This is a genomic window from Trinickia sp. (genome assembly GCF_051953405.1).
Lineage (GTDB): Bacteria > Pseudomonadota > Gammaproteobacteria > Burkholderiales > Burkholderiaceae > Trinickia.
Window position 1 is genome coordinate 1 of record NZ_JBQCIV010000062.1, and the last position, 55,900, is coordinate 55,900.

54 protein-coding genes and 1 pseudogene (1 of these 55 cut by a window edge) are annotated in these 55,900 nt (G+C 64.6%); 22 read left to right on the plus strand and 33 right to left on the minus strand.

Annotated features, from left to right (window positions below; translation table 11 throughout):
* The first annotated feature begins 51 nt into the window (after positions 1-51).
* Positions 52-1,427, plus strand: a protein-coding gene (locus ACTHN9_RS09935) for an IS3 family transposase (protein WP_440476338.1) whose coding sequence is annotated in 2 segments (ribosomal slippage) — positions 52-523 and positions 523-1,427 — 1,377 coding nt in all. Because the reading frame shifts where the segments join, the coding sequence is not laid out codon by codon here.
* Positions 1,428-1,498: 71 nt separating this feature from the next.
* On the opposite strand, the gene ACTHN9_RS09940 is transcribed toward ACTHN9_RS09935, so the two are convergent.
* A complete protein-coding gene (locus ACTHN9_RS09940) occupies positions 1,499-4,888 on the minus strand; it encodes an autotransporter outer membrane beta-barrel domain-containing protein (protein WP_440536590.1) in 3,390 nt (1,129 codons plus the stop codon).
* 457 nt (positions 4,889-5,345) lie between these two features.
* Here ACTHN9_RS09940 and ACTHN9_RS09945 point away from each other — a divergent pair, with 457 nt between their 5' ends.
* Positions 5,346-5,792 carry an SRPBCC family protein gene (locus ACTHN9_RS09945; RefSeq protein WP_440536591.1) on the plus strand — a complete coding sequence of 149 codons (447 nt, stop codon included), beginning with the start codon at positions 5,346-5,348 and terminating at the stop codon, positions 5,790-5,792.
* Positions 5,793-5,873: 81 nt separating this feature from the next.
* Here the strand turns inward: ACTHN9_RS09945 and ACTHN9_RS09950 are convergent, their stop codons facing one another.
* The 10 genes and pseudogenes from ACTHN9_RS09950 to ACTHN9_RS09995 form a co-directional block, all read right to left on the minus strand.
* Positions 5,874-6,131, minus strand: coding sequence for a BrnA antitoxin family protein (locus tag ACTHN9_RS09950; RefSeq protein WP_440536592.1), 258 nt, complete (start codon positions 6,129-6,131; stop codon positions 5,874-5,876).
* A gap of 22 nt (positions 6,132-6,153) precedes the next feature.
* A pseudogene (locus ACTHN9_RS09955) lies at positions 6,154-6,387 on the minus strand (BrnT family toxin); the annotation flags it as partial.
* 255 nt (positions 6,388-6,642) lie between these two features.
* Positions 6,643-7,641 carry a sugar-binding transcriptional regulator gene (locus ACTHN9_RS09960; protein ID WP_440536593.1) on the minus strand — a complete coding sequence of 333 codons (999 nt, stop codon included), beginning with the start codon at positions 7,639-7,641 and terminating at the stop codon, positions 6,643-6,645.
* Positions 7,642-7,681: 40 nt separating this feature from the next.
* Positions 7,682-9,163: a xylulokinase gene (gene xylB / locus ACTHN9_RS09965; RefSeq protein WP_440536594.1), complete on the minus strand. Its 1,482-nt coding sequence runs from the start codon at positions 9,161-9,163 to the stop codon at positions 7,682-7,684.
* 106 nt (positions 9,164-9,269) lie between these two features.
* Positions 9,270-10,682: a D-arabinitol 4-dehydrogenase gene (gene dalD / locus ACTHN9_RS09970; RefSeq protein ID WP_440536595.1), complete on the minus strand. Its 1,413-nt coding sequence runs from the start codon at positions 10,680-10,682 to the stop codon at positions 9,270-9,272.
* A 224-nt stretch (positions 10,683-10,906) separates the two neighbouring features.
* A complete protein-coding gene (locus ACTHN9_RS09975) occupies positions 10,907-11,689 on the minus strand; it encodes a metal ABC transporter permease (protein WP_440536596.1) in 783 nt (260 codons plus the stop codon).
* Entirely contained in the window at positions 11,682-12,617 is a 936-nt protein-coding gene (locus ACTHN9_RS09980) for an ABC transporter ATP-binding protein (protein ID WP_440536597.1), read from the minus strand. The genes ACTHN9_RS09975 and ACTHN9_RS09980 overlap by 8 nt, the downstream gene beginning before the upstream one ends.
* Positions 12,614-13,534, minus strand: a complete 921-nt coding sequence (locus tag ACTHN9_RS09985) for a metal ABC transporter solute-binding protein, Zn/Mn family (protein ID WP_440536598.1) — start codon at positions 13,532-13,534, stop codon at positions 12,614-12,616. The genes ACTHN9_RS09980 and ACTHN9_RS09985 overlap by 4 nt, the downstream gene beginning before the upstream one ends.
* Positions 13,535-13,584: 50 nt before the next feature.
* On the minus strand, positions 13,585-14,055 hold the full coding sequence (locus tag ACTHN9_RS09990) for a Fur family transcriptional regulator (RefSeq protein ID WP_440536599.1): 471 nt from the start codon (positions 14,053-14,055) through the stop codon (positions 13,585-13,587).
* A 178-nt stretch (positions 14,056-14,233) separates the two neighbouring features.
* Entirely contained in the window at positions 14,234-14,836 is a 603-nt protein-coding gene (locus ACTHN9_RS09995) for a LysE family translocator (protein WP_440536600.1), read from the minus strand.
* Between the two features lie 106 nt (positions 14,837-14,942).
* Here ACTHN9_RS09995 and ACTHN9_RS10000 point away from each other — a divergent pair, with 106 nt between their 5' ends.
* On the plus strand, positions 14,943-15,857 hold the full coding sequence (locus ACTHN9_RS10000) for a transcriptional regulator GcvA (RefSeq protein ID WP_440536601.1): 915 nt from the start codon (positions 14,943-14,945) through the stop codon (positions 15,855-15,857).
* Here the strand turns inward: ACTHN9_RS10000 and ACTHN9_RS10005 are convergent.
* Positions 15,838-16,536 carry an NrtR DNA-binding winged helix domain-containing protein gene (locus ACTHN9_RS10005; RefSeq protein ID WP_440536602.1) on the minus strand — a complete coding sequence of 233 codons (699 nt, stop codon included), beginning with the start codon at positions 16,534-16,536 and terminating at the stop codon, positions 15,838-15,840. The genes ACTHN9_RS10000 and ACTHN9_RS10005 overlap by 20 nt on opposite strands.
* Positions 16,537-16,657: 121 nt before the next feature.
* Between ACTHN9_RS10005 and prs the strand changes: the two genes are divergently transcribed.
* Complete coding sequence (gene prs / locus ACTHN9_RS10010) at positions 16,658-17,515, plus strand: ribose-phosphate diphosphokinase (RefSeq protein ID WP_440536603.1); 858 nt, start codon at positions 16,658-16,660, stop codon at positions 17,513-17,515.
* 79 nt (positions 17,516-17,594) lie between these two features.
* Positions 17,595-19,355, plus strand: a complete 1,761-nt coding sequence (locus ACTHN9_RS10015) for a nicotinate phosphoribosyltransferase (RefSeq protein WP_440536604.1) — start codon at positions 17,595-17,597, stop codon at positions 19,353-19,355.
* A gap of 62 nt (positions 19,356-19,417) precedes the next feature.
* On the opposite strand, the gene kynA is transcribed toward ACTHN9_RS10015, so the two are convergent.
* Genes kynA through kynB form a run of 3 tightly spaced genes read right to left on the minus strand, consistent with a single transcriptional unit; the run spans position 19,418 to position 22,331 of the window.
* Positions 19,418-20,386 (minus strand): tryptophan 2,3-dioxygenase, encoded by a 969-nt coding sequence (kynA, locus tag ACTHN9_RS10020; RefSeq protein WP_440536605.1) that lies wholly within the window; start codon positions 20,384-20,386, stop codon positions 19,418-19,420.
* Positions 20,387-20,396: 10 nt separating this feature from the next.
* On the minus strand, positions 20,397-21,647 hold the full coding sequence (kynU, locus tag ACTHN9_RS10025) for a kynureninase (protein ID WP_440536606.1): 1,251 nt from the start codon (positions 21,645-21,647) through the stop codon (positions 20,397-20,399).
* Positions 21,648-21,683: 36 nt separating this feature from the next.
* On the minus strand, positions 21,684-22,331 hold the full coding sequence (gene kynB, locus ACTHN9_RS10030) for an arylformamidase (protein ID WP_440536607.1): 648 nt from the start codon (positions 22,329-22,331) through the stop codon (positions 21,684-21,686).
* A gap of 129 nt (positions 22,332-22,460) precedes the next feature.
* On the opposite strand from kynB, the gene ACTHN9_RS10035 reads away from it, so the two are divergent.
* Entirely contained in the window at positions 22,461-22,958 is a 498-nt protein-coding gene (locus ACTHN9_RS10035; protein WP_440536608.1) for an Lrp/AsnC family transcriptional regulator, read from the plus strand.
* A gap of 107 nt (positions 22,959-23,065) precedes the next feature.
* Here the strand turns inward: ACTHN9_RS10035 and ACTHN9_RS10040 are convergent, their stop codons facing one another.
* Together ACTHN9_RS10040 and ACTHN9_RS10045 are read right to left on the minus strand one after the other, a co-directional pair.
* Entirely contained in the window at positions 23,066-23,818 is a 753-nt protein-coding gene (locus tag ACTHN9_RS10040; protein ID WP_440536609.1) for a hypothetical protein, read from the minus strand.
* 185 nt (positions 23,819-24,003) lie between these two features.
* On the minus strand, positions 24,004-24,513 hold the full coding sequence (locus ACTHN9_RS10045) for a flavin reductase family protein (RefSeq protein WP_440536610.1): 510 nt from the start codon (positions 24,511-24,513) through the stop codon (positions 24,004-24,006).
* Positions 24,514-24,822: 309 nt separating this feature from the next.
* On the opposite strand from ACTHN9_RS10045, the gene msrA reads away from it, so the two are divergent.
* Positions 24,823-25,389: a peptide-methionine (S)-S-oxide reductase MsrA gene (gene msrA / locus ACTHN9_RS10050; protein WP_440536611.1), complete on the plus strand. Its 567-nt coding sequence runs from the start codon at positions 24,823-24,825 to the stop codon at positions 25,387-25,389.
* On the opposite strand, the gene ACTHN9_RS10055 is transcribed toward msrA, so the two are convergent.
* From ACTHN9_RS10055 to pdxH, 3 genes are all read right to left on the minus strand, one after another.
* Positions 25,386-26,564: a DUF72 domain-containing protein gene (locus ACTHN9_RS10055; RefSeq protein ID WP_440536612.1), complete on the minus strand. Its 1,179-nt coding sequence runs from the start codon at positions 26,562-26,564 to the stop codon at positions 25,386-25,388. The genes msrA and ACTHN9_RS10055 overlap by 4 nt on opposite strands.
* Before the next feature lie 44 nt (positions 26,565-26,608).
* Entirely contained in the window at positions 26,609-27,823 is a 1,215-nt protein-coding gene (locus tag ACTHN9_RS10060; RefSeq protein ID WP_440536613.1) for a class I SAM-dependent methyltransferase, read from the minus strand.
* A gap of 155 nt (positions 27,824-27,978) precedes the next feature.
* A complete protein-coding gene (gene pdxH / locus ACTHN9_RS10065; protein WP_440536614.1) occupies positions 27,979-28,617 on the minus strand; it encodes a pyridoxamine 5'-phosphate oxidase in 639 nt (212 codons plus the stop codon).
* A 210-nt stretch (positions 28,618-28,827) separates the two neighbouring features.
* On the opposite strand from pdxH, the gene ACTHN9_RS10070 reads away from it, so the two are divergent.
* A complete protein-coding gene (locus ACTHN9_RS10070; protein ID WP_440536654.1) occupies positions 28,828-29,682 on the plus strand; it encodes a tRNA threonylcarbamoyladenosine dehydratase in 855 nt (284 codons plus the stop codon).
* 215 nt (positions 29,683-29,897) lie between these two features.
* Here ACTHN9_RS10070 and trxA read toward each other — a convergent pair whose 3' ends face one another.
* The 4 genes from trxA to tsaE all read right to left on the minus strand — a co-directional run bounded on the left by trxA (position 29,898) and on the right by tsaE (position 33,997).
* Positions 29,898-30,746: a thioredoxin gene (gene trxA, locus ACTHN9_RS10075; RefSeq protein ID WP_440536615.1), complete on the minus strand. Its 849-nt coding sequence runs from the start codon at positions 30,744-30,746 to the stop codon at positions 29,898-29,900.
* 76 nt (positions 30,747-30,822) lie between these two features.
* Entirely contained in the window at positions 30,823-31,716 is an 894-nt protein-coding gene (locus ACTHN9_RS10080) for a pirin family protein (protein ID WP_440536616.1), read from the minus strand.
* A 143-nt stretch (positions 31,717-31,859) separates the two neighbouring features.
* Complete coding sequence (locus ACTHN9_RS10085; protein WP_440536617.1) at positions 31,860-33,476, minus strand: N-acetylmuramoyl-L-alanine amidase; 1,617 nt, start codon at positions 33,474-33,476, stop codon at positions 31,860-31,862.
* Entirely contained in the window at positions 33,458-33,997 is a 540-nt protein-coding gene (gene tsaE / locus ACTHN9_RS10090) for a tRNA (adenosine(37)-N6)-threonylcarbamoyltransferase complex ATPase subunit type 1 TsaE (protein ID WP_440536618.1), read from the minus strand. The genes ACTHN9_RS10085 and tsaE overlap by 19 nt, the downstream gene beginning before the upstream one ends.
* A 17-nt stretch (positions 33,998-34,014) precedes the next feature.
* Between tsaE and queG the strand changes: the two genes are divergently transcribed.
* From queG to plsY, 5 genes are all read left to right on the plus strand, one after another.
* Positions 34,015-35,292 (plus strand): tRNA epoxyqueuosine(34) reductase QueG, encoded by a 1,278-nt coding sequence (queG, locus tag ACTHN9_RS10095; protein ID WP_440536619.1) that lies wholly within the window; start codon positions 34,015-34,017, stop codon positions 35,290-35,292.
* Positions 35,293-35,345: 53 nt separating this feature from the next.
* Positions 35,346-35,831 carry a methylated-DNA--[protein]-cysteine S-methyltransferase gene (locus ACTHN9_RS10100; RefSeq protein WP_440536620.1) on the plus strand — a complete coding sequence of 162 codons (486 nt, stop codon included), beginning with the start codon at positions 35,346-35,348 and terminating at the stop codon, positions 35,829-35,831.
* Positions 35,828-36,811 (plus strand): site-specific tyrosine recombinase XerD, encoded by a 984-nt coding sequence (gene xerD / locus ACTHN9_RS10105; RefSeq protein ID WP_440536621.1) that lies wholly within the window; start codon positions 35,828-35,830, stop codon positions 36,809-36,811. The genes ACTHN9_RS10100 and xerD overlap by 4 nt, the downstream gene beginning before the upstream one ends.
* A gap of 73 nt (positions 36,812-36,884) precedes the next feature.
* The gene (gene ybaK / locus ACTHN9_RS10110) at positions 36,885-37,376 is read left to right on the plus strand and encodes a Cys-tRNA(Pro) deacylase (protein WP_440536622.1); all 492 of its coding nucleotides are present in this window, start codon (positions 36,885-36,887) and stop codon (positions 37,374-37,376) included.
* Between the two features lie 74 nt (positions 37,377-37,450).
* The gene (plsY, locus tag ACTHN9_RS10115) at positions 37,451-38,110 is read left to right on the plus strand and encodes a glycerol-3-phosphate 1-O-acyltransferase PlsY (protein WP_440536623.1); all 660 of its coding nucleotides are present in this window, start codon (positions 37,451-37,453) and stop codon (positions 38,108-38,110) included.
* A 34-nt stretch (positions 38,111-38,144) separates the two neighbouring features.
* Here the strand turns inward: plsY and ACTHN9_RS10120 are convergent, their stop codons facing one another.
* Complete coding sequence (locus tag ACTHN9_RS10120) at positions 38,145-38,630, minus strand: YajQ family cyclic di-GMP-binding protein (protein ID WP_440536624.1); 486 nt, start codon at positions 38,628-38,630, stop codon at positions 38,145-38,147.
* Between the two features lie 244 nt (positions 38,631-38,874).
* Here ACTHN9_RS10120 and murB point away from each other — a divergent pair, with 244 nt between their 5' ends.
* Positions 38,875-39,912: a UDP-N-acetylmuramate dehydrogenase gene (gene murB / locus ACTHN9_RS10125; protein WP_440536625.1), complete on the plus strand. Its 1,038-nt coding sequence runs from the start codon at positions 38,875-38,877 to the stop codon at positions 39,910-39,912.
* A 116-nt stretch (positions 39,913-40,028) separates the two neighbouring features.
* Here murB and argF read toward each other — a convergent pair whose 3' ends face one another.
* Positions 40,029-40,958 carry an ornithine carbamoyltransferase gene (gene argF, locus ACTHN9_RS10130; RefSeq protein WP_440536626.1) on the minus strand — a complete coding sequence of 310 codons (930 nt, stop codon included), beginning with the start codon at positions 40,956-40,958 and terminating at the stop codon, positions 40,029-40,031.
* A 243-nt stretch (positions 40,959-41,201) separates the two neighbouring features.
* On the opposite strand from argF, the gene ACTHN9_RS10135 reads away from it, so the two are divergent.
* Positions 41,202-41,531: a DUF3579 domain-containing protein gene (locus tag ACTHN9_RS10135; protein WP_440536627.1), complete on the plus strand. Its 330-nt coding sequence runs from the start codon at positions 41,202-41,204 to the stop codon at positions 41,529-41,531.
* A gap of 292 nt (positions 41,532-41,823) precedes the next feature.
* On the opposite strand, the gene rpsT is transcribed toward ACTHN9_RS10135, so the two are convergent.
* A complete protein-coding gene (rpsT, locus tag ACTHN9_RS10140; RefSeq protein ID WP_102647170.1) occupies positions 41,824-42,096 on the minus strand; it encodes a 30S ribosomal protein S20 in 273 nt (90 codons plus the stop codon).
* Positions 42,097-42,618: 522 nt separating this feature from the next.
* Between rpsT and murJ the strand changes: the two genes are divergently transcribed.
* Together murJ and ACTHN9_RS10150 are read left to right on the plus strand one after the other, a co-directional pair.
* Positions 42,619-44,169: a murein biosynthesis integral membrane protein MurJ gene (gene murJ, locus ACTHN9_RS10145; protein WP_440536628.1), complete on the plus strand. Its 1,551-nt coding sequence runs from the start codon at positions 42,619-42,621 to the stop codon at positions 44,167-44,169.
* A 5-nt stretch (positions 44,170-44,174) separates the two neighbouring features.
* Complete coding sequence (locus ACTHN9_RS10150) at positions 44,175-45,014, plus strand: SirB1 family protein (protein ID WP_440536629.1); 840 nt, start codon at positions 44,175-44,177, stop codon at positions 45,012-45,014.
* Between the two features lie 154 nt (positions 45,015-45,168).
* Here ACTHN9_RS10150 and ACTHN9_RS10155 read toward each other — a convergent pair whose 3' ends face one another.
* The 5 genes from ACTHN9_RS10155 to lpxK form a co-directional block, all read right to left on the minus strand.
* Complete coding sequence (locus tag ACTHN9_RS10155) at positions 45,169-45,927, minus strand: 3-hydroxyacyl-CoA dehydrogenase (RefSeq protein ID WP_440536630.1); 759 nt, start codon at positions 45,925-45,927, stop codon at positions 45,169-45,171.
* A 151-nt stretch (positions 45,928-46,078) separates the two neighbouring features.
* Complete coding sequence (adk, locus tag ACTHN9_RS10160; protein WP_440536631.1) at positions 46,079-46,741, minus strand: adenylate kinase; 663 nt, start codon at positions 46,739-46,741, stop codon at positions 46,079-46,081.
* Between the two features lie 271 nt (positions 46,742-47,012).
* The gene (gene kdsB / locus ACTHN9_RS10165; protein WP_440536632.1) at positions 47,013-47,837 is read right to left on the minus strand and encodes a 3-deoxy-manno-octulosonate cytidylyltransferase; all 825 of its coding nucleotides are present in this window, start codon (positions 47,835-47,837) and stop codon (positions 47,013-47,015) included.
* Positions 47,838-47,889: 52 nt separating this feature from the next.
* The gene (locus tag ACTHN9_RS10170; RefSeq protein ID WP_440536633.1) at positions 47,890-48,096 is read right to left on the minus strand and encodes a Trm112 family protein; all 207 of its coding nucleotides are present in this window, start codon (positions 48,094-48,096) and stop codon (positions 47,890-47,892) included.
* The gene (gene lpxK, locus ACTHN9_RS10175) at positions 48,077-49,096 is read right to left on the minus strand and encodes a tetraacyldisaccharide 4'-kinase (RefSeq protein ID WP_440536634.1); all 1,020 of its coding nucleotides are present in this window, start codon (positions 49,094-49,096) and stop codon (positions 48,077-48,079) included. The genes ACTHN9_RS10170 and lpxK overlap by 20 nt, the downstream gene beginning before the upstream one ends.
* A gap of 427 nt (positions 49,097-49,523) precedes the next feature.
* Here lpxK and xseA point away from each other — a divergent pair, with 427 nt between their 5' ends.
* A complete protein-coding gene (xseA, locus tag ACTHN9_RS10180; RefSeq protein WP_440536635.1) occupies positions 49,524-50,927 on the plus strand; it encodes an exodeoxyribonuclease VII large subunit in 1,404 nt (467 codons plus the stop codon).
* A gap of 278 nt (positions 50,928-51,205) precedes the next feature.
* Entirely contained in the window at positions 51,206-51,784 is a 579-nt protein-coding gene (sodB, locus tag ACTHN9_RS10185; RefSeq protein WP_440536636.1) for a superoxide dismutase [Fe], read from the plus strand.
* 124 nt (positions 51,785-51,908) lie between these two features.
* Here sodB and clpP read toward each other — a convergent pair whose 3' ends face one another.
* Complete coding sequence (gene clpP / locus ACTHN9_RS10190; RefSeq protein WP_440536637.1) at positions 51,909-52,544, minus strand: ATP-dependent Clp endopeptidase proteolytic subunit ClpP; 636 nt, start codon at positions 52,542-52,544, stop codon at positions 51,909-51,911.
* A 235-nt stretch (positions 52,545-52,779) separates the two neighbouring features.
* Between clpP and ACTHN9_RS10195 the strand changes: the two genes are divergently transcribed.
* From ACTHN9_RS10195 to ACTHN9_RS10205, 3 genes are all read left to right on the plus strand, one after another.
* Positions 52,780-53,769, plus strand: a complete 990-nt coding sequence (locus tag ACTHN9_RS10195; RefSeq protein ID WP_440536638.1) for a sigma-70 family RNA polymerase sigma factor — start codon at positions 52,780-52,782, stop codon at positions 53,767-53,769.
* Between the two features lie 318 nt (positions 53,770-54,087).
* Positions 54,088-55,206, plus strand: a complete 1,119-nt coding sequence (locus tag ACTHN9_RS10200) for a fatty acid desaturase family protein (RefSeq protein WP_440536639.1) — start codon at positions 54,088-54,090, stop codon at positions 55,204-55,206.
* A gap of 7 nt (positions 55,207-55,213) precedes the next feature.
* A protein-coding gene (locus tag ACTHN9_RS10205; protein ID WP_440536640.1) for a 3-oxoacyl-[acyl-carrier-protein] synthase III C-terminal domain-containing protein crosses the window boundary here: on the plus strand, positions 55,214-55,900 show its 5' portion. It continues 300 nt past the right edge of the window; 687 of the gene's 987 nt are visible here — the first part of the coding sequence; the start codon lies at positions 55,214-55,216; the stop codon falls past the right edge of the window.

A 55,900-nucleotide genomic window follows, 5' to 3' on the forward strand; every position in this document is an offset into this window, starting at 1 on the left:
TGAAGTGCACCCCAAAAGTTGGACATCAATCCAACCTTTGGGGCGTTGTTCATGTTGAAATACGACGAGGAATTCAAGCTGCGGGTAGTCAAGACATACCTGCGCGGGCAGACCAGCTTTGGGGCTGTAGCTGCGCAATTCAGTCTTGATAAATCGCTGGTGCGGCGCTGGGTAGCCCGTTACCAGCAGCATGGCCTGGCAGGCCTGAGGCCTAAGCTGCGAGCAGATTACGACGCAGCATTCAAGCTCAATGTATTGCAGCGCATGCAGCGCGAGGGCCTGTCGATACGGCAGGTCATGACCTTATTCGACATTCGCTCCGCGCAGAGCGTACCCGAATGGGCGCGGCTGTATGATGCGGGCGGAATGACCGCCCTGGCTCCACGCCCGCGTTCGCGTAACCCCTTGCGAAAGATGACAACCAGCCCGCCCGAGAAAACCATCAACAACTTGCCACTGGACGAGCGCACCCGCGAACAACTGCTCAGCGAAAACGCGTACCTGCGCGCGGAGGTGGCGTACCTAAAAAAGCTCGATGCGCTGCTACAGGCCAACCGGCAAGCGGCGCAAAAGAAAAAGCGCAAATAGTGCAGGCGCTGCGCTCAGTGCATCCGCTGGCCCTGCTGCTCAGAGCTGCCGGGATGGCCCGTAGCACGTTCTACTACCAGCTCAAGGTGCTGGAGTTGGGGGATCGGCACGCGCCGCTCAAGGCCGAGATTCGACGTATCTACGATCATCACCGGGGCCGCTACGGCTATCGGCGTGTCACCGATGCAATCCGCCAAGCCGGGACGCTGGTCAACAGCAAGAAGGTCCGGGCGCTGATGCAGCAGCTTCAGTTGAAGTCCCTGGTGCGTCCGAAGAAATATCGCAGCTGGCACGGGCAGACAAGCTGGGCGGCGCCCAATCTGCTGGAGCGCCAGTTTGAGGGAGAGCGCCCGAACCAGAAGTGGGTGACGGACGTCACGGAATTCAACGTGGGTGGGCGCAAGCTGTATCTGTCGCCGGTGATGGATCTGTATAACGGCGAGATCATTGCCTACGAGATGGACCGGCGGCCGGGCTTCGATCTGGTCAGCGGCATGTTGAAGAAGGCTCTGGCCGTGCTGGGGCGCAACGAGCGGCCGATGCTGCATTCGGACCAGGGCTGGCAGTACCGCATGCCAGCCTGGCGGCGTATGCTGGAACGTCGCAAGCTCACGCAGAGCATGTCGCGAAAGGGCAACTGCCTGGACAACGCGGCCATGGAGAGCTTCTTCGGCACGCTGAAGTCCGAGTGCTTCCGGCTCGAACGTTTTACCTGCGTTGAGCAGTTGCGAGACGCGCTGGATCAATACATTCACTACTACAACCACGAGCGCATCAGGCTGAAATTGAAAGGCCTGAGTCCCGTTCAGTACAGGATTCAGGCCTTCACGGGCAGCTAGACTTTAACTGTCTAACTTCTTGGGGGCACTTCAATGATGACAGGGGCCCTATGAGCAGGGCCCCTCGCTGCTTACCACGACCACCGTACTCCGGCGTCGCCCCCGACCGAGCGCACGTGTTCGCCGTCGAGGTTCGTGCCCCAGCTGACGGTGGCGAATGCGCTGCCGTGCTTGGAGAACTTCGTGACGAGCCCGGCGTCGATCCGTCCCGTGGTTTGATTCACAGGCGTCGCGATCAAGCTCGCGCCATCGTACGTTTGATGGTCGCCGTTGGCGAACGCGTGCAGCACGTTGACCGCCACGTACGGCTGCCATGCGACGCCGAGCGCATCCCAATTGCCCGAGAAACGCACGCCGAAACGCGCGAGCACCGTGTTGCCGTTGTCGAAGCCGATGGTCGAAACCCCGTCGTTCAGGTTCTTGATCGACAAATGCTGATAAACCATTTGGGCTTCGGGTTCGATCGTGATGCCGTGGCCCATGGGGAGCGGCATGCCGGCTTCGATCGACGCGGTGACGGCTGTGCCGTGCGTGCTCGCGCGGACGTTGTCGCGCGATGTCGTATCCGCGTTGAGTGCGCTGCCCGACACCACGGTATCCGTGTACCAACCGCTCGGACCGATGTGCGTCCAGTAGCCGGCGAGCGTGTATTCGTTGACCGACAGGTGCCCGACGTCCACCCCCGTCAAGCCGAGCGCCGACCCGGTGACGTCGCCGGTCGCGCGGCCCATGCCGAGATAGAAGCCGTAGTGGTTGCGTTGGCCGCCCGGGGCGCCGTCCGCGTAGATATCGTGGCCCACTTGTGCGCCGCCCATCGTGCCGTCGAACTGCGGGCGCACGTCGCCGGCTTCGGACAGCACGCTGTGCGCACCCCACACCCGGCCCCAACCCGCGGGCAGGCGGCCTTGTTCGGCGAGCAGCATTTGGTCGCCTTGCCGCAGATGGAACTCGTCGAGCTGCATCCAGTCGAGCTGACGCATCACGGCCGGCATCTGCGCATACAGGGCGGCTTCCGGACGATACAGCGTGATCGGCGCGCCGCTGGCGGCGGGCAGGGCCGGCGTGCCGGCTGCCGCGCCCGACGTGGCCGCCGCTACGCCGCCGTTCGACGTATCGCCCGTGGCGGGTGCCGCGGGGGCAGCGGGGGCAGCGGGCACGGTATTGCGCAGAAACCAATCTTGCGAGGTGCCCGGCGTCACGCCGCCTTTAGCCAGGTAGTACTCGTACGCGCCGCCCTTGACCATGCCGCCTGCCAGCGTGAAGGCGCTGGCGTTGGTCGTCGCGCCGCCCGTCGTTTGCACGACCTCGATGCCGTTCGACACCGTGGGTCCGCCCGCTCCGCCGACGTTCGTGACCTTGAGCGTCGTCGAGCCCGTGGCGGTGCCCCCGTTGATGACGAGCTTGTCGGACGGCGAATTGTCGCCGCCGAGCACCGTGTTCAGTGCGATCGTGCCGTTTTGGCCGACATAGCTGCCCACGTTCAGCGTATTGCCGACTTGGCTGCCGCCGACCTGCACGAGGCCCGCGTTCGTCAATTGGCCGTTGATGGTGAAGCTGCCCGGCGCCTGCGCGGACGCGAAGCTGGACGACAACGCATTGGCCACCGCGATCGTGCCGTTGTTCGTCACATCGCCGCCCACGGTGCCGTAGCCGCCGAGCGTGGCACCGGACGCGACCGTCGCCGCGCCGGCGATCGAGGCGCCCGTGTGCGACGCATCGCCGACGACGAGCGTGCCCGCGGCGACGGAGGTGCCGCCCGAGTAGGTGTTCGCGCCGTTGAGTACCAGCGTGCCCGCGCCGTCTTTCTCGACCGCGCCGGTGCCGCCGATCGTGCCCGCATAAAGGCCATTGGCGTTCTGCTCGAATTGCACGAGGCCGTTGTCCGTGACGGACGCGGGCAAGCTCTGCGCACTCGCTTGCAAGACGGCCGGCTGATCGACGGTCACGCTTCCCGTGAATTGCGAGGCGTCGCCGTTGAGCACGAGCGTGCCTTGCTGAACTTCCGCGGCGATCGAGCCGACGATCTGACCGTTGACCGTCAAGGTTCCCGAGCCCGTCTTGTCGAGCGCGCCCGAGCCGGTGATCTGCTGGTTGATGGTCGACTGAAAACCTTGCGTATCGATCGTGCCGCCGTTCGACGTGACAGCGATCGCCCGCGTGCTCGCGAGATCGAACGCGCTGCCGAGCTGCAGCGTGCCGCCGTCGAACGTGACGCCGCCTGCCGTGCCGCCGAGTGCGCTGTCCGCCGCCACCGAGAGCACGCCTTGGTGCAAGACGGTGCCGCCCGTATAGGTATTGCCGCCGGCTGCCGCGGGGGCGAGCGTGAGCGTGCCGGCGCCGTCCTTCTCGACCGCACCCGACCCGCTGATCAGACCGGCGTAGGTCCCGGCTGTGTCTTGCTGGAATCGCACGAGACCGTTATCCGTCACGGCCTTGGTTAGGCTTTGCGCACTACCCTGCAGCGTGCCGGCTTGATCGACGACCATCGTGCCGGTATAGCTCGAATTGTTGCCGGTCACGACGAGCGTGCCTTGCTGGACCTCGGTCGATGTCACACCCATCCCGGCGATCGAATTGGTGATGGTCCACGTGCCGCTGTCTTGCTTCTTGAGCGTTTGGAAGCGGGTGATCCCCGTCGGCAGGGTATCGGTGCCGGTGCCGCCGAGCGTCAGCAAGTTGTTGCCGCCACCGCCGTCGATCGATCCCGTCACGCTCGAGCCGGTTTCCAAGTTCAGCGTGTCGTTGCCCGAGGCAAACACCAGGTTGCCGATGACCTGGCCCGAGTTCGTGAACACCACGGCGCCGCTGCCCGACGCGCCCATCACGTTGCCCGGCGCTTGGATGATGCCGGTTGCGTTGTTGATGACGGTGTTCGAGCCCGACGTATTCTGAAACCAGATGGCCGCGGAATTGACGCCGCGAATCGTACCGTTGTTGACGATCGTATTGCCGGTGCCTTCCGGGTTGACCGCTTCGGCATCGCCCTCGGTGCCGCCCGACAGCACCGTGGCGCCCTGTTCGACGGTCAGCGTGCTGTTGTTGCGGAAGTCGATCGTGTTGCCGCCGGTGCCGTACGTACCGGTCGTGCCGACCGCGCCGTTCTGAACGAGCGCCCCGGACTTGACGGCGATGTTGGCATTATCGGACAGGGCGATTGCGCTGCTGTCGCCGACGACGATTTGCGCATTGGGCCCGACGATCACTTGCGACCCCGACGCCGTGGTCGGACCGGTGCCGATCATCGTCGTCCACGGCGACGGCGCGGTGCTGTCGCAGGTCGTGATCGCACCAGAGGTCGTGCAATTCGCGTGAGCGAGCGCGGGGATCAGCGCGACATAGCCGAGCACGGCGATCGTACTCGCCTTCGGACGCAGGCTCGATGTGCGCACGGGCCGGTTCGGGGTGGATTCCACGGCGGGGCGACGGCCCGGCGCCGGTTGAAAGCGAGGTTCTTGCCGCATCGTTTTTCTCGGTAAATTTGGCTCAGTATTTGGGATGGGAACGTAAGCTGCTTCGATGACGAGCCGAAATGTATACGAGCTTGCGGCGATTAATCCTTAATAAACATTTTGACGATTGTTAAATATTATTATTGGCGGGAGGCCTGGCCCTGGGGCGCGGGACGTTAAAAGGCAACGATGCGGGAAAATGATGAATAATCGCTAAAAGCAAACGTTTGCCGTCGTTCGTATGCTGTGCGAGCGTGAAAGGATGACCTGTTGTTTTTAGGTGATTGGATATTCCGACGCACGCCATCCCGGGCCAAAAACGAGTAGGCCGGTCGGGCTAGCGAGCCGGCTACGATCGGCGGAACCTGTCCTGTGCGAGCGCCGAAGGCGCTGGATGCCTGTCGATTTCGACGGTTCCCGTTCGTCGACTAGGATGGAAGGGGCCGTCCCTTCGTCTATGGAGTTCATCATGCCCACGAATACCGTCCGCCTGCATCGCGTTTTGCGCGCCACCCCCGAGCGCATCTACCGTGCGTTCCTCGACGCCTCCGCCCTGGCGAAATGGCTACCGCCGAACGGCTTTACCGGTACGGTCCATCACCTGCAGGCGGAGGTAGGCGGCAGCTATCGGATGTCGTTTACGAACTTCACGACGGGCGATGGTCATTCGTTCGGCGGGGACTATCTCGAACTGGTGCCGCATGAGCGAATTCGCTACACGGGCAAGTTCGACGATCCGAACTTGCCCGGCGTCATGCAGACGACGGTGTCGTTGTCGCCGACGCCTTTCGGCACGGAGTTGAACATCGTGCAGGAGGGCATACCGGAAGCCATTCCGGCGCAAGCGTGCTACCTGGGCTGGCAGGAATCGCTCGCGTTGCTGAAACTGCTGGTGGAGGCGGAAATTCGCCAATAGACGCGATAACAAGGCCGCGTCGAACGAGAGCGAATCCAGGCACCCGGCAAGCGCTGGGGCCTGGCCGTTGCATCGAGGCGATTACGAATGCCGGCGCTGATGGGCGAGCATATAGGCGCGCAGCAGCTTGTTGATGCGCGTCTGATAACCCTGCCCCTGGGCCTTGAACCAATTCAATACGTCCACGTCGAGCCGCATCGTCACCGCTTGTTTGGGCGGTACGTGGAGTGCTGCGTGCGCGAAGAATTCGTCGCCGAGTTCGGGAATCTCGCTCCGGTCGATCTGGTCGTCTTTGAGCGCTTCCAGTCGCTTCCAGTCGGTTTTTGACGCTTTGCTCATATCGTTTCGCCTCGTGCTTCGTCGCTTTGCGCGCCGAGATGATTCGGACGCATGGCCCGCTTCGCTCGACGTACACCACAACCGCCATCGTCGCTTTCATCCACCCGATCGCGATCCAACGTTCCTCGCCGTAGTCCTCCCGGCCGTCCTGTGCGATCAGCACAGGGTGGTTGAACACATCGATCGCATCGACGAAGTCGATGCCGTGTTTTCGCACGTTGATCCGGTTCTTTCCTTCGTCCCATTCGAACTGCACAGGTCACCTGCCCGACTATTGTATTGACGTTTGTATTGACTCGCCACTATCGACTCAAGGAGCGTTCGTTCGGGAACGAACGCACGCTCCTCCGATGGCGTATGCGACCGAGCACTATGCAGTAACGGTGAATAGAAAGGACGGACCCGCGAGATAACCGGACGCTGGGCGCTCGCCGAAGCGGCGCCCAGGGGAAAGGGGATGAATGCGCTGGCGTTGCTGAAACTGCTGGTGGAGGCGGAAATTCGCCAATGATCAGCCCGGCGAGTACGCGCCGCGGGACGCTGGCCGCTTCGCCGCACGCTCGACGTCGGCCAACGCCGCCCGCGCGCACGCTTCGTCCGTCACGAGCCCCGACAGCCAGCCGCCCTTGAGTACGGCTTGCACCGCGCCGTGCTTGCGCTCGCCGCCGGCGAAGCCGATCGTCGGCCGCTTGGGCGGCGAGTCGAGCGGCACGCTCGTCACGCGCCGGCCCGTCGGCGATTCCACGCATCGGCCGTCGGCGTCGATGGGCAGCCCCAGCATCTCGGCCACGGCGCCGCGCCCCGTGAGTTCGCCGACTTCCCCCGCGGTGATGAACCCGTCGACGTGCAGCGGACACTTCGGCCCGATGTCGCCGATGCCGACGAAGGAGACGTCCGCTTGCGCCGTCAACGATTCGACGATGCGATACAGACGGTGATTGACCCATTGCGCGCGCTCGGCTTCGCTATCGGCGATGAGCGGCGCGGGCAGTAGAAAATGCTTGCCGCCGGTTTTTTCGGAGATATGCAGTGCGACGTCGTAGCGGTTGGACGAGCCGTCTTGCGCGATCGCGCCGACCATCGATACGAGCCGGTGCTGGGGCCGATCGATTTGCCCCAATTGATCGACGGCCGCCTTCAGCGTCCGGCCGCTGCTCACCGAAATGATCATCGGTCTTTCTTCGCTCAGATACCGCTCCATGACTTGCGCGCCCGCGACGGCGAGTTTGCGGTCGATGGCCTCGGGTGCGTCGTCGTCGACCGGCACGACCTCGCACATCGACAACCCGTAACGGGCCTTCAACTGCTCGGCGAGCGTTAGGCAATCGGCCAGCCGATGTTCGATGCGCACGCGCACGAGATTCTTTTCGACGGCGAATGCCACGAGTCGCTGAGCCACCGGCCGGGAAACCTGGAGCTTTTCGGCGATCTCGTTTTGCGTGTTGCCCGCGACGTAATAGAGCCACGCGGCGCGGGTGGCCAGGTCGAGCTTTTCGTTGAGTTTTGACACGGTGATGGACCCGGTACGGATGAGGCTGCGAGAGAGGATATCAGGCCAGCCGCTCGCGCGAGGGATCGAACAACGGGCGCACGTGACGATAAAGCGACCGGTAAGCGCTCAGGCGCGCACGCAATTGCGCATGACGCTGCGCATTGGGCGTGAACTGTGCGACCACCGGCGGCTTGGCCAGCACTTCGCGCGGATCGCCGCCGGCCGCGAGCCAACCGAGCCGTGCCGCGCCGAGCGCCGCGCCCGTTTCCCCGCCGCCGTGCTGACGCGTGGTGGTGGACAACGCGTCGGCCAGCAACTGCGCCCAGAACGCGCTGCGCGCGCCGCCGCCTAGCAGCGATAACGCGCTAGGCGCCGTGCCCGCGGCCGCTAGCGCATCGAGGCCATCCGTCAATGCGAGCGTCACGCCTTCGAGTACCGCATAGCCGAGCAGCGCCCGGTCCGTCGCGTGCGTCATGCCGAAGAACACGCCCTGCGCGTACGGATCGTTGTGCGGGGTGCGCTCGCCCGATAGATACGGCAAAAAGATCGGCGCCGAATCGAGCATCTCGGGCGCGAGCGCCGAGGCTTCGCCGACGAGCGTCGGTTCGTCGGTGCCGGTGAGCTTGCACACCCAGCGCAGGCAACTCGCGGCCGACAGCACGACGCTCATTTGATGCCAACGGTCGGGAATCGCGTGACAGAACGCGTGGACGGCCGAGGCGGGGTTCGGCGAAAAGCGGTCGCCCACCACGCACAGCACGCCCGACGTGCCGAGCGAGACGAAGCCGTCGCCGGGCTCGGTCGCGCCGATCCCGATGGCGCTCGTCGCATTGTCGCCGCCGCCGGCCGCGACGACGACCTCGCCGCTCAAACCCCACTCGCGCGCAATATCGGCGCGCAGCACGCCCGACGGTGCGCTGCCCTCGGCCAGTCGCGGCATCTGCGCCCGGCGCATGTCGCAAGCGGCGAGCAGCGTATCGGACCAATCGCGCCGCGCGACATCGAGCCAGAGCGTCCCGGCGGCATCGGAGGGGTCGGAGACCCGATCGCCTGTCATCCGCAGCCGGAGATAGTCCTTCGGCAACAGGACGCAAGCGGTCCGCTGAAACAGCTCGGGCTCGTGGCGCGCCACCCACAGCAATTTGGGCGCGGTAAATCCCGGCATGGCTAAGTTGCCGGCCACCGCATGCAACTCGGGCGCGCGCCGCGTGAGTTCGGCGCATTCTTCCACGCTGCGCATGTCGTTCCACAGGATGGCCGGGCGTAGCACGCGATCGGCGGCATCGAGCAGCACCGCGCCGTGCATCTGGCCGGACAAGCCGATGCCGCGCACTTGCGCGAACGCATCGGGACACACGGCGCGCAATTTCGCGATGGCTTCGCACGTGCCTCGCCACCAATCGGCGGGGTCCTGTTCGGCCCAGCGCGGATGGGGCCGCGATACTTGGAACGGCGAACCGGCGGTGGCGAGCACGCGCGCGTCCGGTGAGAGCAGCAAGACTTTGACTTCGGACGTGCCTAGGTCGATGCCGAGGTACATAGCGGACAGCCCCTTCGTCGATGCGATCCGTAATGGAGTCGAAAAGCAGCAAGTGCGCTGCGAATGCGCTACTTTAGCCGCGCGGGGCGGCAGGCGCCAACGTTCGTCAGCGCGTCGGCTGCTCGCGCGACGCTAACCACGCGTCGACGCGTTCGAGCGCCGCCTCGATGACGCGCACAAGTCGTGGGTCTTGCGCCAAGCTGCCCCACAGGGCGCGCGATGCGCAAAATCGGGAGAGCGGATCGGACCCGTCGAACCACTCGCGCACCGCGGCTTCGTCCAGTAGGCCGTCCTGATACGCATAGGGCAACGTGCCTTGGTACCAGTGCTCGAGAAAGCGGAAGAACAGCGCCGGCAGGATCGCCGTGGCATTGGGCTGCGCGTTGCGCGAAAAGCATTCGACGAGGGTCGGTGCAATGAATCCGGGAATCTTCGAAAAGCCGTCGGCCGCGACACGCTGATTCGTGTCCTGGATGTAGGGGTTGCCGAAGCGATCGAGGACGACGTCGCGATAGCGCGCCAAATCGAGCGGGCTCGGCGTCAAACACGGGATGACGTCTTGCGTCACGTACTCGTGCGCGAAACGGCGCACGTCCGGATCGAGCGTGCCTTCGTGGATGTAGGTATGGCCCACGAGGGTCCCCGCCCAGGCGATGCAGCTATGGCTCGCGTTCAAGATGCGGATCTTCGCTTCCTCGTACGGCAGGACCGATTCGACGAGCTCGGCGCCAACGCGCTCCCACGCTGGGTGTCCGGCCTTGAAGCGGTCTTCGATCACCCATTGAATGAACGCCTCGCCCATGACGGGACAGGCGTCGGCAACGCCCGTCGCTTCGAGCACGCGCGCGCGGACGTCGTCCGTCGGACGGGGCGTGATCCGGTCGACCATCGAATTCGGGCAACTCGTATTCGCTTCGAACCAGCTTTCGAGCGCCGTCTCGCCGCGCGCGGCGAGAAACGCGCGCATACCGGCTTCGAAGCGCTCGCCGTTGCTGCGCAGGTTGTCGCAGCTTTGCAACGTGACGGGGCCCGCGCCGCTTGCGCGCCGTGCGTCGAGAATCGCTGCCAGCGCGCCGTAGATCGTGGTGCGCGCACCGGCTAGATCGGCGGCGAGATCCGGGTTGTCCGTATCGAGCCGATCATGCTCGTCGAGGTAGTAGCCGCCTTCGGTCACCGTGAACGAAATGATCTTGCAGGCGGGATCGGAGCCGGCTTCCACGATCGGGGCGAGCGTGGGCGACCAAGGCAGTACCCGCTCGATCGAACGGATCGTTTCGTAGGCGCGCTCGCCCTGCGGCGTGACCGTTTCGAGCGTGTAGACGCCTTGCTGTTTCGCCAGCGCGTCGAGCGTGGCGTTCATGTCGCCGCGGATATTGCCGACGGTCAGCGACCAATGCGGCTCGCCCGAACCCGTGGCGGCACGCAGGCGATGGAGGTACCACGCCTGGTGGGCGCGATGAAACGAGCCTACGCCCAAGTGCAAGATCACGTTCGAGCCGGTGCTGCGCGCATTGACCATCGTTTGTCTCCTGAGGGGACGCGCGATCCGGCCGCAAAAGCCGATCTGCGCCCAGCAATGTTGAGTGCGGCGACGGAGGCGCCGCTGGATCCAAAATAGATCTTTTGTTCGTTGACTGAGCGAATGATCGGTTTATGGCGTGCGAAAGTCAAGCCGCAGCGCAGCGAGACGCGGCGACGATGGTTAGCGTAAAGACCAGTATCTCGCGGCGGCGCAGCGATGAATCAGCGCCGCCGCAGCAAACTCGCGCCGTACACCAGCGCGGAAAGCGCGGTGATCCAAAAGCTCGTCGGCCAATCGGTATAGAACGCGAAGGTCACGCCGAGCCACGCCTGAGCGAGCGCAAACAAGGCCGCGAGGCCAACGCCCGTCGAGAGCCGCGTCGATAAGTTCTGCGCCGCGGCGGCCGGGCCCACCATCAGCGTAAAAACGAGCAGCACGCCGACAATCTGCGTGCAAGCCGCGACGGCCAGCGCCGCGATCGCCAGAAACAACACCGAGACGCGCCGCAACGATACGCCTTTGGCTTCGGCCAGTTCCGGCTGCAGCGTCGCGAACAGCAGCGGGCGCATGATTGCGCCGAGCGCGACGAGGCTCGCGGCGCCGATGCCGGCCAGCACGACGAGCGTCGAACGGGTGACGCCGAGCACGTTGCCGAACAGCAGCGCCGTCACTTGTGTCGCGTACGCCGTGAAAAAGTGCAGGAACAGCAGGCCGCAGCCCAACGCCAGCGAAAGGACGACGCCGATCGCGACATCGCGGCCGGCCAGACGTTCGCCGAGTGCGCCCATCGAGATGCCGGCCGCCAGCGTGAAGCCGATCATGCCCCACAGCGGCGAGATGCCGATGAGCACGGCGCCCGTCGCACCGGTGAACCCGACGTGCGAGAGCGCATGCCCGGCGAACGTTTGCCCGCGCATGACGAGAAAGTAGCCGACCACGCCCGCGAGCACCGCGACGATTCCCGACGCCGCGAAAGCGTTCACCATGAAGTCGTATTCAAACATCGTGCGTGTGTCCGTGTGAATGGCCGTGCCCGTGCGCATGGGTATGACTGCGATCCGCCGCACCCTGCCCATCGTTCTCGTGTTCGTGGTCGTGCTTTTCGATTTCGACATCGCCCGACATCACGAAAATGCGCCCGTTCACACGCATGACGTCGATCGGCGAACCATAGAGCCGCGACAGCACGGGCCGCGTGATGACTTCGTCGACCGTTCCCAGCGCGGCGCGACCGCTGCCCAGATACAACACGCGATCGATCGCGTTGAGCAGCGGGTTCAACTCGTGCGCGGAGAACAGCACGGTAATGCCCAATTCGCGCTGTACGCGCCGCACGAGTTCGACGACGCTGCGCTGACGGTGCGGATCGAGACTGATCAAAGGTTCGTCGAGCAGCAGCAGTTGCGGCTTGCCGAGCAGACATTGCGCGAGCAGCAGGCGCTGGCGCTCCCCGCCGGACAGATCGGAGAGCGGCCGCGTCGCGAGCGTGCCCGCCCCGACGAGTTCGAGTACGCGATCGACGTCGTGGCGCGTTGCCGCATCGGCGATAGGCAGGCCCCAACGGTGCCCGTCGGCCGCCATCGCAACGAAATCGCGCCCGAGCACGCGCCGGCTTGCGAGGGCGCTGCGCGTCTGCGGCATATAGCCGATCGACGGATTGCCGCGCGCCACACTGCGGCCGCCGATGCGGATCGCGCCGCTCGCCGCCGGCACGAGCCCGAGCACCGCGCGCATGAGCGTCGTTTTGCCGGCGCCGTTCGGCCCCAGTACGCCCACGAATTCGCCTTGGTCGATCGTCAAGCTGACGTCGCGCAAGATCGTGCGTCCGGCCAGCTCCAGGGAGAGTCGGTCGAGTTCCAGTGCCGCTGGACGCGGCTCGCGACTGGCGGCGCTACCCGCGAAAGACGCGCCGCGGTCGCTGTCCACGTTCATCGTCCGTCCCCTCCGAGCGCCTGTGCGAGCGCATCCACCTGGGTGCTCATCCACTGTTGATACGTTTTGCCGGCGGGCTGCGTTTCGGTCACGCTGACGCTCGGTATTTGCGATTGCTTGGCCAAGCCGAGCATGCGCTCGGTCAGTTTGGTGACGGCTTGCGCGTTGTAGATCAACACGCGCACGCGCTTGCCGCGCAAGTCCTGCTCGAATGCCGCGATGTCGGAGGCGGCCGGTTCCGTGTCGTTCATGACGGACAGCTGAAAACGCGCGTTGCGCATTGCGAGACCGGCGGCGTCGCACAGATACCCGGCGACGGGTTCGGTGGCCGTCACGGCCACGCCGCGATACTTCGCTTTCAATGCATCGATTTTCTTGTCGATGGGTGCGAGCGACGCGAGGAACCGAGCGAGGTTCGCGTCGTACTCGGCCTTGTGCGCGCTATCGATGCGATCGAGTTCGGCCACGATCCGCTTGGCGACGGCCGGCATCGTCTGCGGGTCGTACCACAGATGCGGATTGTCGCCGGCTTTCTTGCCGACGAGATCGGCGGCCACGATCGTCACGCGCCGGTCGTTCTTCGACGCGGCGAGCAGCTTCGCCATCCACGGATCGTAATCGGCGCCGTTATAGACGACGAGCGCCGCACGATGCAGCTCGCGTGCGGTTTTCGGACTCGCCTCGAACAAATGCGGATCCTGATCGGGGTTGCTGAGGATGCTCGTCACGCTCACGTGGGCACCGCCCAGTTGCTGCATGACGTCGCCGTAAAAATTCTCGGCCGCGACCGCTGGAATGGGGGCGCCTTGTGCAAACGCAGTGCCGCCGAGCGCGAGCGCGGCCAGTCCCAGCGCCGCGCGTTTAGCGGTGCGGCGAATACGCGCTGCCGCGCGACCGGCAGGGGCGATCAATTTCATCCGTTCTCCTAACGATGCAAACGATGCAAGCGGCTCAAGTGCGAAAGGCTTCAATGCCGGTGCGTGCTGGGTCCGCGCTGATGCTGGCAGTGGCCGCACAGCCCGCTCAACTCAACCACTTGTTTGTGCACTTCGAAGCCGTGCGCGGGCGGCGTGGAAGACAGCCGCTCGGCGAGTTCTTCGCCGGGAATCTCCAACGTATCGCCGCAACGCTCGCAAATGAGGAACTGGCTTTGGTGCGGTTTGCCGATTTCGCAGCAGGCAACGAATGCGTTGCGCGATTCGATCCGATGAACGAACCCATGCTCGACGAGGAATTCGAGCGCGCGGTAGACGGTGGTCGGGGGCACGCGGCCGCGCTCGGGTTCTAGTGCCGCCAGCAAGTCGTACGCGCCGATCGGCTTGCCGGCAGCGGCAATCAGCGCGTACACCTGGCGGCGCAATGGGGTGAGCGCCAGGCCGTGTTCGGCCGCATACGCGTCGGCGCGGGCAAGGCGATCGGTCGAGGAGGCGGCTGACATGGCTTCGTTCCGAGGTAGTTCGTGGTGCGATGATATAACATATCATCATCTCGCGCACCGGAACGGGACTTCGGCGAAGGGCGAGCCGTCACGCGCCGTTGCAGCGCGCCGACCGGATGAGGCGAATGCAGGCGATTGAAGGCCGCGCCCCTCGGCGGCGCGGCACGCGGCGCAGACTTCAGAGCGTAAAAGCGAGGAACAGCGCCACCGCGGCCATGCATCCCCCGAACACGTAACCCTGCACCTTCGCGGATTTCTCGCTGCTGAACCGATCGAAGAGGATGCGCCCGCCGTAGATCCATGGAAAGTGGCAGGCGATGCAAAGCACCGTAAAGACGACGGCGATCTGAACGACTTGCTGGGCGAGCGGAACGTCGGGCCGCAGGAACTGGGAGAAGAGCACGAAAATCATCGAATGGATTTTCGGATTGAGCGAGACGGAGAGAAAGCCGTCCACCACGGATAAGCGGGGCATCGACGCCTGCTTGCCGGGCCCCGACGGCTTGACGAAGCCGTAGGCGAGATAGAGCGTGTAGGCAATGCCGGCCCATTTGAGTACGTGCGCGGCGACCGGTAGGTCGTGCATGACGCGGCTCAACTCGAAGCCGTAGACGAGACACCAGACGAAATTCGCGATTTCGAAGCCGAACCAGAACGGCACGGTCCCTCTTACGCCGAAACGCCCGCCGGCCGTCGCGAGGATCGTATTGCCCGGTCCCGGGCTAATGATCATCGGGACGGAAAAGCCGACGATCAATATCCAAATTTGCAGCGAAACCATGCAGTCTCCTTCAATGGTCGTTGGGTAGCGCCCATTAAACGCAGGTTTGCACGGCCCACCAAGCGAGGGATTTTCATGCGCTCGATAAGGTGAGATTATCGAGCGCATGCGCCGCCTCCCTCCCTTGGGCGCGTTGCGAGCTTTCGAAGCCGCCGCGCGCCATTTGAACTTCACCGTCGCTGCCGCCGAGCTGTATGTCACGCAGGCGGCGATCAGCCATCAAGTGCGCCAGCTCGAAGCGTGGCTGGGGCTCCAGCTATTCGAGCGGCGCGGCCACGCGCTCGCGATGACCGAGCCCGGACGCAGCTATCTCGCCGAGATTACCGTCGCGCTCGATCGGATCGCTTCGGCGACAGCACGCGTGCAGCAAGGTATCCAAGGGCCGCTGCGGATTACGGTGCTGCCGTCGTTTGCCGCGTGTTGGCTCGTCCCGCGGCTCGATGCGTTCCGTGCGCAGCATCCGGAAATCGAACTGAGGCTGACGACATCGACGCAGCTTTGGGACGGCGTAGACGATCGTTTCGATGTCGGCATTCGCTTGGGCCTCGGCCGGTGGCCTGGCCTGGTGGCCGACTTGATTGCGCGCGAATCCTTGAGCCCGGTATGCGCACCGGCGCTCGCTGCCGGCTCGCCGCCGCTGCGCGAACCGGCCGACCTACGGCACGCGCGTTTGCTGCACGACGTGCCGCGCGACGCGTGGCGGACCTGGTGCGAACGCGCGGGCCTGGTCGATATCGACGTCCAAGCGGGCTTGACATTCGACGATGCGAGCCTCGTTCTGCAAGCAGCGCGGCAAGGGCAGGGCGTTGCGCTCGGCCGATTGACGCTCGCCGAACGCGACTTGAACGAAGGGCGTTTGGTGAGGCCGTTCGACCTCGCCGTGCCGAACGATTACAGCTATTGGCTTGTCTACCCGCGCGCGAAAGCGCAGCGGGCAGACATCGCGGCGTTTCGCGCGTGGCTGCTCGCCGAAGCTGGGACGAGCGCCGAAATCGCCCACATCACCAGCTCGCCCGCTTGAACAGGCCGAGCCGATCGGCGCGAAATAGGCGCGCGGGCCGTTGGTTGCCCACTTGGTATTCATCGGTGGCGATCAGCACGCCGGCTTCGTCCACGGCCTCGCCCGCCTGCACGTCGCCCACTTTGATCCCAAGCCTCGAACGGAACGTCGCGCGGGTGACCGTTTCGCCGAACACGGCCTCGTAGGTGTGCTGCAATTGCGTGAGCGTGAACTGCTCGGGCAGCAGCCAGCACGGCAACGTCGAGTAGCTCGATTTGTTCCTGACGCGCTCGACGGCCGCCCGCACCTGTTCCGTATGGTCGAAAGCCAGCGCGGGAATCTCGTCCACCGAATAGAACTCGAACACGTCGGACGGCGCCGACGCCAGCTCCTCCAACGGCACGAGCGCGACGTAGCTGATCGCGACCGACCATCCGCGCGGGTCGCGCGTACGGCCCGCAAATGTCCGCAACTGCTCGAGATACCGCGGCGCAAGTCCGGTTTTCTCGTGCAGCGTGCGGCGCGCGGCGTCTTCGAGCGAATCGTCTTCCTCCGTATGGATGTATCCGCCCGGCAGCGCCAGTGCGCCCCGGAACGGCTCGCCCGCGCGCCGATGGAGCGCGACCATCAAGCCTTGCTGCGCCAGCGTCAATAGCACGACATCGACGCTTACGTCCGGCTTTTCGTATGCCGTGGTCATCGCCCGTTCTCCCTTGCGTCAAGCCAGGAAATATTTTAACAAACATAGTTGCAAATATCGACTATGTCGTTCTATACTTCGTCCCATGTTAGTTGAACTTTACAACTATGTGGAGAGGGCGATGATCGGCATCACCGCGGTAGTCGAAGCGAAAGGCGCTTTGAGTGGCGCTTTGGATGAGTCAGGGCAGGCGCGCCATCCTGTCGAACTGAAGGTGTTGAAGTTTCCGGGGGGCGAATGCCATGTGACGGTCGAAACGGGCGTCGCGGCGGATCGCTTGGAGCTGAAAGCGCATCTTCCGCATGCGGAGGCGGCCATGACGCTGCTCATGACGACCGACGCGCTGCGCCGCGCGTATCCGGGCACGCCGATCGATCTGCACTTGCCCTACGTGCCGTACGCTCGCCAAGACCGCGTCGCGAACCCGGGCGAATCGTTGAGCGTGAAGGTGTTTTGCGATTTGATCAATGCGCAGCAGTATCGCCGGGTGCTGATTCAGGATCCGCACAGCGATGTCACCGCCGCGTTGCTCGATCGCGTCGTCATCGACGACCCGCTGCCTGCGCTGCGCCGCGCGCTCGAGCGCATCCGGGCTCGCTGCGCCAACGTCGCGCTCGTCGCGCCCGATGCCGGCGCCCGCAAGCGTGTCCTGAAGCTCGCCGCGCAACTCGAACTGCCCGTCGTGTTCGCCGACAAGATTCGCGACACCCGCACGGGGGCCATTACCGGCACCGACATCCAAGGCGAATTGCCCGATTGTGCGCTGCTGGTGGTCGACGATATCTGCGACGGCGGCCGCACCTTCACCGAACTCGCGCAAGCCGTGCACGACAAGCGCGGCGCCGCGGGACGGCACCCGCTGTACCTGTACGTCACGCACGGGATTTTCAGCAAGGGGCTCGATGCCTTGCTGAGCGGGTATGCTGCCGTCTTCACGCGCAACAATTGGACGAGCGATACGCGCGCCATCCAGGTTTGAGAGAACCACGGAACCGCTTGCCATCACGTCAATAAGCAATACGTCGATACATCGATACACCGCACCGAGGAGAAAGAACATGAACGGCATGATCCCCTTCAATCTCGCCGACTTTTATAAAACCGGCCACCCGTCGATGTACCCGGGGGCAACGACCAAGCTCGTCGCCAACTTCACGCCGCGTTCGGCGAAGTACGCACCGGTATTACCGCAATTCTTCGACAACAAGGTCGTCTGGTTCGGGCTGCAAGGGTTCATCAAGGAGTTCTTTCTCGGCGTGTTCCAACGCGAGTTCTTTCAAGCGCCCAAGGCCGAGGCCTTGCGCAAGTACAAGCGCCGCATGGATACGGCGTTGGGGCCGGACGCGGTCCCCGTCGATCGGCTCGCCGCGCTGCACGAGCTAGGTTATCTGCCGCTCGAGCTGCGTGCCCTGCCGGAAGGCGCTCGCGTGGACATCAAGGTCCCGCCGGTCGTCTTCGTCAATACGCATGCGGATTTCCCATGGGTGTCCACCTATTTCGAAACCTTGTTCAGCACCGAATTGTGGAAACCGTCGACGGTGGCGACCATCGCATTCGAATTCCGTAAGCTGCTGACTTACTTCGCCAAGCTGACCGGTGCGCCCGAAGCGTTCGTCGATTGGCAAGGGCACGACTTCTCGATGCGCGGCATGAGCGGCGTGCACGATGCGATGCGTTGCGGCACGGGCCACCTGCTGTCGTTCACCGGAACGGATACGATTCCCGCTCTGGACTACGCCGAGGATTACTACGGCGCCGACGCCGACAAGGAACTGGTGGGCGGTTCGATTCCCGCCTCCGAACACAGCGTGATGACGTTGCGCATTCTGTTCACGCTGAAGCGCCTGGCCACCGGCAAGGGCGACGCCGTCTTGACCGCTGCCGCGCTCAAGACGCTGTCCGAGCAGGAGGCCGCGGCACAAGTCGAACGGCTCACGCGGGAGCTGGCCGCGACCGGCTACGAGGAAAAGGGACTGCGGCGCTTGGCGGAGCGCGAAGTCATTCGCGAATTCGTCACGCAAGATTATCCGGCCGGGATGGTCTCGCTCGTCTCCGATTCGTTCGATTACTGGAATGTCATCACGGTCATCGCGAAGGATTTGAAGGAAGCCATTTTGGCGCGCAAGCCCAACGCGTTGGGACAAAGCCGTGTGGTGTTCCGCCCCGACTCGGGCGACCCGGTTCGGATCTTGGCCGGCTACGACGAGCAAGAACTGGCGCGCAACGCCGACGGTACGCTGCGTATGCAAGACGGCAAGTATGTGGTGGCGGCCACCCACGAGACGATCACCGAGGCCGAATACAAAGGCTCCGTGCAATGCTTGTGGGACATCTACGGCGGCACCTTGACGGATAAGGGCTACAAGATGCTCAACGACAAGGTCGGCCTGATCTACGGCGATTCGATTTCGTTGCCGCGCGCCTTCGAGATCATGCGCCGGCTGGCGGCGAAGGGCTTCGCATCGAGCAACGTCGTCTTCGGCATCGGCTCGTACACGTACAACATGCTTTCGCGCGATACCTTCGGCTGGGCGATGAAGGCCATCTATGCGGAAGTGGGCGACGAGCCCGTGGACATCTACAAGGATCCGGCCACGGACGACGGCACGAAGAAGTCGGCACGCGGCTTGTTGCGCGTGGAGCGGGAAGGCGGTGCCTACGTGCTGTACGAGCAACAAACGCTCGAGCAATTCGACGCGGGCGAACTGAAGCCCGTGTTTCGCGACGGCGAATTGTTGGTGACGACGACGCTGGCCGAGATTCGCGAGCGCCTGAAGGCTTCGTGGGTTTGCCCGGAGCCGGGCAGCTTGGCCATGTAACCGGGCCAGCCGAGCCCCGCCACTGCACACGAGGGTGGGGCTCGGCGGCAACGACACGCGCCCTACAGCACCGTGCGCACGTGCCAGAGTTCGGGAAACAGCACGACGTCGAGCATCTTTCGGAGATACGGCGCGCCGCTCGTGCCGCCCGTGCCTTGCTTGTAGCCGATGATCCGCTCCACCGTCGTGACGTGCCTAAAGCGCCATTGGCGGAACGCGTCTTCGAGATCGACGAGTTCTTCGGCCATTTCGTACAACTCCCAGTGCTCGGAGGGATGGCGATAAACCTCTAGCCAGGCCGCTTCGACGGAAGCATCGTAGGTCGTCGGCTGGGTCCAGTCACGCTCCAGCCGCTCCGGGGCGATCGCAAAGCCGCGGCGTGCGAGCAACCGAACCACTTCATCGTAGAACGACGGCGCTTCGAGTGTGGCCTTTACCTGTGCCAAGACATCGGGTCGGTGCGCGTGCGGCTTCAGCATCTGCGCGTTCTTGTTGCCGAGTACGAACTCGATCTGCCGATACTGATACGACTGAAAGCCCGACGACGAACCCAGATAAGGGCGCATCGCCGTGTATTCCGACGGCGTGAGCGTCGCCAGCACGCTCCACGCTTGCACGAGCTGTTCCATGATGCGCGAGACACGCGCCAGCATCTTGAACGCCGGGGGCAAGTCGTCGCCCCGCACGCGTTCGAGCGCCGCGCGCAGCTCGTAAAGCGCCAGCTTCATCCACAGCTCGCTCGTCTGATGCTGAACGATGAACAGCATCTCGTTGTGATCGGGCGAAAGCGGATGTTGCGCATGAAGGATCGAATCGAGCGAGAGGTAATCGCCATAGCTCATCGACTTCGAAAAATCGAGCTGCGCATCGTGCCAGCCGGCATCGTTTAGCGGAACGTGCGGCGCGCCCTTGGCGGCGCCATCGCCCGGCGCAGGTTCGGCGCCGTGTCCGAACGGGCAGCCCTGTGCGGCCGATGGTGTCGGCTCCGCGGGTTCCGGCATGTCGGGTAGGCGCATGTGTCCGGTAGTCATTTAGGACTCCTCAGGTAACGGAATGACGAGCGGCATGCTCGGGCGCGCGCCAGGCCTCGGTGTCGAGCACATCGCGCAGCGTCTCGACGGCATCCCAGACATCGACGAAGCGCGTATAGAGCGGCGTGAAGCCGAAGCGCAGCACGCGCGGTTCGCGGTAGTCGCCGATCACACCGCGCGCGATCAACGCTTGCATGACCTCGTAACCGTGCGGATGCTCGATGCTCACGTGCGAGCCGCGCTGCGTATGGGCGCGCGGCGTGACGAGCGTCAAAGGGTGGCCCGGGCAGCGGACTTGAACGAGATCGATGAAGGCGTCGGTCAACGCGAGCGACTTGCGTCGAATCGTCGACATATCGGTTTCGAGGAAGACATCGAGCCCCGCTTCGACGAGCGACATCGAAACGATCGGCTGCGTGCCGCACAAGAATCGGCCGATGCCAGCTCCCGGCGTGTAGACGGGATTCATCGCGAACGGGGCGGCATGTCCCCACCAGCCCGAGAGCGGCTGCGCGAGCGCATCCTGATGGCGCTTGGCGACCCACGCGAACGCCGGCGAACCGGGGCCGCCGTTCAGATACTTGTAGGTGCAGCCGACAGCGAAATCGGCATGCACGCCGTTCAAATCGACAGGCACCGCGCCGGCAGAGTGCGCGAGGTCCCACAGCGCCAGCGCGCCCGCGCGCTGGACGATCTGCGTGAGCGAGGCCATATCGTGCATGTAGCCGGTGCGATAGTTCACATGCGTAATCATCGCGAGCGCCGTATCGTCGCCGATCGCGTCGGGCAGGTCGGCGGGGTCGTCGACGAGGCGCAGCGAATAGCCGCGATCCAACTGTTCGATGAGCCCTTGCGCGATATACAGGTCGGTCGGGAAATTAGCGCGCTCGGACACGATCACGCGCCGGTTCGGATCGCGATCGTGCGCCATCTTGAGCGCTGCCGACAGCAGCTTGAACAGATTCACGGAGATCGTATCGGTCACGACGATCTCGTCCGTCGCCGCGCCGACGAGCGGCGCGAGTTTGTCGCCGAGGCGGCGCGGCAGGGCGAACCAGCCGGCGGCGTTCCAGCTGCGGATGAGCCCTTCGGACCACTCGTGGGCGATGACGGCTTGCGCGCGGGCGCTGGCGGCGACGGGCGGCACGCCGAGCGAGTTGCCGTCGAGGTAGATGACGTCGGGCGCGAGCGCGAATCGTTGGCGCAGGTGGGCAAGGGGGTCGTCGCGGTCGAGCGCGATCGCATCGGCACGTGTTTTCATGAAAAGGACTCGAATCGGTCGGGACAATGGAAGCGGTTAGGCGGCGTTCGGGCCGGGCCGCGCGCGCAGCACCGCGCGCACGGGACTGGCATCGAGCGTCGTGAATTTCAGCGGCAGCGCGATCAACTCGTAATCGCCCGGCGCGACGGCATCGAGCACGAGCCCTTCGAGGATCGACATCCGATGCGCGCGAACGCGTCCATGGGAATCCATCGTTTTGGATTCCTGTGGGTCGAGCGAGGGCGTGTCGATGCCGATCAGGACGACGCCGCGCTCGGCCAGGAAGTCGATCGTCTGCGGGGCGACGGCGCAAAAGCGTTCGTCCCAGTGAGCGGTGGGTGCGCGCTCGTAGGTACGCAGCAGTACGCGCGGCGGCAGCGCATTGGCGAACGGCGCGATGTGCTCGGGCAGTACGAGCGGCGATGCGCCGATGCAATGCACGACGCGGCAGTGGCCGAGATAGGGCGCGAGCGGCACGTGTCCGATCGCGGCGCCGCCGGCGTCATAGTGCAGCGGCGCATCGGCGTGCGCGCCTGTGTGGGGGGAACACGTCAGACGGGCAACGTTGACGGGCGAGCCCGCTTCGATGCGCCAGACGCGTTCGATGCCGACGGGCGTATCGCCAGGCCAGACGGGCGTGGCGGTATCGATAGGCGGCGAAATGTCCCAGATCGTCTCCTGCATGTTTCCTCACTAGTCGGGAAGCTTGCGACGATGATAGGCAACTTCGCGCGCAAAGTGCTTGCAAAATAGTCGCCACCAAACGGTCGGACTAGAACATAATTCGAGATAAACCTAAAAAGGGGGCCAAAAATGAACGCGATCACACTCGACGCCACCGATTGCCGCATTCTGAGCGTTCTGCAAAACGAAGGCCGGATCAGCAACCTCGATTTGGCCGATCGTATCTCGCTGTCGCCGTCGGCGTGCCTGCGCCGGTTGCGGCTGCTCGAAGAGCAAGGGGTCATCGAACGCTATCGGGCTTGCTTGAACCGCGAGGCGCTGGGGTTCGAACTCGAAGCTTTCGTTCAGGTTTCGATGCGCAACGATCAGGAGAATTGGCACGAACGTTTCGCCGAGGCCGTGCGGGCCTGGCCGGAAGTGATCGGTGCCTTTGTCGTGACCGGGGAAAGTCATTACGTGCTGCGCGTGCTGGCGCACAACCTGAAGCACTACTCCGAATTCGTGCTCGGCAAGCTCTACAAGGCACCCGGCGTCATGGACATTCGCTCGAACATCGTCTTGCAGACGCTGAAGGAGGATTCGGGCGTGCCGGTCGCGCTGACGCCGACGGTTGCGGCGCCGCGCTAGACGCGTGCGGCGGGCGGGCCGAACCGACTGGGGGGCGGCGTACTCGCGCTCGAACGGATTTTGTCGCCCGAGCGCATCGGTTCGATGTGTCGGCTCGATCGGCACCGCTAGAGCGCGGTTTCCAGGTACGCGGGATAGCGCCGGGACGATCCTCCCGGCGGCTGCACCGTCCGGTTACCGCGAACGATCTTGACGCGTTGTTCGTCGGACAGTTTTTTGCGGCCGTTTGTGGCTTCCCGTAGCACGCGGTCGAAGAAGCCCACGGCCTCGTGCGCTAGCGTCTGCGGCGGCGGCCTGCGCTTATTGGCCATGGGGTGGTTGCATACCGGATGGCGCAGCCAATGCTGCGGCTCGAGCAAGATGGAGCTTTGGACGCAGCCGGCCGCGCTCAGCCAGCTTGGGTCGATCGCCACCGAGCTGGCCCGATCCTTGTATCCCAGGAGCCAGCCCACGCCGATTCCACGGGCGTTCAGGTGCACGAGGAGGTTGTCGAGATACCGGGCCTTGCCCACGAGGCAATTCCGAAAGGTCAGAAGCCCAACGTTTTTCAGCCCCCATCCGGCCAGATGCGCAGCGAATTGCGATGCGTCGAGCCCGTACTGCTCGTTACTCACCTGATCGGGGTGCCCGTGGCTAACGACGATGATTTTGGATTCGAGGCTACTGAAAGCAAGCGAATCGGATTGGAGTCTGGTGAATCCGACCGGTACCGTCCCCGCCATGGGATGCCTTCCCGAAAAGGGGTGGGAAAAACATCGCCTGATTGGAATGGCGTAACGCTCCCGCCATGCGTAAGCGCATTCCTGAATGACCCGGTCGTTCGGTTGGAGAAGCAGGATGGCCGCGTCTTTCCATTTCATCTGGTGCCTCCGTTGCACAGTTGAGAGGAGGTGCCAAACTAAGACTCGTTCCTGTGCGCCGGGAGCGACGCTGGCCAATCTAGGACGGAATTACCCTCTGAGCGCCCCGTTCTCTGATATTTCTGACAGATCGGCGTACCGGCAGGCCGCGCCGCCGCGGTGCATGGCGGCGCCTTTGCTGCGCTCTAAAGCGGCTTCACGCCATGGAACGCGCCGCCATGAAAAATGAGCGGCGCGATGTCCTCCGCGTCCGGGTGCACGCCGCAGCGCTCCACCTCGCCCACGAAGATCACATGATCGCCCTCTTCGTAGCGGCTACGGTTGTGGCATTCGAACCACGCGAGCGCCCCGTCCAGCACAGGCATGCCGGTATCGCCGGCCGCGTGCGACACACCCGCGAAGCGATCGCCCTTCACGGTCGCGAAGCGCTGGCACAAATCGAGTTGCGAAGCGGCCAAGACGTTCACGACGTAATGGCTGTTCGTCTGGAACACCGGCATCGAGGCCGATTTTGTCGCGAGGCTCCACAGCACGAGCGGCGGATCGAGCGACACCGAGTTGAACGAGCTGGCCGTGATGCCGATCAACTGCCCGGATGGGGCACGCGTCGTGATGACCGTCACACCTGTCGCGAATTGACCCAATGCCTGCCGGAACGCGACCACATCGAAATTCGGGGGGCTTGCGCGCTTCATCGTACGGTGGCCTCGGCGTGTTGCGCGGCGGCCGCGTGCGGCGCACGCGAGAGGGCAGTCGAAAAGAAAAAGTCCAAGGCTGAAAACGTCGTGGCGTAAGGTGGCGAAGTAGCGGTGATTTTAATGGAAGAGCCGCCGTTCGACTTCGCTGCGTGAAATGTCCGTCTCGATGTCCGCCTCGAAGGCCGGCGCCGCCTATGCCCGGGCTCCCATCTTGTCGCAAAAGGCACTAAGCTTGTTCTCTCTGAGCGCAATGCGCATAGGTTGGGCGCACTGCCGATAACCGCACGAATGAGGAGCGCGAAAGCCATGAGTCAGACGACCAGTCAGACGACCGAAACGGCCACGCTGGGCGGCGGGTGTTTCTGGTGTCTCGAAGCGGTCTACCTCGACGTCGAAGGGGTAAAGAGCGTCGAATCGGGCTACGCCGGCGGCACGCTCGAGCGGCCGACCTACGAGCAAGTTTGCGACGGCGGCACCGGTCACGCCGAAGTGGTCAAGGTGGAGTTCGACCCGACCCGAATCAGCTACCACGAGATCTTGAAGATCTTTTTCTCGATTCACGATCCGACCCAATCGAATCGGCAAGGCAACGACGTCGGCGAGCAGTACCGCTCCGTGATCTTCACGGATAGCGACCGTCAGCGCGAGATTGCGCTCGAATCGATCCACGAACTCGAGCGCGATGGCGTCTTCGATGCGCCGATCGTCACGCAAGTCGAACCGCTCGACGGCAATTACTGGCCGGCCGAGGCTTATCATCAGCGGTATTTCGCCCAGCATCCCGAACAGGGATATTGCGCGTTCGTCGTCGCACCGAAAGTCGCGAAGTTCCGCGCCAAGTTCGCGAGCTGGATGCGGCCGGGGGCGGCCTAGTCGCCCAGGCGCGGCGCCTCGTCCCGCAGCCGGGCGCAGGCCGCCGCGATTTCGCGGGCAAGCCCGAGACACGTCAGCGGGGCCGACCCTTCGGCCTTGTTGTTGGTCACGATCAGCACCGGTTGTCCCGCGATGGCATAGCGCGCGGCGAGTTCGGCGAGCGCCGCGCGCGTGGCCGGATCTTCGTCGACGAGCCGATCGAACGGCTCGTATTTCGCTTTCGCCTGTTCATACTTGAATCCGCCGTGCAGGCTCCAACGCACGATGAGCGGCCCGCGGGGCGTATCGCCGTCGAGCAAGGCGAGCGCCGCCGCTTGGCGCAACGGATCGGGCATCCGCGCGTGAAGTCCCACGCAGTAGCGCACGCCCCGCTCGCGCAGCATGCGGATCAGCCGCGGCGTCAGCAGGCAGGCGTCGCGAATTTCGAGCGCGTAGCAGGTGGGCGCGACGGCGGCATCGTCCCCGGCCGGCGGACGCGCCGGGAGCGCCGGGAGCGCGTCGAAGAAGGCGCCGAGGCGTTCGACGAACGCGATCGGCTCGGCAAGCATCCGCTCCGGCAGCGGCGGCAACTGAAAAACGAGGGAGCCGGCCTTCGCGCCGAGGCCCTCCAGGCACGGCATCACGAATTCGGCCGTGGCCAGCTTGGGATCGAGAAAGCACGGGTTTTCGCCGATCGGCTCGCCGCGTTCGGCGCGCAGCGACGCGTCCGTTACCGAAGCCGGCGCTTTGACGATGAAGCGGAAATCGTCGGGCACTTGCTGGGCGTAGCGCAGATAGTCCGCGACCGAAAGCGGGGCGTAAAACGAACGGTCGATGCTGACCGTGCGCAGCAGCGGATGGGCGCCGTAGGCGGCCAGCCCGTCGCGGGCGAGTTTTGCGTCGCTGTAACCCTCGCCGTAGACGATGCCTTCCCACCCGGGAAACGACCAAGACGAAGTGCCGAGCCGCACGTGCGCGGGCAGTGCCTGCGCGCACTCGAGGACATCGGGCGAAGGCGTCGCCGGCAGCACGGCCTGCGCACGGCGGCCGCGCTTAGGCGGTGCCGCGGCGGCGACCGCGCCGGCCGTTCCTGCGACAGCGCTGGGAGGTGCCTGCAGCGTGGACGCCGGCTGTGCCGAGCCGGTGTCCTCACCGCCGAATAGATCGAATTGCGGGTCGTCTTGACTTGCTGCCATCGAATGCCGGGCTCCGCGAAGGAGCCCCGAGTGGGCGCTACGCGCTAAAGCGGCCGATCGTACATGTAGCGGCGCGACCAAGGCAATGTCTGAGCGCTGCGGCCCGCCCTGCGGCACACGATTTGGAACAGCGAGACGTCGTCGTTTTCGAAGGCGTAGGCGCAACCGGCCAGATAAACGCGCCAGATCCGAAATTTCTCGTCATCGACGAGCGTCTTGAGCTTTTCGCTGTGCGCTTCGAAGTTCTCGGTCCAGATTCCGAGCGTGTGCGCGTAATGCCGCCGCAAGCTTTCGATGTCGACCGGCTCGAGCCCGCCGCGCTGCATCGCCTCGAGCGCGAGACTGATGTGCGGCAGCTCGCCGTCGGGGAAGACATAGCGATCGATGAACTCGCCGCCGCCGAGCGCGGTCTCGCCGCTGTCGTAATCGGTCGAGGTAATGCCGTGGTTCATCGCGATGCCGTCTTCCGTCAGCAACTCGCGAATCTTGGCGAAGTACGTGGGTAAATTCTTGCGCCCCACGTGTTCGAACATGCCGACGCTCGTGATGCGATCGAATTGACCGTCGAGATCGCGATAGTCTTGCAGGCGAATCTCGATCTTGTCGGCGAGCCCCGCCGCCTTGATGCGTTCGGTCGCGAGGTCGTACTGGTTTTGCGAGAGCGTGACGCCCACGCACTGCGCACCGAATTGGCTGGCCGCGCGCAAGACGAGGGCGCCCCATCCGCAGCCGATATCGAGCAGGCGCTGACCGGGCTGCAACTGAATTTTTCTCAGAATGTGGTCGATCTTCTTGCGCTGCGCCGTGCCGAGGTCTTCATCGCCGTTTTCGAAGTAGGCGCACGAATACACCATGCTATCGTCCAGCCACAGTTGGTAGAACTCATTCGAAACGTCGTAGTGATACTGAATGGCTTTTTTATCCGACGTTTTCGTGTGGTTGAAGTAGCGCCGCACGCGGGCCAGCTTGCTCGCGCTCGTCACCGTGCTCTTGGCGAGCGAGTAGCCGATCGTGATGATGTCGGACAGCTTGCCTTCGATGTCAATCTTGCCCTCGACATAGGCTTCGCCGAGATTGTCGAGGCTGGGCTCGAGCAGCAACGGCAGCGCGGAAGCCGAATTGACCTTGAGCGTGACTTGCGGTGCCGCGAAGCTGCCGAAGTCGAGTTGTTGCCCATTCCATAAGACGAGACGCGCCGGCAAGTTCGTCTTGTTTCGCACGTCGTCCACCCACTGCGCTAGCTTTTTCTCCCAGAACATGCGTTTTCTCCGTGTACGTTGAAAATGCAAAGCAGAGCAAAGCAGCCGCCCGCAGCTCGCGCGCGAGGCGCGGACGGCGTGTTCTTGCACAGACGAGCGAGCCGCCTACCCCCGGTACGGGCGAGAGGGGCGGGCGCGGGCGCGTCGGTTCGCCGTTACGGCGATAGTCGCGAGATGCGCCAGCTTTCGGCGCTCAGGCGCGTGTAAAGAATTCGGTCGTGCAGGCGCGACGGGCGCCCTTGCCAAAATTCGATCGTCTCCGGCACGAGGCGGTAGCCGCCCCAATGCGGGGGCCGCGGCGGGGTTTCGCCGAAACGTTCGGCGAACGATTTTTCTCGGGCCTCGAGCAGTGCGCGGCTTTCGATTTGCCGGCTTTGATCCGACGCCCAAGCGCCGATGCGCGAGCCCAGCGGACGCGAGTGAAAATAGGCGTCGCTTTCTTCCGCGCTCGTTTTCACCACCGTGCCTTCCACACGCACCTGACGTTCGAGTTCGATCCAGTAAAAGAGCAGGCTCGCGTGCGGATTGGCCGCCAAATCGAGCCCCTTGCGGCTCTCGTAATTCGTGAAAAAGACGAAGCCGCGGGCGTCGACGCCCTTGATGAGCACGATTCGCGCCGAGGGATAACCGCGCGCGTCGACAGTGGCGAGGGTCATCGTGTTCGGCTCGGGCAACCGCGCGTCGAGCGCTTGCTTGAACCAAGCGTCGAATTGGCGGATCGGATCGGCGTCGACACTCGTTTCGTCGAGTGAGCCGCGCGCGTAGTCTTTACGGAGATCGGCGAGGGTAGTCATGTTGTTATGCGACCGCTACACAGTCGGGGTCAGTATAGCCAACCTGCGGAAAATCTGCCTCGGGTTGGACGGATTACGGCGAAACCTGAAATGTTGGCAAGCGAACGCGCGATGCGCCAGTGCCCGAGCGTCGCAGCTCGGATGGGGGCGATGAGGCACAATACGGCCTTGCTCGTACCATGTGCAGATGTCATGTCCAGCCCTCACGCCATGTTGGCCCAATCCGATCCTCTTCTCGCGCCGAGCGGCGCCGACGACGCCGAGCACGCGGACCGCGCGCGCCGCTTCGGCGGCATTGCACGGCTGTATGGCCCCGACGCACTGGCTGCCTTCGAACGCGCCCACGTGGCCGTCATCGGTATCGGCGGCGTGGGCTCGTGGGCGGCCGAGGCGCTAGCGCGTAGCGCGGTCGGGACGCTGACGCTGATCGATCTCGACAACGTCGCCGAAAGCAACACGAATCGGCAGGTCCACGCGCTCGACGGCAATTTCGGCAAGCCCAAAGTCGACGCCATGGCCGAGCGTATCGCGTTGATCGACCGCGCGTGCGTGGTGCGCCGCGTGGAGGATTTCGTCGATCCGGAGAATTTCGATGCGTTGCTAGGCGGCGGCTTCGATTTTGTCATCGACGCCATCGACAGCGTCCGCACGAAAACGGCGCTGATCGCCTGGTGCGTCGAGCGGGGCCAGCCGCTCATCACAGTGGGCGGCGCGGGCGGACAACTCGATCCGACCCGGATCCGTATCGACGATCTGGCGCTGACCATCCAAGACCCGTTGCTCTCGAAGGTGCGCGCGCAATTGCGCAAGCAACACGGCTTCCCGCGCGGGCCCAAAGCGAAATTCAAGGTGAGCGCCGTGTATTCCGACGAACCGCTGATCTATCCGGAGGCGGCCGTCTGCGATATGGACGACGTTGCCGAACACTTGAATACATCTCCGGGACACGCGGGGCCGGTCGGCCTCAATTGCGCCGGCTTCGGTTCGAGCGTCTGCGTGACGGCCAGCTTCGGCTTTGCCGCCGCGGCCCACGTGCTGCGAGCTTTGGCCAAAACGGCGCGTTGAACGGCTGAGCGGCTGAACGGCTGAACGGCTGAACGGCTGAACGGCTGAACGGCTGAACGGCTGAACGGCTGAGCGGCTGAGCGGCTGAGCGGCTGAACGGCTGAGCGGCTGAGCGGCTGAGCGGCTGAACGGCTGAACGGCAACCGTGCCGCCACGACAAGCAGCCGGTGCCGAGCGTCCGGGGCGGCGCTCGGCGTTTGCTCAGGCGCGTAGCGTCAGTTCAATGCGGCGCTGAGCCGGCGCCGCCATGCCGAGACCAGTTCGGGGCGATGCGCCGCCAAATCGAAGACCGACAGCATCGTCTTGCGGCCCACATCGTCGCGGAACGATCGATCGCGCTTGACGATTTCCAGCAGATGTTCGAGCGCCGGTTCGTAGGCGCGTCGCGCGATCAGCGCGTTGGCCAAGTCGAAACGCGCCTCTAGATTGCCGGCATCGGCCGCGACCGCGGCCTCCAGCGCGTCGGTAGGCGGCAGCTCGGCCGCCGCGTCGAGGGCGTCGAGCCGCGTCTTCAGCGTGTTGTAACGCGCGTCGATGCCTTGCGTGATTTTCGGCGAAAGCAGCTCGGCCTCGCGGCGTGCGTCGTCGGTCCGCTCTTCGTCGAGCAGCAGCTCGATCAGATCGAGACGCGCCTCGTCGAAACCCGGATCGAGCGCGAGCGCCGTTTGCAGGTGCTCGAGGGCGACGCCGCGCTGGCCCGCCTCGAGCGCAAGCAGCGCGGTGCGATGTTCGGCCTGCGCGGGATCCGGCACGAGCCGTTCGATGAACGCGCGCAGTTGGCTCTCCGGCAATACGCCGGTGAATTGGTCGACCGGGCGCCCGCCCGAGAACGCCACGACGTGCGGAATGCTGCGCACCTGGAAATGGGCGGCGAGTTCCTGGTTTTCGTCGACGTTGACTTTCACGAGCCGCCAGCGGCCGGCGTACTCGTGTTCGAGCTTTTCGAGCAGCGGGCCGAGCGAGGTGCACGGGCCGCACCAAGGCGCCCAGAAATCGACCAGGACGGGGGCGAGCGCCGAAGCGTCGATGACGTCTTTCTCGAACGTAGCCAAACTGGTGTTCATCGGTCCTTCCTTTGAGTCTGGTAGCAGCGCTAGGCTTTAAACCTAGGCTCTAGACATGGGGCCCGCCGCGCGTTTTTCAATCCTTGCGCGCGTGCGCCGGGCGCTCGGGCAGCGCAATCCACTCGGTCTCGCCGGGCACCTGGCCCATCGTTTGGGCGGACCAGGCCGCCTTGGCGTCGGCGATTCTTTCGCGCGAACTCGCTACGAAATTCCATTCGATGAAACGCTCGCCTTCGAGTTTCGCGCCGCCGAGCAGCATCGCCAACGCTCCCGCGCGGCTCGAGAGCGTCGCCGTCTCGCCCGGTACGAGAACAGCCATGTGGTGAGCCTCGAGCGGCTCGCCGTCGATCGCCAGATCGCCGTCGACGAGATAAACGCCGCGTTCTTCGTGTTCCGGCGTCAGCGCCAGCGCACCGTCGGGGGCGAAGTTCGCCGCCACGTACAGTGTGGGCGAGTAGGTGCGCGTCGGCGCTTGGGCACCGAAGGCGCTGCCGGCGATGACGGTCAGCGTCACGCCGTTGCGTTCGATTTGCGGCAGCGTCGCGGCGGCGCGATGTTCGAACGCGGGCTCGTCGTTTTCGTGGGCGAGCGGCAGCGCCACCCACGTTTGAATGCCGTGCAAGACTTGGCCCCGGCGCCGCTCCTCGTCCGGCGTGCGCTCCGAGTGAACGATGCCGCGGCCGGCCGTCATCCAGTTGACGTCGCCCGGGGTGATTCTCTGCACCGAGCCGATGCTGTCGCGGTGAAGCATGGCGCCTTCGAACAGATACGTCACCGTGGCCAGACCGATATGGGGGTGCGGGCGCACATCGACACCGGTGCCCGGTGCATAGCGGGCGGGCCCCATGTGATCGAAGAAAATGAACGGGCCGACGAGACGCGCCGCGAGCGCGGGCAACACGCGGCGCACCGAGAGGCTGCCGATGTCGCGCAGCGTCGGTTTGAGGATGGCTTTGACGGATGTCGGCACAGCGCACTCCCTACGGGGCTTCGGTTGGGCGGACCATTGTACTTCGCCTCGCCAATCCGGTTCCGTAGGCGGCACGGGGCGCACCGCTGCTTTGCACCGAGCGCGCCGCTGCTGTCGCACCGAGCGCGCGCCCCGGCCGAAGTTCAAGCCATGCGGTTCTTCGCCAGCGGCGGATTCGCCGCGAAGTAGCGTTTGATCCCTTTAAGGATCGCGCTCGCCATTTCGCTGCGATACCCGTCGTCGTTCAGACGCTTTTCCTCATCGGGATTGCTGATGAATGCCGTTTCGACGAGGATCGAAGGAATATCGGGCGCCTTGAGCACCGCAAAGCCGGCTTGCTCGACCGAACCCTTATGCAGCTTGTTGATCTCGCCGACTTCCTTGAGCACGAACGAGCCGTAGCGTAGAGAGTCGCGAATCTGCGCGGTGGTGGACATATCGAACAGCGCGCGGTTCACCGACGCGTCCTGCGTCTTGACGTTGATGCCGCCGATCAGATCCGACGAGTTTTCCTTATTCGCCATCCACCGTGCCGCGGCGCTCGTCGCGCCGTGCTCGGACAGCGCGAACACCGACGAGCCGCGCGCCTCGGGCGTCGTGAACGCATCCGCGTGGATCGAGACGAACAGATCGGCGCCGACGCGCCGCGCCTTTTGCACGCGGACGTTGAGCGGGACGAAGAAGTCGGCGTCGCGCGTCATCATCGAGCGCATGTTCGGTTGCGCGTCGATCAGCGCGCGCAGCTTCTTCGCGATATCGAGCGCAACGTGCTTCTCGTAGGTGCCGGCGCTGCCGATCGCCCCGGGATCCTCGCCGCCGTGGCCGGGGTCGATCGCGACCGTGAGCAGGCGTACGGTCTTGCCGGATTTGGGCGCCGTGAAGGCGTAGGCATCGCCATCGCCGAGCCCATCCTCGGCTGCGGGGCCGTTCTTATCCGGCCCGCCCGGACGCTGGGCGAGCGTGGGGGGCGCAGCCGGGGATTTCGGCGCTTTGTGCGTCGTCCCGGGGCTCGCGTTCGCATTCGGGCCGGCGCTCGGCGAAGCCGGGACGCCCGGGCCCGGCGTACTGGGTATCCCGTTTTGCGCGTAGCGCTCGAAGAACGCGTCGCTGTTGTCGGGCGGCGAGGGGGGCGTGGCGGGCGCCGCGTTCGGCCCCGCGAGCGGCGCGGGCGCGTTCTCGAGCGCGTCCGTTCCGCGGGTGCTGTCGTCCAGGCGTTTTTCCTTGCGCTGCGTTTCGGCCAGCAGCTCCATCAGCGGATCGGGCGCGACCGTCGGGTAGAGATCGAGCACGAGCCGGTAGCGATAGCTTCCCACCGGCGGCAACGAAAATACTTGAGGTTTGACCGATCCTTTCAGATCGAATACGAGGCGCACGACATGCGGCTGAAATTGCCCGACGCGCACCGTTTTGATCTGCGGATCGTTCGGTGCGATCTTGGAGACCAGATCGCGCAACGCCTGATCGAGATCGAGGCCGTTCAGATCGACGACCAGGCGATCGGGCCCTTGCAGAAGCTGCTGTGTCGTTTCGAGCGGCTGATCGGATTCGATCGTGACGCGCGTATAGTCGCGCGCCGGCCACACGCGCACCCCCAGCACCGAACTGGCCAGTGCCGTGCCCGGCAAGCCGAAGGCCGCCGCCAACCCGACGACGAGCGTCGATGCGCCCGCGCGCAGCACTTGGCGGCGGCGCCAGTTATGCGTCGCGGTCGCGGCGGATTCGATCGACTTGAACGGTTTGATCAACATCTTTCGAGACATGCTTTTCCTGATTCGCTGTATGCGCGGGCATCGAGCAGGCGCCGGTGTTCGTCGATCGGCTCGAGGGCGAACACGAGATCGGGCGTGCCGAGCAGCGCACCGGCTTTCTGCGGCCATTCGACGAGGCAGATCGCCCCGGCGTCGAAATATTCGCGAAAGCCGGCGTCAAGCCACTCCGCCGGATCGGCGAAGCGGTAAAGATCGAAGTGATAGAGCGCGAGTTCCCCCCGCTCGCGCGCGAGCGCGTAGGGTTCGACGAGCGTGTAGGTGGGGCTGCGGACGCGCCCCGAGTGGCCGAGCCCGGCGAGGGTCGCGCGCACGAGTGTGGTCTTGCCTGCGCCCAGATCGCCCAGCAGTTGCACATGCAGGCCGCTAAAGCCCGGCGTGACGCGGATTTCGTCGATGGCGCGGGCGAAACGCACGCCGAACGCGTCGGTGGCCGCGAGATCGTCGAGCGTGAAGCGGCGCTCGAGCAGCGCTTTCGCGGGCGGAAAAAACGACGAAGCGGGCGCGGCGGGCATTCTCGTAAAATAGCGGGATGAAACGAAGTTCGGATAAGGCCACTCTTAGCGCGCGCGCACTCGGCGAGACCGATACGCGCGGCGGCGCCGATGAACCGGCCGAGCCCCTCGACGATGGCGCGCTCGCCACACTCGCGCAGCACATCAAAACGTGGGGGCGCGAGCTGGGCTTTGCCGCCGTGGGCATCAGCGATACCGATTTGTCCGAGGCCGAAGCGGCGCTTGCCGCTTGGCTCGAGGCGGGCTGCCACGGCGAAATGGATTATATGGCCAAACATGGCGCCAAACGTGCGCGGCCGGCCGAGCTTGTGGCCGGCACGCGACGCGTGATCACGGCGCGCATGCCTTATTTGCCCGCCGCGACGCTTGGCGGGGGGCGACCTGAAAGCCCGTCGTCAGCCACAGCGGAGGATGCGCACGACGCGTGGCGCTCGCGCGAATGGGCGCGCCTGGCCGATCCGGCGGCCGCGGTCGTCTCGATCTATGCGCGTGGACGCGACTATCACAAGGTCATGCGCGCGCGGTTGCAGCAGCTCGCCGAGCGCATCGAACGCGAGATCGGCGCGTTCGGCTATCGCGTCTTCACCGATTCGGCGCCCGTACTCGAAGTCGCGCTCGCGCAAAAGGCCGGCGTAGGCTGGCGCGGCAAGCACACGCTGCTGCTCGAGCGCGACGCGGGTTCGCTATTTTTTCTCGGCGAGATCTACGTCGATCTGCCCCTTCCCACGGACGCTCAAACGGCGCCCGAGCGGGCCACGCGCGAGGCCGGTGCGCATTGCGGACAATGCACGCGCTGCATCGATGTCTGCCCGACCGGTGCGATCGTCGGCCCCTATCGCGTCGATGCGCGCCGCTGCATTTCGTATCTGACGATCGAGCTTGCGGGCAGCATCCCCGAGCCGCTGCGGCCGCTGATCGGCAATCGGATCTACGGCTGCGACGATTGCCAGCTCGTATGTCCGTGGAACAAGTTCGCGCAGGCGGCGAGCGTCGACGATTTCGATGTGCGGCACGGATTGGATCGCGCGAGCCTCGTCGAATTATTCGCCTGGAGTGCCGAGATGTTCGATACGCGGATGCAGGGCAGCGCGATCCGCCGGATCGGCTACGAGCGATGGCTGCGCAATCTGGCTGTCGCGATGGGCAACGCCTTGCGCGCCGGGCGCGCTCAGGACGCGGCCGCGCCGCTTGCGGATGCGATGCGTGCGCGTATCGTCGAGGCGCTGCGTGCGCGCGCCGACGATCCTTCGCCGCTCGTGCGCGAACACGTGCATTGGGCGCTGCAAGCGGCGTAAGCTATCGAGCCAAGCATCGCCACCACCATCTATCGGAGAGCAGGAGAGCTGCGATGTACCACGCTGTCGTCGAAGCGCCGTTCGGCAAAGTCGGGATCGAAGTCGATGCCGCGGCCGGCGTCGTCCGCTCGATCGCCTATCTCGAGGATTCGGTGCCGGCCCGCGCGCCCGATTCGGCCATCGCGACACGCGCTAGCGAGCAGATCGAGCGCTATTTGGCCGATGCCGGCGCCCCTTTCGATCTGCCGCTCGCCGATGCGGGCACGCCGTTTCAGCGCCGCGTCTGGCAAGCGATGTGCGAGATCCCGGTCGGCAGCGTGATGACCTACGGCGCACTCGCGCGGCAGGTGGACGGCGTGGCGCGCGCGGTGGGACAGGCCTGCGGCGACAATCCGTTTCCGCTCGTGATCCCATGCCATCGCGTGGTGGCGGCGAACGGTCTGGGCGGTTTCTCCCATCATGCGGGCGACGGCTTCTACCCGCGCGTCAAGCGCTGGCTGCTGGCGCATGAAAGCCGTCAATTGGCGCTCGGGCTATGAGCGAAACGAACGGTTTTGCCGTGGCCGAGACGCCGGATGCCGCTGCGGCAGCGAACGACGCGCCGGTCGATCCCGCGCTACAGGCCCTTCAGGCTGCCAACGTGCGATCGATCGATGCATTCGGCGACGCGCTGTGGCTCGAGCACGGCCTCGCGCGCAATACGCTCGATGCCTACGGCCGGGATCTACGGCTCTTCGCCGACTGGCTCGCGCGTACGCAAGGCGTCGGGATCGACGCCGCAAGCGAAGCGCACATCAACGGCTACCTCGCGGCCCGCAGCGACGGCAAACCGACCTCCGCGAATCGCCGTCTTTCCGTCTTTCGCCGCTATTACGCCTGGGCGCTGCGCGAACACCGGATCGCCGCCGATCCGACGATGCGCATTCGGTCGGCCAAGCAAGCGCCGCGGTTTCCGTCGACGTTGACGGAGGCACAGGTGGAGGCACTGCTCGCGGCGCCCGACGTCGAGACCGCGCTCGGGTTGCGCGATCGCACGATGCTCGAACTCATGTATGCGAGCGGATTGCGCGTGAGCGAACTCGTGGCGCTCAAAACGGTGGAAGTCGGCTTGAACGAGGGCGTTGTCCGTGTGATGGGCAAGGGCTCCAAAGAGCGGCTCGTGCCGTTCGGCGAAGAGGCGCATGGATGGATCGCCCGCTATTTGCGCGAGGCACGGCCGGCGCTCATGGGCGCGCGAGCGGCCGACGCGCTGTTCGTCACCGGCCGCGGCGAGGGCATGACGCGCCAGCAGTTTTGGAACATCATCAAGCGGCACGCGCGCGCAGCCGATGTGCGCACGCCGTTGTCGCCGCACACGCTGCGCCACGCCTTCGCGACGCACCTCATCAATCACGGTGCCGACCTGCGTGTCGTGCAGCTATTGCTCGGCCACGCCGATATTTCGACGACGCAAATCTACACGCACGTCGCCCGCGAGCGCTTGAAGGTCTTGCACGCGGCGCACCATCCGCGCGGGTAGACGCAAGGGCGCGGCCGAACGCGGTGCCGCGCGAAAGATGAAAGGGCGGGGCGGTTGCGCTTACAATGCGCCGATGAGCAAAACCAAACATGTCTCGGAGACCCAGGCCACGCAGTTCTTGCGTCGCCACGACGTGCCCTTCGGCGAGCACCCCTACGAGTACATCGAGCATGGCGGCACGGCCGAATCCGCGCGTCAGCTCGGCGTGGACGAGCACTGCGTGGTCAAGACGCTCGTCATGGAAGACGAGAACGCCAAGCCGCTGATCGTCCTCATGCATGGCGACCGTACCGTGTCGACGAAAAACTTGGCCCGGCAGATCGGGGCCAAGCGCGTCGAGCCTTGCAAGCCCGAGGTTGCCAACCGCCATTCCGGTTACCTGGTGGGCGGCACGTCGCCGTTCGGGACGAAAAAGACGATGCCCGTCTACGTCGAATCGAGCATCCTCGAACTCGGTTCGATCTACCTGAACGGCGGGCGTCGCGGCTATCTCGTGAGTCTCTCGCCCTCGGTGTTGACCGCATTGCTCGGCGCGCGCCCCGTGCAATGCGCCAGCAGCGAATGAGCCGCGCCGTTCTGTAGAATGAGCCGCCCGCGCGCGCTGCGCGCTATGCCCGCCAAGTCGAAAGAGTCACTGCTATGTCATTGCTGATCGCCACCGTAGCCGCCTATTTGATCGGATCGATCTCGTTCGCCGTGATCGTCAGCGCCGCCATGGGGCTGGCCGATCCCCGCTCGTACGGATCGAAGAACCCCGGCGCGACGAACGTGCTGCGCAGCGGCAACAAGACCGCGGCCATCCTCACGCTCCTCGGCGACGCCTTCAAAGGCTGGCTCGCCGTGTGGCTCGTCGCGCGCTTCGGGCCTAGGTTCGGCCTGGACGATACGGCGGTGGCGCTGGCCGCGATCGCCGTGTTCTTGGGGCACCTCTACCCGATCTTCTTCAAGTTCAAAGGCGGCAAGGGGGTGGCGACGGCGGCCGGCGTGTTGCTTGCGATCAACCCGGTACTCGGTCTGGCCACCGCGCTGACCTGGCTCATCATTGCCTTCTTCTTCCGCTATTCCTCGTTCGCCGCGCTCATGGCGGCGGTGTTCGCGCCGCTGTTCGACATCTTTATGTTCGGTGCCAATCGGATTGCATGGGCGGTGTTCGCGATGAGCGCGCTGCTCGTCTGGCGGCATCGGGCCAACATCGCCAAGCTGATCGCCGGCACGGAAAGCCGGATCGGCGCGAAGAAGGGCGACGCGCAAGCCGGCGGCAAGCCCGGCGCGGGTGCGGCGCATGCCCGCAAACGTTGAGCGCGCGGGGGGCGCGCCGAACGCCCGGGGCTAGTTAATCGCGGAAGTTGTTGAAATCGAGCGGGGTGTCCGTGACATCCTTGCGCAGCATGGCGATGACGCTCTGCAAATCGTCGCGCTTGGTACCCGTCACGCGTACGGCGTCGCCTTGGATGCTCGCTTGCACCTTGATCTTGCTGTCTTTGACGAGCTTGACGATTTTCTTGGCCAGATCGCCCGATACGCCTTTCTTGATCGTGACGACCTGCTTGACCTTGTCGCCCCCGATCTTTTCGACCTTCCCGTAATCGAGGAAGCGCACGTCGACATTGCGCTTGGCCATCTTCGAGAGCACGACGTCTTTGACCTGACCGAGCTTGAAGTCGTCGTCGGCGAACATCGTCAGCTCCCGCTCCTTTTGCTCGACTCGCGCGTCCGATCCTTTGAAATCGAAGCGCGTGGAGATTTCCTTGTTGGATTGCTCGATCGCGTTTTTCACTTCGATCATATTGGCTTCGCAGACGACATCGAACGACGGCATATTCATTCCTCCCAGCTATGTTTTGGACGGCACCCGCGCTTGTAGCGGCGCGCACCGCATGCATCGCGTACGTGCCCGAGCAGGTGGTGCGCTTCGGGCACTCGCTATAATCACGACCGAACGCCATTTTACCGACGCATTTCTTCCGAGAAAACGTCGGGCCGCGGCTGCGCGATACTCGCATTGTGCAACGCCTGGCCCGGCGGCGCAGCGTAAGCCCCTCTTCGCCGATGTCCCGTTCCCGATGTCCCGTCCCTATACCGAGCCGTTCTTGCTGCTACCCGACTACTCGCTACGCGCGCACAACACGTTCGGCTTCGATGCTCGAGCCCGCTGGTTCTGCCGCATCGAATCGCCCGCTCAATTCCTCGCGGCCTTGCATGACCCGCGTGTGACCGGCTTGCCGCATCTCGTGCTCGGCGGCGGCAGCAACGTCGTTCTCACGCGCGATTTCGACGGTGTCGTCTTGCTCGTCGCGCTCATGGGTAAGCGCGTGGTTCGCGAGGACAGCGAGGCCTGGTATGTCGAAGCGGCCGCCGGAGAAAGCTGGCATGGGTTCGTGGCGTGGACGCTCGCGAACGGCTTGCCCGGGCTCGAGAACTTGGCGCTGATTCCGGGGACCGTCGGCGCGGCGCCGATCCAAAACATCGGCGCCTACGGCCTCGAAATGGCCGAACGTTTCGATTCCTTGCGCGCGCTCGAACTGGCGACGGGCCGAACCGTGGAACTCGACGCCGGCCAATGTCGATTCGGCTACCGCGACAGCTTCTTCAAGCAAGCGGGACGGGATCGTTTTGCCATCGTTTCGGTTACGTTTCGTCTGCCGAAGGTCTGGGCGCCTCGCGCCGGCTATGCGGACGTGGCGCGTGCGCTCGAGGCGAGCGGGGGCGAAGCGACGCCGCAAGGCATCTTCGATGCCGTTGTCGCGGTGCGTCGAGCGAAGTTGCCGGATCCGGCCAAGCTCGGCAATGCGGGGAGTTTTTTCAAGAACCCTGTGGTCGATACCGAAGCGTTCGAGGCGCTGCGCGCGCGCGAGCCGCAGATCGCGTCGTATCCGCAAGCCGATGGCCGCGTCAAGCTGGCGGCGGGCTGGCTCATCGATCGATGCGGTTGGAAAGGGCGGGCGATGGGGGCGGCAGCCGTTCACGAACGGCAGGCGCTGGTGCTCGTCAATCGCGGCGGCGCCACCGGGGCGCAGGTGCTCGCGCTCGCGCAGGCGATCCAGGACGATGTGCGCGAGCGGTACGGGGTGCGGCTGGAGCCCGAGCCTGTTGTCGTTTAACGTTCGGGCTTCGACGGCTTAAGGCTTGCGGCTCGTGGCTCGTGGCTGCGGCATCGCGGGCCGCTTCGCCAGCGCGCGGGCCGCGAGCATGGCGAGGGCCGACGCGGCGCATTCGCTCAGTGGTTGAGCTTGCCGAGCAGCAGGAATTCCATCAGCGCTTTTTGGACATGCAGCCGGTTCTCGGCTTCGTCCCACACGACGCTTTGCGGGCCGTCGATCACGTCGGCGCTGACTTCCTCGCCGCGATGGGCGGGCAGGCAGTGCATGAACAGGGCGTCGGGATGGGCTCGCCCCATCATTTCCGCATCGACGCACCAATCGGCGAACGCAGCCTTACGCACCTCGTTCTCGGCCTCGAATCCCATGCTGGTCCACACATCGGTCGTGACGAGATCGGCGCCTTCGCAGGCTTGGTTCGGATCGTCGAACAGGTCGTAACACGCGGCGCTGCCGGGTGCGACGAGCGCCGCATCGAGTCCATAGCCGGGCGGCGTCGAAATACGCAGCTTGAAGTCGAGAATTTGCGCGGCTTCGATCCACGTATAGAGCATGTTATTGGCGTCGCCCACCCACGCTACCGTCTTGCCGGCGATCGGGCCCCGATGCTCGTAGAACGTGAAGATATCGGCGAGCACCTGGCACGGATGGTATTCGTTCGTCAGGCCGTTGATGACGGGCACGCGCGAATTTTCCGCGAAGCGGCGAATGATGTCCTGGCCGAACGTGCGGATCATGATGATGTCGACCATGCGCGAGATCACTTGCGCCGCGTCTTCGATCGGCTCGCCGCGGCCCAATTGGGTATCGCGCGTGCTCATGAACACGGCGTGGCCGCCGAGTTGGAAGATGCCGGCTTCGAAGGAGAGCCGCGTACGCGTCGAGTTCTTTTCGAAAATCATCGCGAGCGTGCGGTCGTGCAGCGGATGGTACGTCTCGTAGTTCTTGAACTTGCGTTTCAGGATGCGCGCGCGTTCTAGCACGTACTCGTAGTCGTCCCGGGAGAAATCGTTGAACTGCAGGTAGTGACGGATTTGTTTGGCGGCCATAAAACGAATACGGCGGGCTTGACCCGGTGCGCCGGCACCGGACGGCGCCGCCGTCGGATGTGGTAACTGCAAGCAGCATAAAGGATTTTTTTCGTTTGACGAGCCGGCGAGCCAGCGCCTAAGCGCGTGTCGCCCTCGCGGCCGCTTGTGTGCAGTGCGGCAAAGGTCGCTTCTGGTGGTATAATCGACGAGTTTTCCCAAGCCCGGCGGGCAGGCTTCGGGCACGTCTCATGGGTTTCTTACATGGCCGAAGCATCCCACACTGAATACTTCATTCAAGGCATCACGAAGGGCGGAAAGAAATTCCGGCCCAGTGATTGGTCGGAGCGTCTGGCAGGGGTCATGTCCTGTTACGGCCCCGGCGCCCAGGGCCCGAATGCGCGGCTACAGTACTCGCGCTACGTCCGCCCCATTCTTCTCGGCGATCTCAAATGCGTCATCATCGATTCGCGGCTGCGCGACATCGAACCGATGGCATTCGACTTCGTGATGAATTTCGCGAAAGACAACGACCTGGTCGTTACCGAGGCTTGCGAGCTGCCGGACGATCACGGCGCGACGCGTAAAGGGTAGGCGGCCTCGGCCGTCACGCTTTTTCTTCCATCTCATTCGAATTTCCGGCGCGGCGACGAGCCGAGGCCCATGACAATGCGCCGAATAGGCGCGCAAAAAAGCCCGCAATCTTCACATTGCGGGCTTTTTTTATTGCCGAGGCTACCTGGCGACCGATTGGCCTGTGGACGGATCCCCGGGCAACAACCGCTCGTCGGCAAGGCAAAAGCGCCTCAGCTGTCCCTCTGCTTGTCGAGACGCTTAGAGGCGCTTAACGACCTTCAGTGACGCTAGGCGAGACGCCGAGCGTCGCTTAAGCGGCGGCTTGCAGACCCTTGATGGCTGCGGCCAGGCGGCTCTTATGGCGAGCGGCCTTGTTCTTATGCACGATCTTCTTGTCGGCGATGATGTCCATCGTCTTTGCCGAAGCGCGGAAAAGCTCCGCTGCCTTGGCTTGGTCGCCGGCTTCGATTGCCTTGCGGACAGCCTTGACAGCCGTGCGGTACTTCGAGCGCAGAGCCGAGTTATGCGAGTTCGCCTTCGCGGCTTGGCGGGCGCGCTTGCGTGCTTGTGCGGAGTTAGCCATGAGAGTTCCTTGTCCTGTACTGTTTCGGCGCCCGGCCGGTAGGCCGATCGAGTGCCGCTTTTGGTCCAAACTTCCGGAAGCGATTGCCCGGAAGCGCAAAAAGATCGACGAAGCGTGCTCGTGGTTTTCGCGATGATGCTGCCGCGAACACGGTGCCAGGCGACCACTCGCCGGCGCTCGCCGTTGGGTCCTCGTTGGGTCCTTGTTGGGCCCTAAGTCGGCCTCTAAGCGGCCTCTCGGCCAGCAACCGGGGCCGGCCGAAAACGAGGAAAGGCCGGTTGGCGACCGAGGTCGAGCTTCGAAACGCGCGAGTATAGCAACAAAATCAGGCACATGGCAAGCGCGGGCCGGATGCGGGCCTAATACCTTATCGGTGCAACCTGACGCGGCCCCCGCGGTCGAAGGGGGCCGGATCGGAGTTCGCTCCAGCCGAGCGAGCGCCGCCCACCCACCCATGGCCGTGCGCTCTACCTTTCACAATGCGGACGGCTGGCCTCTGGCTGTCCGTATAATAGTCGCCCCATGAATCTATTCCGAGCCCTGCTGACGGTCAGCGGCTTCACGCTGCTGTCCCGCGTGACCGGTCTGGCCCGCGAGACGCTGATCGCCCGTGCGTTCGGCGCCAGTCAATTCACCGACGCGTTCTATGTCGCGTTTCGTATTCCCAACCTCCTGCGGCGCTTGTCCGCGGAAGGCGCGTTCTCGCAAGCATTCGTGCCGATCCTGGCCGAGTTCAAGAGCCAGCAAGGACACGATGCCACCAAAGCGCTCGTCGACGCGATGTCGACCGTGCTCGCCTGGGCGCTAGCGCTCGTCTCCGTGCTCGGCGTGGCGGGTTCGGCGTGGGTCGTGTATGTCGTGGCATCGGGGCTGCGCACCGACGGACAAGCGTTCGTGCTGGCCGTGACGATGACGCGAATCATGTTCCCGTACATCATCTTCATCTCGCTGACGACACTGGCCGCCGGCGTGTTGAATACCTACGGCAAATTTTCGCTGCCCGCGTTCGCGCCGGTGCTGCTCAATATCGTCTTCATCATCGCGGCGGCCTTCGTCGCGCCGCACATGAAGGTGCCGGTCTACGCGCTGGCGTGGGCCGTCATTGTTGGCGGCGTCTTGCAGTTCGTCGCGCAACTGCCTGCGCTGAGCAAAATCGACATGGCGCCGCGTATCGGGCTGAACCCGTTTTCCGCGCTCGCACACCGCGGCGTCAAGCGCGTGCTCGTGAAAATGGTGCCGGCGATGTTCGCGGTGTCGGTGGCGCAGATCAGCCTCATCATCAATACCAACATCGCCTCGCGTCTGGGGCCGGGCGCGGTTTCGTGGATCTATTACGCGGATCGCCTGATGGAATTTCCCACGGCCTTGCTCGGTGCGGCGCTCGGCACCATCTTGCTGCCAAGCCTGGCGAAGGCGCATGCCGATGCCGATCCGCACGAGTATTCGTCGCTGCTCGATTGGGGGCTGCGGGTGACGTTTCTGCTCGCCGTGCCGAGTGCGCTCGCGCTGTTTTTCTTCGCCCAACCGCTGACAGCGGGGCTGTTCGATTACGGCCGCTTCGACGCGCATTCGGTCGTGATGGTCGCCCGCGCGCTAGCCGCCTACGGCGTGGGCCTCGTGGGCATCATCCTCATCAAGATTCTCGCACCGGGCTTTTACGCCAAGCAGGACATCAAAACGCCCGTGAAGATCGGCGTCGCCGTGCTCGTGGTCACCCAGTTGTCGAACTACGCCTTCGTGCCCCTTCTGGCTCATGCGGGCCTGACGCTGAGTGTCGGGCTCGGCGCTTGCGTTAACGCATCGTTGTTGTTCATCGGCTTGCGCCGGCGTGGGATCTATACTCCATCGCACGGGTGGTTGCGCTTCCTCGTACAAATGGCGGGGGCTTCGTTGATCCTCGCGGGCGCGATGCATTGGTGCACGATCACGTTCGATTGGATCGGCATGCGGGCGCATCCGCTTGCGCGGATCGCATTGCTCGCCGCGTGCCTGGTGCTATTCGCTGCACTATATTTCAGTATCCTTTGGGTGATGGGCTTCAAATACGCGTATTTCAGAAGGCGTGCCAAGTGACGGCCATGACATCCGTACTCGATTACTTCGCCACCCTCGTTGCCGACGACGACAGCCTGCCTTTGACCGAGGCGGCGATTTCGCTCGCGCAGGATGCGTATCCCGATCTCGATCTCGAAGGCGTCCTCGCCGAACTCGACGAGATCGCGTTGCGCTTGAAGCGCCGCCTGCCGGAAGGCGCCGATCTCACCGAGAAAATCGGCGCGCTCAATCGCTTCTTCTTCCGCGAACTGGGCTTCGCCGGCAACCTGAACGATTATTACGATCCGGACAACAGCCACCTGAACGTGGTGCTCAAGCGCCGGCGCGGCATTCCGATCTCGCTGGCGGTGCTGTATCTCGAACTCGGCGAACAGATCGGCGTGCCGGTGAGGGGCGTGTCGTTCCCCGGGCATTTCCTGTTGCGCGTGACCTTGCCCGAGGGCGACGTCATGCTGGATCCGACCACGGGGCAGTCGCTCTCCGAGGCGCAGATGGTGGACATGCTCGAGCCTTACATCTCGCACACGGAGCAGTCGGTCGGCAACGCGCTGCGCATGCTGCTGCAGCCGGCCACGCCGCGCGAGATCGTGGCTCGCATGTTGCGCAACCTAAAGGCGGTGTATCTGCAGTCGGAGCGTTGGCAGCGGCTGCTGGCGGTGCAGCAGCGGCTCGTGGTGCTGTTGCCGGGCAGTATCGAAGAGGTGCGCGATCGCGGCTTCGCCTACGCGCGGCTCGATTATTTGCGGCCGGCGCTGGAGGATCTGGAGCGCTACCTGGACGATCGTCCCGATGCCGAAGATGCCATGACGGTCGAATCGCAGTTGAACGAATTGCGCCAGCGGACCGACCACGGCGGCGATTGAAGGCCGCTGTGTCGTACCGGGCGAGGTGCGCTCGCCTAGGCGCATACAAGTGCACACCAGGGCACACCAGGGCACACCAGGCTCGATATTCGAACGCCCGCCCGGCGCGCATAGGCGCCGGGCGGGCGTTTTCGTTAGACGCGCTCGCTGCCGATTACTTCGGCTGCATCCGAATCGCGCCGTCGAGGCGGATCACCTCGCCGTTGAGCATCGTGTTATCGAAAATCTGCTTGACCAGCATCGCGTACTCGTGAGGTTTGCCGAGCCGGGGCGGGAATGGGACCATCGCACCGAGCGCGTCCTGCACCTCCTGCGGCATGCCGAGCAGCATCGGCGTTTCGAAGATGCCGGGCGCGATGGTCATCACACGAATCGCGTTGCGCGACAGATCGCGTGCGATCGGTAGCGTCATGCCTGCGACGCCGCTCTTCGAGGCCGCATAGGCCGCCTGCCCGATTTGTCCGTCGAATGCCGCCACCGATGCCGTATTGACGATCACGCCGCGCTCGCCGTTTGCGTTCGGCGTGTTCTTCGACATTTCATGGGCCGCGAGCCGCAGCATGTTGAACGTGCCGATCAGGTTGATTTCGATCGTGCGCTGGAATTTGTCCAGCGGATGCGGGCCGTCCTTGCCCACGGTCTTGATCGCCGGCGCGACGCCCGCGCAATTGACGAGCCCGACGAGCGGGCCGAGGCGCGTCGCGGCCTCGACGGCCTGCTTTGCATCCGCTTCGCGGCTCACGTCGCATTTGACGAAGACGCCCTCAAGCTCGGCCGCGAGCCGGTTGCCCGCATCTTCGTTCAAATCGGCGATGACGACCTTGCCGCCGTGTTCGACGAAAAGCCGTGCCGTTGCCGCGCCGAGGCCGGACGCGCCGCCGGTGACTAAAAATGCGTTGCCGCGAATCTCCATGCTGGGGCTCCTTTCACGTTCTATGAGAGTACGGTCTCGCCGCCGCTCGGCTCGTGACCGGTTGGCATGCGGACCGTCGATGATTGTAATCGCTCGGGGACATAAAAAACCCGCCTCGAAAGGCGGGTTCTGCGAGCGGGGCGGTGCGACGCTACTTCAGCGCTTCGAACACGCGTTGCCGAATTTCGTCGACGCTGCCGAGGCCGGAGATGCGGCGATACTGCGGCGCGCTCAAGCCGTTTTCGACACCGCGCTGCGCCCATTGCTGGTAGTAATCGACGAGCGGTTTCGTCTGGGCGACATAGACGTCGAGACGCTTCTTCACCGTCTCTTCCTTGTCGTCGTCGCGTTGGATCAGCGGCTCGCCCGTGACGTCGTCCTTGCCTTCGACCTTCGGCGGATTGAACTTCACGTGGTAGGTGCGGCCCGATTGCGGGTGCGTGCGGCGTCCGCTCATGCGAACGACGATTTCGTCGAACGGCACGTCGATTTCGAGGACGTAATCGATCGCGACGCCCGCTTCCTTCATCGCCTCGGCCTGCGGCAGCGTGCGCGGAAAGCCGTCGAACAGATAGCCGTTCTTGCAATCGGCTTCGAGCAGACGCTCTTTCACGAGATTGATGATGAGCGCATCCGGCACGAGTTCGCCAGCGTCCATGAAGCGCTTGGCTTCCACGCCGAGCGGCGAGCCGGCCTTCACGGCCGCGCGCAGCATGTCACCGGTCGAAATCTGCGGAATCCCGAATTTCTCTTTGATGTAGTTCGCCTGGGTACCCTTGCCGGCGCCCGGCGCGCCCAACAGGATCAAACGCATGCTGTTCTCCGAATCGTATGTGAATGCTGCGGCGCGAAACGCAAAACGCACGACCTCGAATGCCAGTGGCAATGGGCTTCCTACCGTTGCGTCGCTCGCGGCGCAAAGGCGCATCGGCCGCGCCCGCGGGGCTTGCCGCGTCGAGCGTATCGACGCGAGAGGCCGCCGGTGGGCGACGAAGCGAAACGAACGGGAACCGGAAGCGAATAGTGCGAATGCTCGCGCAATCGGCCCTGATTATGCCATGCGTTAGGCCGCTCGCCGGAAAACGTTAGGTGTTTGATAGGAAAAGCGTGCGCACGCGCTCGAGATCGGCCGGCGTGTCGACGCCCGGTGCCGGCGCCTCGTGCGTCACGCGCACCGCGATGCGCTCGCCGTGCCACATGGCGCGTAGCTGCTCGAGCATCTCGGCCTGTTCGATCGGCGCTTGGGCGAGCGTGGGATACGTGCGCAGAAAGCGCGCGCGGTAGGCATACAGGCCGATGTGGCGCAGCACCGCGCCCGCACCGGTAGGCGGCGCGGGCATCGCAGCGATATCGATTGCTTGCGCGCGGCATTGCGGCGCATACGCATCGCGGTGCCATGGGATCGGCGCACGCGAGAAATACAGCGCCACGCCGCGCGCATCCAGTACGACCTTCACGACATTCGGATTGAAGACATCGGCCGCGTCGGCAATCGGATGCGCCGCCGTGGCGATCGCACAATCGGGTTGGGCCGCGAGATGCGACGCAACGTCGCAGATCAGCGCGGGATCGATCAACGGCTCGTCGCCTTGCACGTTGACGACGATCGTCTCGTCGGGCAGCGCAAGGGCTGTCGCCACTTCGGCGAGGCGATCCGTGCCCGAAGGGTGATCGGCGCGCGTGAGCAACGCCTCGAATCCATGTGCCTGAACGGCGCCCAGCACGCGCGCGTCGTCGGTGGCGATCAGGACGCGCTGGGCCCCGGCTGCACGCGCCCGTTCGGCTACGCGCACGACCATCGGCTTGCCGCCGATGTCGGCGAGCGGCTTTTCGGGCAGACGGGTGGAGGCCAGGCGGGCCGGGACGACAGCGACGAAAGGCGGTGCGTCTTGAGGGACGTGAGCGGTCATCGAAATCCGAACGAAGGCGTAGGGAAGGGCGTGTTGGGTGATGCGTGATGAGTTATGCGCCGCCGGCCGGATCGAGCGGCTCGAGCTGCGTGCCTTCGACGGTCTGGCGCGCTTCGTCGACGAGCATGACGGGGATGCCGTCGCGAATCGGATAGGCCAGTTTGTCGGCGTGGCAGATCAGTTCTTGCTGGGCGCGGTCGTAAGTGAGCGGTCCCTTGCAAATCGGGCAAACGAGGATTTCAAGCAGGCGAGCGTCCACGGAGTTTCTCCACAACCAGAGCAATGAGGCGAGCGGGGAGCGTGGCTTCGACCGGAACGACCCAGATACGAGCGTCACGCCAAGCGTTCAATTTTACTGCATCCTTCTCGGTCACCAAGATCGCGTCGGCGCTTTCGTCGACGAACGGGTTGTCGTGAAACGCGTAGTGATCGGGCAGGGCGCGCGTGGCGGGCGCGAGGCCGGCGGCGCGCAGCGTCGCGAAAAAGCGCTCGGGCGCGCCGATGCCGGCGGCGGCCAGCACGCGTTCGCCGGCAAATTGCGCGAGCGGACGTCGCCGGCTCGGATCGTCCAGGTGCCAGACGTCGCCCGGCGCGAGCGATAGCGCGAACGTGTTCGGCCAAGGCGGCAGCGCGCGATCGAACGGATTGTTCACGAGCGTGGCGTCGCGGCGCCGCGAAAGCGGCTCGCGCAAGGGGCCGGCGGGCAGCAGAAAGCCGTTGCCCCCCAGGCGCTGATCGAACACGACGAGTTCGACCGTGCGCGCGAGACGGTAATGCTGCAAACCGTCGTCGCTCACGATCACGTCGACGTCGTCGTGCGCGGCGCGCAACGCTTTCGCGCACGCGACGCGATCGCGGGCGACCCACACGGGCGCGCTCGTTCGGCGCGCAATCAGCACCGGCTCGTCGCCGACTTGCCCCGGGGACGAGACCGACGTCACCGGGCGCGGCTGCGTGCCGCTCGACCCGTAACCGCGCGAAATCACGCCCGGCGTGAATCCCGCGGTGCGCAGCGCTTCGACGAGCGCGATCACGGTGGGCGTCTTGCCGGTGCCGCCGACGGTGACATTGCCGACGACGACGACCGGCACGCCCACGTCTACTCGCTCGCGCCAGCCGAGCGCGAACGTGGCGCGGCGCAGGGCGGCGAGCGTGCCGAACAGGCAGGCGAGCGGCGTCATGGCCCATGCGAATGCGCCTTTGCGCTGCCATTGCTGCGTGACGTAAGCTTCGGCGCGTGCTTGGATACGGTCGGCCATGCGGTTCATCGTTCGTGCGCGGTCGTCAGGTAGTCGAAAGATCGGCGGATTAACCCGGCACTGTAGCCTGCTCGGCAAGCGCGCGGCAAGCCCGGAGCAAGCAGCGCGCTCGCGCTCGGCCAGGCCGGCTGCTTGCCGCCGCGAGCGAAGCGCCTGTGGATAACTCTGTGAAGAACTTCGACCGTCGCGACCGCGAAGGCCGATAAATCGGACTTCTTATCGGCCCTGCTCAATGCTCTGTTTATAAATTTTGCTTAAAAATCAAACGGTTGTGACGAGCGCTCGCGCGTTTTAGCGGGTGGCTTCGCGATTTGGCGCCACCGTCCGTGGCGCTCCGCTATGTGGGAAACCTTGCACGCGATGGCGTTGCACTGGACGCCGCCCGCGCGGCGGTCTATCGTCTGACCGGCTCAAAACAAGGTATTGCATGCAATCTCGCCCTCCCTTTCCGTCCGGCGGCCCTGCGGGGCCGTCGCCCGCCGTTTCTTTCGAGGCCGACGTGGCGGTGCCCGTGTCGGTGCTTAATCGCGCGATCGGCACGATGCTCGAGCGCTCGTTTCCGCTCGTTTGGGTGGCGGGCGAAGTCTCGAATTTCACGCGCGCGGCGAGCGGCCACTGGTATTTCTCGATCAAAGACGCGGGCGCGCAGATGCGCTGCGTGATGTTTCGCGGGCGCGCCCAGTACGCGGAATTCACCCCGCGCGAAGGGGACAAAATCGAAGTGCGAGCGCTCGTGACGATGTACGAGCCGCGCGGCGAGCTGCAGTTGAACGTCGAAGCGGTGCGGCGCACGGGGACGGGGCGGCTCTACGAACAGTTTTTGAAACTGAAGGCGCAGCTCGAAGCGCAGGGGCTGTTTGCGCCGGAACGCAAGCGAGCGCTGCCGACGCACCCGCGCGCGATCGGCGTGGTGACCTCGCTGCAGGCAGCGGCGCTGCGCGACGTGCTGACCACGCTTTCCCGCCGTGCGCCGCACGTTTCCGTCATCGTTTATCCGGCGCCCGTGCAGGGTGCGGGTGCGGGCGAGAAACTGGCGGCGATGATCGAGACCGCGAATGCGCGCCGGGAAGTCGATGTGCTGATCGTCTGCCGCGGCGGCGGTTCGATCGAAGACCTCTGGTCCTTCAACGAGGAAGGGCTCGCGCGCGCGATTGCCGCGAGCGCGTTGCCGGTGGTGAGCGGCGTGGGGCACGAGACCGATTTCACGATCGCCGATTTCGCGGCCGACGTGCGTGCGCCCACCCCGACGGGCGCCGCCGAACTAGTGAGCCCGCAGCGCACGATGCTGTTGCGCGAGCTGGACCACCGCACGGCGGCGCTCGCGCGCGGGTTCGGGCGGCTCATGGAGCGGCGTGCGCAACAACTCGATTGGCTGGCGCGCCGGCTCGTGAGTCCGGCGGAACGATTGCGGCGGCAACGCTCACACCTTCAGCAACTGCAAGCGCGGCTCGCTCAGGCAGGGGGGCGTCCATTGCGCGACGCCCGAGCGCGGTTCGCCATCGTGCGGTTGTCGTGGCAACGCTGGCGGCCCGATCTGGCGGGGCACCGTTCGACCTTGACCGAGCTTGCGCGCCGGCTCGACGTGGGGATCGAGCGGCAGCGCGAACGCCGCGCGGCCCGCGTGGCGATGCTCGAAGGCCGGCTTCAGGTGCTCAGCCCGCAGCGCACGCTCGAGCGCGGCTACGCGGCGCTGATCGACGCGCAAACGGGGCGCGCGGTGCGTTCGCCGGCTAGCCTGAAACGGGATCGGCAATTGACCGTGCACCTGGCCGAAGGGGCGGCCGACGTGACGCTCAAGGATGTGCAGCCGCGGCTGACGGACGGTTTTTGAGCGGCGGCGAGAATGGCGCCGAGATCGCCGCCGTCGGGACCGCAACCGCGATGCGCCGTGCGCTTGCCGCAACGTTGCGGGGCCGAACGTCGGTCATCTGCGGCGATCCGTGCGATGAAATGCACCTTGTGGGAGCATTTTTTACGCGGATTGCGGCGCGTGGCGGTCAATGCTGCGCATAAAGGCCGCTGGTTTGCGGGGTTATTCCAACTCGCCTACAATCCAGTGCTCTACAGCGTTAGCCGCCTACTTCCCCATAACACAGAAGGATCAGCACCATGGAACATACGCTCCCGCCGCTGCCGTACGCGAAGAACGCCCTCGCCCCGCATATGTCGGAGGAAACGCTCGAGTTTCACTACGGCAAGCACCATCAAGCCTACGTCACGAACTTGAACAACCTCATCAAGGGCACCGAGTTCGAGAGCCTCTCGCTCGAAGAGATCGTCAAGAAGTCGTCGGGCGGCGTCTTCAACAATTCCGCGCAAGTCTGGAACCACACGTTCTTCTGGAACTGCCTGAAGCCGCAAGGCGGCGGTGCGCCGGCCGGCGCGCTGGGCGATGCCATCAACGCGAAGTGGGGCTCTTTCGACGCGTTCAAGGAAGCGTTCTCGAAGGCGGCCGTGGGCAACTTCGGTTCGGGTTGGACGTGGCTGGTGAAGAAGGCCGACGGTTCGCTGGACATCGTTTCGACGAGCAACGCCGCTACGCCGCTGACGACGGACGCCAAGGCGCTGCTGACGATCGACGTGTGGGAACACGCTTATTACATCGACTACCGCAATGCGCGTCCGAAGTTCGTCGAGGCGTATTGGAACCTCGTGAACTGGGACTTCGCCGCGAAGAACTTCGCGTAAGTCTCGGCGAATCGCCGAGGGGCGCTCGCTCGCGCAGCGCCCCTCTACCGAAAAGGCTCTCTATCTCGGAGAGCCTTTTTCATGCCTCGGCGCGACCGAGCGGGCGGTGCGCCCACGCCCCGAGTCAAAGCGACGTCCGCCGCGCGACGTCGGCCAGCGCGACGCGATCGGTCAACACGTCGTCGATAAGGCCATACTCTTTCGCCGCCGCGGCCGACATGAAATTGTCGCGGTCGGTATCCTTCGCGATCTGCTCGATCGATTGGCCGGTGCGCTCTGCGAGCACCTGATTTAAGCGTTCTCGTTGGAACAGCACTTCTTTGGCTTGAATCTCGATGTCGGCGGCCGTACCCTGATTGCCGCCCGACGGCTGGTGAATCATGATGCGTGCATTGGGCAATGCGAAGCGTTTGCCTTTGGCGCCCGCGGCGAGCAAGAACGAACCCATGCTCGCTGCGAATCCTGTGCACAGCGTCGACACTTGCGGCTTGACGAACTGCATCGTGTCGTAGATCGCCATGCCGTCGTACACCGACCCTCCCGGCGAATTGATGTAAAAGAAAATATCCTTGTCGGGATTCTCGGATTCGAGAAACAGCATCTGCGCGACGATGAGGCTCGCCGTTTCGTCCGTCACGGGGCCGACGAGAAACACGATTCGCTCACGCAACAGGCGGGAATAGATGTCGTAGGCACGCTCGCCCCGGCCCGATTGTTCGATGACGGTCGGGATGAGCTGGCTGGATGGGTAGGAAGGCATGACGCTCCTCGTGGAAGAATCGACGATCGCACCGCCTGTCGAGCATACGCTTCGCAAGCGGTTCTCGCTGTCATGACGCGTGGGTGCGTCGGGACGTGACGGCCAGCGGGCGACACGCGCGCGTTCGCCCGCCGAGCAATAAAAACCGGAAACGCGCGTCACATCGACGAGCGCTCGAACGTCAATTAGGTGGAGGCGCATCGCGCGCCGATAGCTCGACTTCAGGAGCCATTCCATGACGCAAGAAGAAAAAGACAAAATATCGGGATTCGAGGCCGCCCGTGCGCGGTTGACGTCCATCGCTTATCGCATGCTCGGCAGCCGGGCGGAGGCCGAGGATATCGTCCAAGACGCATGGCTGAAATGGCATGCGGCCGCTCAAGGCGAGCTTCGGACGCCGCTTGCCTGGCTCACGACCGTCACGACGCGGCTCGCGATCGATCGCATCCGGCGGCTGCAATCGGAGCAGACGGTACGTGGCAGCGAGAATCCAATCCAACCCTGGCTCGACGACCTCGCGCCGTCGGCGGAAGACGAGGTCCTTCGGGCGGCATCGGTTTCCGAAGCCGTGGCGCTGCTCTTCGAGCGCTTGTCGCCCGACGAGCGCGCCGCGTTCGTCTTGCACGAGGCGTTCGAGTGCGACTATGCACAAATCGCCGATGTCGTGGGCAAGACGCCGGCACATTGCCGACAACTCGCGCACCGCGCGAAGCAGCGGTTGGCCGGCGATCATGCGGGCGAGGCAGGCGCGCGGCGCCGCGGCGCGGCGCCTGGGGGCGAATCGCGCTCCGATGGCGTGGAACGGCTGCGCGAGGCGATACGCGGCGCGGATGCGGCCGGCGTCATGAAGCTGTTTGGCGATCGAGCGGCGACGGTAGCGGGTGGGGCGGCAGGTGCGGGTGCCGTCGGCCGGCCTGTGCGTGTGGCGGTGGCGGAGGCGCGATGCGCCGAGGCTGCGACGGACGATGCCACACTGGAAGCCTATGCGCTGCCGCCCGACTGGGGGGCAGCGTTTGTTCTCATGCGCGCCGGCACGGTAGTGGGCATGGTGCGCGGCGTTCGTGGCCATGGACAACCGGGGGCGGCGGTTGACCGGCTAGCGCTCGTCACGCGCGGCGCCGAGCTGGCCGAACTCGAGCGCTGCTTCGGCTTGCGCGCGGTGTCGCGGTTGCTGGCGTCGATCGCCGAGCGGGCATCGGCGGTAATCGCGAGCGCGGATCGATAGCCGCGACATTGCTCCGCCCGTTTCGGAAATATCCCATTCTTTACGGGGCTGCCCATGCGGCCCACCGATACTTCCTATTAATCGGAAAGTTTCAGTTACAATCGCCCTCCAATAAAAATGCAAATTGTCTGAGAGGGCCGAATCTCGATGGGCTTTGTTGATTCTTTTGTACACCGCGACACCCGGGCGGTACGGTGTGTCTGGCTGGCCGTATCGCTATCGTCGTCGTTATAGTTCTCGAAATCGAGAGGACAATCGGCCCGTTGCCCGACGCCTTGTCGTATCGCGCGTCTCTGAGCAATTGCGCCATGCGACTCAATGATGCCTTTAACCCCTAAACCTAGCCTTCGGCGCCCGCGCTTTGCACCCTCCACGCGTTCGGCTTTCGCCGACGAATTGCGCGCGGCGGCTAGCGAATACCTCGCGCTCAACGGCGACCATCGCTACGCCAATACGGCGACGGCAGTGAAAGCCGCTGTCCTCGCGTCCGTGGCCGGCGCACTATTCGCCGCGTCGCTGCATGCACAAGGCGGCATCGCCTTTATCGCCCTTTTCCTCGCGTTCTCGGTGTCGGCCGTTCTGTTGTCGATGAACGTATCGCACGACGCGGCGCACGGCGCGCTTTTTCGATCGCGCGCGCTCAATGCCGCCGCTGCAAGGCTCGTCACCGTTCCGCTGGGTGTCGAACCGGTGTACTGGCGGGTACGCCACGTCCAGTATCACCACCCCAACGCGAATATCGAACATTGCGACCTCGACACGGCGGCCAACGCGTTTTTGCGTCAAACGCCATTTCAGCCGTGGTTTCCGCAATTTCGTTTCCAGCAGTACTACTGGCCGGCGGTCGCCGCCTTGTCGATGCCGTACATCGCATGGATCTACGATTGGTCCGACCGGCTCGGCCTGACTCCGCTGTCGAACGACCGGCCGTTGCCGGGCCTGGCCGGCTGGCTGCGCTTCGTGGGCTCGAAGCTGGGGCACCTGGCGCTTTGTTTGGCGATTCCCCTTTACTTGGCCGGACCGACCGTGGGATACGGCGCGGTCGTCGCCGGCTATCTTGTTGGGCAGATGGCGGCATCGGGCATCTTGCTGACGATGATTCTCGGCACGCATTGGGCCGACACGCGCTTTTACGACGTGACCGACGGCGCGCCGCTGCCTCACACTCGCGAAGCGCACGTGTTCCTGACCTGTTGCGACTGGGCGCCGCGCCCCCGGTTCTTGAACGGCTTGATGGGCGGCTTGAACCACCATCTGACCCACCACCTCTTTCCGACCTACAGCCATCGGCATTACCCAGCGCTCGCAGCGATCGTCGAACGATTGGCGCTGCGCCACGGCCTGCCGTATCGCTGCTTGAGCTACGGCGCGCTGCTGAGCGCCCAGTATCGTTTTCTCAAATCGATGGGCGAACGCCCCGAGACCCTATCCGCGTGACGTCGCCATGAAGCCGCCCTTTCTCCCTGTCTCGATCGTGTCCTCCGGCAAAGCGCTACCGGGGCGCAAGGTCACGTCATCCGAACTCGACGCACGGCTATCGAAGTCTCCGGGTTGGGTTCGAAAACGCTCCGGTATCGATCACCGCTTCCATGCCAACGACGAACACCAGTCGGCGGTCGCGGCGCAGGCGCTGAATGACGCGCTCGCACGAGGCGGCATCGCAGCCGATTCGATCGATTTGTTGATTTGCGCTTCGGGCGTTCAGGAGCAGCAGCTTCCATCGACCGCCGCGCTCGTGCTCGATTGCGCCCGATTGCGTGCCGGGACGCCGGGTTTCGACGTCAACGCGAGCTGTATCAGCTTCCCGGTGGCGTTGCATCTGGCGGCGAGCTTGCTCAATACCTCGGCCTATCGCCGCATTGCGATCGTCGCATCGGATTTGGCTTCGCGCGGGATCGACTGGAGCAATGCCGAAACGTCTTTGATCTTCGGCGACGGTGCGGCGGCGGTCATCGTCGAACGCGGCGACGGATCGACCGGCATCGAGGCCTATCGGCTCCGGACCTATCCCGAAGGCAAGGCATACTGCGAGATCCGCGCCGGTACGTCGCGCACGCCGCGCTTGGGCGCGCAGCCCGCCGATTTCCTGTTTCAGATGGACGGCAAGCGCGTGTTCAGGCTCGCATCGAGC

Coding starts and splice junctions, on each gene's coding strand:
- ACTHN9_RS09940 (WP_440536590.1), bottom strand. CDS start 4,888: ATGCGGCAAGAACCTCGCTTTCAACCGGCGCCGGGCCGTCGCCCCGCC.
- ACTHN9_RS09945 (WP_440536591.1), top strand. CDS start 5,346: ATGCCCACGAATACCGTCCGCCTGCATCGCGTTTTGCGCGCCACCCCC.
- ACTHN9_RS09950 (WP_440536592.1), bottom strand. CDS start 6,131: ATGAGCAAAGCGTCAAAAACCGACTGGAAGCGACTGGAAGCGCTCAAA.
- xylB (WP_440536594.1), bottom strand. CDS start 9,163: ATGTACCTCGGCATCGACCTAGGCACGTCCGAAGTCAAAGTCTTGCTG.
- dalD (WP_440536595.1), bottom strand. CDS start 10,682: ATGGTCAATGCGCGCAGCACCGGCTCGAACGTGATCTTGCACTTGGGC.
- ACTHN9_RS09975 (WP_440536596.1), bottom strand. CDS start 11,689: ATGTTTGAATACGACTTCATGGTGAACGCTTTCGCGGCGTCGGGAATC.
- ACTHN9_RS09980 (WP_440536597.1), bottom strand. CDS start 12,617: ATGAACGTGGACAGCGACCGCGGCGCGTCTTTCGCGGGTAGCGCCGCC.
- ACTHN9_RS09985 (WP_440536598.1), bottom strand. CDS start 13,534: ATGAAATTGATCGCCCCTGCCGGTCGCGCGGCAGCGCGTATTCGCCGC.
- ACTHN9_RS09990 (WP_440536599.1), bottom strand. CDS start 14,055: ATGTCAGCCGCCTCCTCGACCGATCGCCTTGCCCGCGCCGACGCGTAT.
- ACTHN9_RS09995 (WP_440536600.1), bottom strand. CDS start 14,836: ATGGTTTCGCTGCAAATTTGGATATTGATCGTCGGCTTTTCCGTCCCG.
- ACTHN9_RS10000 (WP_440536601.1), top strand. CDS start 14,943: ATGCGCCGCCTCCCTCCCTTGGGCGCGTTGCGAGCTTTCGAAGCCGCC.
- ACTHN9_RS10005 (WP_440536602.1), bottom strand. CDS start 16,536: ATGACCACGGCATACGAAAAGCCGGACGTAAGCGTCGATGTCGTGCTA.
- prs (WP_440536603.1), top strand. CDS start 16,658: ATGATCGGCATCACCGCGGTAGTCGAAGCGAAAGGCGCTTTGAGTGGC.
- ACTHN9_RS10015 (WP_440536604.1), top strand. CDS start 17,595: ATGAACGGCATGATCCCCTTCAATCTCGCCGACTTTTATAAAACCGGC.
- kynA (WP_440536605.1), bottom strand. CDS start 20,386: ATGACTACCGGACACATGCGCCTACCCGACATGCCGGAACCCGCGGAG.
- kynU (WP_440536606.1), bottom strand. CDS start 21,647: ATGAAAACACGTGCCGATGCGATCGCGCTCGACCGCGACGACCCCCTT.
- kynB (WP_440536607.1), bottom strand. CDS start 22,331: ATGCAGGAGACGATCTGGGACATTTCGCCGCCTATCGATACCGCCACG.
- ACTHN9_RS10035 (WP_440536608.1), top strand. CDS start 22,461: ATGAACGCGATCACACTCGACGCCACCGATTGCCGCATTCTGAGCGTT.
- ACTHN9_RS10040 (WP_440536609.1), bottom strand. CDS start 23,818: ATGAAATGGAAAGACGCGGCCATCCTGCTTCTCCAACCGAACGACCGG.
- ACTHN9_RS10045 (WP_440536610.1), bottom strand. CDS start 24,513: ATGAAGCGCGCAAGCCCCCCGAATTTCGATGTGGTCGCGTTCCGGCAG.
- msrA (WP_440536611.1), top strand. CDS start 24,823: ATGAGTCAGACGACCAGTCAGACGACCGAAACGGCCACGCTGGGCGGC.
- ACTHN9_RS10055 (WP_440536612.1), bottom strand. CDS start 26,564: ATGGCAGCAAGTCAAGACGACCCGCAATTCGATCTATTCGGCGGTGAG.
- ACTHN9_RS10060 (WP_440536613.1), bottom strand. CDS start 27,823: ATGTTCTGGGAGAAAAAGCTAGCGCAGTGGGTGGACGACGTGCGAAAC.
- pdxH (WP_440536614.1), bottom strand. CDS start 28,617: ATGACTACCCTCGCCGATCTCCGTAAAGACTACGCGCGCGGCTCACTC.
- ACTHN9_RS10070 (WP_440536654.1), top strand. CDS start 28,828: ATGTTGGCCCAATCCGATCCTCTTCTCGCGCCGAGCGGCGCCGACGAC.
- trxA (WP_440536615.1), bottom strand. CDS start 30,746: ATGAACACCAGTTTGGCTACGTTCGAGAAAGACGTCATCGACGCTTCG.
- ACTHN9_RS10085 (WP_440536617.1), bottom strand. CDS start 33,476: ATGTCTCGAAAGATGTTGATCAAACCGTTCAAGTCGATCGAATCCGCC.
- tsaE (WP_440536618.1), bottom strand. CDS start 33,997: ATGCCCGCCGCGCCCGCTTCGTCGTTTTTTCCGCCCGCGAAAGCGCTG.
- queG (WP_440536619.1), top strand. CDS start 34,015: ATGAAACGAAGTTCGGATAAGGCCACTCTTAGCGCGCGCGCACTCGGC.
- ACTHN9_RS10100 (WP_440536620.1), top strand. CDS start 35,346: ATGTACCACGCTGTCGTCGAAGCGCCGTTCGGCAAAGTCGGGATCGAA.
- xerD (WP_440536621.1), top strand. CDS start 35,828: ATGAGCGAAACGAACGGTTTTGCCGTGGCCGAGACGCCGGATGCCGCT.
- ybaK (WP_440536622.1), top strand. CDS start 36,885: ATGAGCAAAACCAAACATGTCTCGGAGACCCAGGCCACGCAGTTCTTG.
- plsY (WP_440536623.1), top strand. CDS start 37,451: ATGTCATTGCTGATCGCCACCGTAGCCGCCTATTTGATCGGATCGATC.
- ACTHN9_RS10120 (WP_440536624.1), bottom strand. CDS start 38,630: ATGCCGTCGTTCGATGTCGTCTGCGAAGCCAATATGATCGAAGTGAAA.
- murB (WP_440536625.1), top strand. CDS start 38,875: ATGTCCCGTCCCTATACCGAGCCGTTCTTGCTGCTACCCGACTACTCG.
- argF (WP_440536626.1), bottom strand. CDS start 40,958: ATGGCCGCCAAACAAATCCGTCACTACCTGCAGTTCAACGATTTCTCC.
- ACTHN9_RS10135 (WP_440536627.1), top strand. CDS start 41,202: ATGGCCGAAGCATCCCACACTGAATACTTCATTCAAGGCATCACGAAG.
- rpsT (WP_102647170.1), bottom strand. CDS start 42,096: ATGGCTAACTCCGCACAAGCACGCAAGCGCGCCCGCCAAGCCGCGAAG.
- murJ (WP_440536628.1), top strand. CDS start 42,619: ATGAATCTATTCCGAGCCCTGCTGACGGTCAGCGGCTTCACGCTGCTG.
- ACTHN9_RS10150 (WP_440536629.1), top strand. CDS start 44,175: ATGACATCCGTACTCGATTACTTCGCCACCCTCGTTGCCGACGACGAC.
- ACTHN9_RS10155 (WP_440536630.1), bottom strand. CDS start 45,927: ATGGAGATTCGCGGCAACGCATTTTTAGTCACCGGCGGCGCGTCCGGC.
- adk (WP_440536631.1), bottom strand. CDS start 46,741: ATGCGTTTGATCCTGTTGGGCGCGCCGGGCGCCGGCAAGGGTACCCAG.
- kdsB (WP_440536632.1), bottom strand. CDS start 47,837: ATGACCGCTCACGTCCCTCAAGACGCACCGCCTTTCGTCGCTGTCGTC.
- lpxK (WP_440536634.1), bottom strand. CDS start 49,096: ATGGCCGACCGTATCCAAGCACGCGCCGAAGCTTACGTCACGCAGCAA.
- xseA (WP_440536635.1), top strand. CDS start 49,524: ATGCAATCTCGCCCTCCCTTTCCGTCCGGCGGCCCTGCGGGGCCGTCG.
- sodB (WP_440536636.1), top strand. CDS start 51,206: ATGGAACATACGCTCCCGCCGCTGCCGTACGCGAAGAACGCCCTCGCC.
- clpP (WP_440536637.1), bottom strand. CDS start 52,544: ATGCCTTCCTACCCATCCAGCCAGCTCATCCCGACCGTCATCGAACAA.
- ACTHN9_RS10195 (WP_440536638.1), top strand. CDS start 52,780: ATGACGCAAGAAGAAAAAGACAAAATATCGGGATTCGAGGCCGCCCGT.
- ACTHN9_RS10200 (WP_440536639.1), top strand. CDS start 54,088: ATGATGCCTTTAACCCCTAAACCTAGCCTTCGGCGCCCGCGCTTTGCA.